This window comes from Salsuginibacillus kocurii DSM 18087 (assembly GCF_000377705.1).
Taxonomy (GTDB): domain Bacteria; phylum Bacillota; class Bacilli; order Bacillales; family Marinococcaceae; genus Salsuginibacillus; species Salsuginibacillus kocurii.
Window position 1 is genome coordinate 230,687 of the sequence record NZ_KB898623.1, and the last position, 57,671, is coordinate 288,357.

Here is a 57,671-nt window from a genome sequence, read left to right on the forward strand (position 1 = left end):
AGCCCGTCATATGAACGAACCACTTGACCATTCGGATTGACAAGAAAAAAGCTGGTGGCATGCATAATGTCATCATCTTCTGGGACAGCTTGTACGACACTGTTAAAAGACTCCTCTGCAAATGTTTTAATCTCATCATCTGTATATCCCGTTAAAAAGTGCCAAGTATTAAGATTTGCATTATAAGATTCCCCGTAATCTTTTAGTCGTTCAGGCGTATCAAACTCAGGGTCGACGGTAAAAGATACCATTTCTACAGCTGTATCCTCTTCTTCCAATTCCGCCTGCAAGCTTGACATATTCGGGCTCATTAAATTACAAACACTTGGACAGCGGGTAAATACCATATTTGCCAACCAGTATGACCCTTCCAAGTCTTCCAATCCCATCTCGTCCCCTTGTTCATCTGTAAACGAAAAATCTTCTACATATAAGTCGGCCTCGGTAAGGTCCTGTCCTTCTCCGTCTGCATCTCCACTACTTTCAGATTCATACAGCCAGCCACAGCCTGAAAGAAACAAAAACATGCAACCAACTATTATGAGGCGTCCCTGAATTTGCATTGTCCTTCACCTTTCTTTGTCCATCCTTCACTCTGTCACTTTAGCCCCTTTAGGTATATCGCTGATTGAGACGTCTCCTTCCTGAAACTTCTCTTTCTTCAACCATTGTTTAAAGATATAGCCTATCGTTATGCCATACGTAACTTCCTGCATCACTTTCATAAGCACTCCTGCTAATTGCTGATCCAGTAACGGTGTTAAAAACACGTTATCCGTCCAATTAAACATTTCTAGTGGGATAGTATCTCCGGCGGGCAGGCAGTATGCCATTACAGTCGCCCATGTACTGGCGTCTGTATAGGTATTATACATAGGGTCATTTGCAAAGATTATCAATGCACAGGCAGGAGTAATCAATAAGCCATTGGCAAAGACATAACCAATTCTCCGCAAATCAGTAAGCCCGCCTTCTGTCGGCAGTGGAGAAATCATGTGCCACCACATCAACATAGCACTCATTAATAAAAGAACTTCATAGAAACTGTGCATGCCCACATTGAGCATCAGCGCGTCAAAAACCCCTGGTATATGATAAAAAGAAAAAAGCGAGTTAAATGCCAGCAGGCCGATCAAAGGATTCATAATTACACGGTTCGTTAACGGCGAAATCTCTTTCCACTTGTTCATTACGATATATAAAAGCCATTTCGGCATAGCCAGAATAAACAGAGGTGCAGCAACAAAATAAGCCGCCACCATTTGTGCCATATGTATACTGAGCACCATATGACCGGCAGCATACAACGGGCCGCCCCAACCGATATATAAAGCAGCCAGCCCTAATATAAAATAGGCATCTTGTTTTTTAGACTGCGGTTCACTTTCCACAAATCGGTGCCGCCATTTTCTCGTCAGCAAGTAATATATGCCAAAAACGACAAGAAGTACAGCGATTAGCTCTGGCGTCCAAAGACCACGAAAAGATAAGGTGGAAAAATATTCTCCCATTTCTATACTCCTTTCAAACTGCCGTAAAAAACGACTACTTTCTATTTTCAACTCATGGTTTGGTTCGTCACCTTTCATTTAACCTATAGATCGGTTAAACGACCTTGAAAAGGGAACACTCTTCAAATTTAGAAATGAAAACAACAGTGGCACATAAGTCTAGTCAAGCTGCGAATGTTTACTCTATCTTGGTCTGTCACGTGTTTATACGAATGCTGTGTTTTGAAGGGTTGTTGCGTTTCCAACTGGAGCAGTAACATTTAGCTTCTTTCAGGTGTTGAAATGAAACCTTCCATAACGTTTGTGAAAACACTTATAAGAAAAGTGTACCCATTGCATCAATACTATAGCATATTTTCTTCACTACATGGATGGACAAGATGTTACAATTTCACCTTCAAATAAATTGCATATCCCTTTCGTTTTTCTATTATTCTTATACCAATACCGAGAGCTTTGGACCCATTTTCTTATCATCCTAAAATTTCACTAAAAGTACTTTCCTATTCTTCTTAATGTCTTCATATATTGAATAAACTACGGCTCCCCTTAAAATACGGTAGTTTAAAAAGTTGATCTTACACAGTCTTGCAATTATGATATGATTAAGTCATTAAAGCTCATAATTCTCTATCAAGTGCTTGTAACGGAGGGGTTTCAGTGGAAATATTTCAAGTCCCAAATAATGCAGATGAACCTTTAAGACAGCAAATCTTCAATCTTCTGATGGGTCAGATGGATTCGGTCGGTGAACGTAATGCAGAAGAGCGGTTAGACCGGGCCATCGAAGAAACGTTAGAGGATGACTCTCCAGCTTACTTGTTTATAGCTCAACACCAAGGCGAAGTACTAGGAGCAGCATTTTTAAATGTTGGCATCAGTTTATCTAAAGGCGGGCGTTATATTTGGCTGAATGATTTATATGTACACAAAGATCATCGACAGCAAGGGATCGCCAAAAAATTATTACTACATATTATATACTGGGCTGAAAACAACAATTTAAAAGGCATTGAATTAGAAACAGGAGTAAATAACCAAGCTACGAAAGCCCTTTACAACTCTCTTGGCTTCTATGATGTTGTAGCCAAACGTTATGGCTTCAGTTTTTAATAAGAGAAAGGGAGCTGCTAGGTGGCAGACCAATAAGTTCTGAGTATCTGGGGAGGCCTGGCCGTACGATATGTTCAACTACAGCTAACATGAAGCACCTCTGTTTTCATAACGGACCTACATTCACTAGCATTGCAAAACTCTCCACAGGTTCATAAAACATTAGGTTTGTATGATATAGTGGTTTCAGTTCTTCGCTCAGGTGGATGCTTTCACTACAGGCACAAGCTCGACATCAGCTTGGTCTTTTCTTCGTTTGACTTCGCCGTGTCTACTTTGTCACGGACAATACTTGCATTTCCTCTGAAAACCCGCCCTGCCAGGTCTTTAGCTGCGAAAGGCAGCAAACCGCTTCAAGCTTCGCTCTGCAGGGTGCACTTTTAAAAATACTCCCCATATCGAATGAAAGACTAATTCTCGCCGGGCAGGCGAGTTTTCTTATGCCATACTAGCAGCTTAGACAATGGAGGGATGAACTTGGCTTATGTAGAAACACAAACTCTATCTAATTCTCAATTTAAACAAGGGCTCTCCAGCGGTCTTCCAATTGCTCTTGGTTACGCCCCTGCAGCCATAACCTTTGGATTTTTAGCGGAGACTACTGGCCTTACCTTAATGGAAGCGACTGCAATGAGCATGTTTGTATTTGCAGGGGCTGCTCAATATATGGCTTTAAATTTAATTGCGATTGGAACTGGTGCTCTTGAGATCATCTTTACCACCTTTATCGTTAATATTCGCCATTTTTTAATGGCAGCATCTTTAGAAAAAAAGTCAGAACCTGATAAACCATTAAAGAAAGCCGGTTATGCTTTCGGTTTAACAGATGAAGTTTTTGCTGTAACAGCTACACGCCCCAACATAGTCACTACTGGTTTTATTTTTGGAGTGTTCCTTATTGCTTATGGAAGCTGGGTAGCAAATACTATCATAGGTCATTGGATGGGGGGATTCTTGCCAGACCTTATTCAAAACAGTATGATGATCGCTCTATACGCTTTATTTATCGCCCTGCTGGCGCCTGCGATGAAAGAAAATCGAAAAGTAATCCTGCTTGCCATATCAGCTGCCTTGTTAAATGGGGTATTCTCTTTATTCATGGCCGAAGGATGGGCGATTGTTCTTGCAACCATAGCAGCTGCTGTCCTGCTTGAACTTCGCAGCATTTATGACCGCAAAATGAAAGGAGAACTGTAGGATGTCTATAGAAATCTTGCTCTTAATTGCTGGCATGGGGATTGTGACATACCTGCCCCGAGTAATTCCCTTCCTTTGGTTAGGAAATAAAACCTTGCCGCGCTGGCTTGAAAATGTATTGCAAAATGTGCCTTATGCAGCTTTAGGAGCCCTTATTTTCCCTGGCATCTTATGGGTTCATGACAATGTATTATTTGGCCTACTTGGCGGTGCTGTAGCTTTTTTCTTTGCTTATCGGGGGTCTCATATGATCGTAGTTGTCTTTTCAGCTATCTTTGCCCTATTACTATTAAATCTTTTTGTTGAACCGTTTTTCTAAACTGGCCTTTCTTTTAGAGCCTTTTAAAAGACTTTGTTGATTTACACGGCACTTACAGCAGCTACTGTAAGGCGTCTTACTTGCTCCACTCTCATCAACTACTTCTCACTATAAGGTGAATGGTATGATGATGAATGCAACTAGCGGTGAATGGATGAATGGATTCGTAACCTCAGTGCCTTTCCTGCTAGAGCATTCCTGTTGAGGGTGTCTCCGGGTTTTTGAAGAACATGCTTTCCCAGGAGTCACCGCCTTTGCTACGTTGCTACAGTTCAACAACAAACGTTAACAATTCCTTCTTTTAAAGCAAACTAAAAAAGACTCCGTTACCCATTTCGGAGTCTTTTTTACTTCTTATTGAAAATCATCAGGCCAATCCATGCGGAGAGCCCGCTCGGCTTCAGGAATCTCTTCTCCATTCCAGTGGGTTGCAGTTACAGTTACCTTCAAGGTATCAATATCTTCTTTTACTTCATGAGCTGATATATGCTCAGTCCACGAAGCCGAAGTGTTTGCTTCGACGAGAACATCTTCAATGACTTGGGCAAATACTTTGTCAGCACTGGAATTATAGATTTCCGCCCCTTTACTGTTTAACAATTGTACTCGAATCCGTTCGGAGGTAGGAAACGTGAGTACAAGATCTTCAGAAGTCGGGTTAGATACTTCTGTTTCCACCACCCATTCATCTTCCTCTTCTTCCAGACTAACTGATAGTTCCCATTCTTCTTTCACTGTTTCTCCCCCTTTATTTTGCGAGGTTTCTGTGGTCTGACAAGAAGCAAGCAATAACAATATACATGTAACTAATAGAAAGAACCTTCCCACTTTCCTGTTCCTCCAATACTATGCTAACTATCCTTCCGAAATGTACCAAAGATTCCAGAGGTATTCATTACGTTGGTGAAGGCTTCGGGGTCTACTTCTTCAATAATTTGTTTAAGCGTATACAGTTCATATCTAGTTATTACAATCATCAACACTTCTTTATCATTCGCATCATATCCGCCTTTTGCAGGCATTCGAGTAATTCCTCTAGTAATATGCTCATGAACTGCTTCGCGAACCTCATCGGCATTTTTAGTAACAATCATTGCTGTCAATTTTACATGACGTGTATGAATAGCGTCGATTACCCGTGAAGTTACGTAAATGGCCACTAATGTATACAGAGCTTCTTCAAGATCAAACAATGCTCCTGCTGCAAGGACGATCATAGCATTTAATAAAAAGAAATAAGTGCCTACAGGCCGGTCGCTCATACGGGCCAACACTAGAGCAATAATGTCCAGCCCCCCTGCAGAAGCACCATATTTTAAAGGAAGAGCAGCTCCGGCAGCTGAGATCACCCCGCCAAAAACTGCATTTAATAAAATATCCTCAGAGATTTCATAAATAGGCAGGACTTCTAGGAAGAACGTCGTCAAGGCTACATGCATAAAACTGTAAAAAGTAAATAGCCTGCCTACTTTTTTCCACCCTAAGATAGCTACGGGAATATTTAGAGCAAATAAGAGAATACCAGCGGACAACGGCAATAAAGCAGCCAATATCTGGGCTATACCAGTCATTCCGCTCGCAAACACATCTGCGGGAATGAGGAAAAAGTTAAGTCCAACTGCTACGCCAAATGCCCCAATGACAATAACTCCTATTTTAATTAGTTCTGTCCATAATGTGGTTTCACGAGTAATCAATAAAGACACCCCGATTATGTATCATTTATCCATTCAATGACGTCTTTTGATATAAGGCTGAATAAATTGTAAGTTAGAAAGACAAGGGTGCCTTTTCCCTTGTCTTTCTAAAGTTTCTTAATGTTTAGGTCTTTCTGCGCCTTCCTCGGTCGGTTCAAAGGCATGTTCATCATTTTCTTGTTTTTCGTTGTAGTGGAGAACTGAATACATTGCGCCTTCATCGACCATTTTATTATCAGCAACATCTAAAGGGTCGGAATGGCCAATTTTATCACGCAAATATTCATCTTCTTCCTCTTTGCGGCTTCCTCGTACAGTTGCTAACCAGCGCTTGGAATTGTGAACAACTTTTTCTCGTTGTTCATCATTACGTAGTAAATAAAGTGTGGTTCCAGCTACTCCAGCCGCAAGCGTTGACCAAACAATTGTCGATTTTCCCATAAAGGTTCCCCCCCTGATTTCAACGTCTAATCTTACTTTTCCCTTGCAGAGTGATTATAAACGTCATTTCCAGTTGAGGAAGAGTTATTCCTCATCGCGAGAGTTCTCCTGCTCATCCATGTCGTTCACTGATGTTTCTGTTTCTACTTGATACTTCCACAACCCAATCCTCTCAATGTCCTGATCTTCATCACTAATAAACCAGAGCGAACCATCCCGCACATGATAAATATAAACTTGTTTGCCGTCAATGCGCTCTTCTAAGGTAGGCTGCCCATACATTCTGCGCACATCAAATAACTGATCTCCTACTTCTATTCCTTTTGTCGTCTGGTAGTCGTCTGAGGACAGAATCATATAAGTAAGTTCATTGTCTTTTAGTTCAAATTGGATATCTGGTACATCTCCACTGCGTTCATGACCGTAACGATCTGTATAAGTGAACTCATGTAAATCGCCATAGTAGCCAATATAGTCTGCATTACTACTGTAAGCCGAGCCCCACTCAACATTAAAACTATTTTCCACCGTTTGTTGGGAAACACCTGGGCGCAGGCCTTCTACTTCTAATAAATCAGCGGTTTCAAAATGAAGGCGGGGAGGATTATCATACCAATACGCCTGGACACCGAAACCTTCGATATTTCGCACTGCTACACTTTCCTGTCCTCCAACCTCTTGAACTAACTCTTCATCTTCGAGATATCTTCTTGCTCCGTCTTCACTATAGGGAACAGATTCTTCCCGCACCGAGGCTGTATCTTCAAATTCATTTAATACTTGAACAGCAGCCGGAAGCGGAACAAATAGCTCTCCCCCAGCCCAAAATGGTTCTCCTGTATAGGTTTGTTTTTGACCATCGATATAGAGAGGCACTCCTGACTCTTCCTCTTCAAGCATTTCTTCTTCTGGATAATCAATGGAAGCTGGGTCTGTATCGTATTGATTTTCCTCTAACAGCTCCTCTTCCAGCCCGTTATCAAATAGACCTTCTGAAGCTTCAATTGACTTAGCAAACGGCAATGATTCTATGACTAGTGAAAAAGAAAGAAAACTGAGAACTAAGAAACTACTAATTAACTTTTTCATATATGTACCTCTTTCTAGCGGTAATTGTTTCTAGTAGTTTTATTATATCCTAATAAAAAGTGAGACGGAAGGCGTATCCCTTCCATCTCATTTTCTCGTCAAACTCGACGGCCAGTAATTAAATTGAAAATTGCCAGAACGAGCGCAATTACAAGTAGAACATGAATTAATCCTCCAGCAACTTCAAAACTAAATCCTAATAACCATAAAATAATAATTAAACCGATAATAAACCACATGATAAGACCTCCTTTGTTTCTTACTATCACTCAATAATGGCTATAATTCGTACATTACCTTTTTAGATTTCTTTAAAACGAGACTTTTTATTACGAAAATATAAAATAATAAACTAAGAAAGAAGTCCTTTAATGAAAGCTTGTTTTCATATGTTGTTTTTCATCATGTTTTACAGGAAAAATAAAAAGGGCCGGCAGAGACCGACCCTTTGAATGAAGGATTATGCTTCATATAAAATTGAAATTGAGCGAAGCGGATATTCTATCCCTTCTTTGATAGGTTCATCCCAAGCTAGCATACCGCCTGCATAATTTCGCACATTTTCAATGCCATGGGCCTTAAAGTAAAGGGCTGCATGCTGGCTACGGCTACCATTTCTGCATACGAATAGATAAGAATAGTCTTTTCGAAATTGGTCAATTACTTCTGGCAGGTGGTGCATGGGCAGAAAAGGTACGCCTGGAATATGTCCTTCTTTATATTCTTCAGCTTCACGCACATCAATAATAATGGTTGAATCTTCGTCATCATAAACGAGCTGTTTAAATTCTTCAGGACCAAGCTGTTCCACACCTTCAAGGTAATAACTCACCTTTCTCGCCCCTTTCTTCCTTATTATCGTTTAGAGCGACGAATCATCGGCTGGATTGTGACGGAGTTTAATTAAGCGATACGTATGACTCACAATCACTTTTAAAATTGCATACGTAGGGACAGCTAAAATCAAGCCTATCAACCCAGCAAAGCGGCCGGCTACAAGTAATAATAATAAAATCGTTACCGGATGGATGGATAGCTTTCTTCCCATAACTTGCGGAGATATCAAATTGCTCTCAATCTGCTGGACGATCACAACAACAAGAACAACTAACAAACCAGTTAATACAGAATCAAACAGCCCTACAATTACACCAGGAAACGTACCAATCCACGGACCAATGAATGGAATCACATTCGTAAACATGGCTACCAGGGCTAAAATTAACGGATAATCTAAACCAATAATTTGATAGCCTATGTAAACTAGCACCCCGACGCAAAAACTTACAATGATCTGCCCTTGGATATAAGAGCTTAACGCTGCATCCATATCCCCTAATACTCTCTTAGCTTCTTGTTCATTTTTAGGAGATAGAAAACGCGTAATTTGATTAGGTGCTTTTTCTCCTTCTTTTAACATGTAATACAGAATAAAAGGAATGATCACAAGAAGAATTAAGAAGTTAGCCACTGCACCGAGAACATTTGTGACGTTAGCTCCTAAGTTCTGGACAAAGTTATTAATATAGGCAGCTGCTTCCCTAGTAAGCTCTTCCCACGAAAACTGCTGGTTCTGGGCCTGGAACTGCGCAATACGTTCATTGTTCTGCAATTCAATAAACATGTCCCGAACTTCATATATAAACCTGGGCATATTTGCAACCAAGCTATGAAATTGCCGTTGAATTTCCGGGCCCACGAGTAAAAACACTGTTGTAAGCATACCCACGCCTGTAACGTAGATTAGTAGAATAGCTATGCCTTTGGGCATCCAGTTAGAAAGTAACTTCACAAACGGGCGAAGTAAATAAAATAATACCCCTGCAAGCGCAATCGGCGTAAACAAAATCTGCAAAATCATAAAAAGTGGTTGAAAGACAAAATCAATTTTTGATAATAGATAAATAATTAGGGTTACAATAATTATTGCATATCCTATTCGAAAATATTTCCCTTGAGGCATAGCATCACCAAGCTTATTAATTTATTTCAAGTATAGCACAGGATAGGAGTTTGCTTCACTATTCCATGGCTCCTATAAAATCCGGTAAAAACTATCTATTAACTTGTATTCAAATGTCCATATGCACTCTTAAAACAACTTCTAATTTGTAGCCTTGTCGCAGACTCATTATTAGACATATATTCTTTCCTCAATTTTAACAACCTCTGTTAAAGTTTAGTAGTGATAGTTCTTTCATGACCTTCTTTAGTAGGGCGGTATCTTTAAAACATGAATGTTCTTTTCTCAAAATATACGGTTATTCCCAGCCATTATGTTGCCCCTCAACGCTAAGTCCTGTTTCCTAATGTGAAACTGCTGTACAGATTGCTTATTCCCTCTGTTACGCTGCTTACGTATTATCCATATTTTTTTCCTGTTCTTTTATGCTTATTACACGGCTGATCTTTAAGAAACTAGTTTCATATTCCTTTTAACTGTGGCTGATATGAATGCACCTTGCTCTTGTTTTGTTACTAAATCCATTCTTCTTTACTAACAGCTAGTTACCGTTACTTCTATTAAATGGAGTTGTTAGAAAACCAGCTTTAAAAAACGAAGCAATAATTTCTCCAAGGGCATAGCTCCCTCTCGCGTGCAGATGAGAAACCACCAATGTTTTTTAATAGTATCTTTCCCATCTTCTAACAAAGTCTTTGACACTTTATAAACCTTTCATTAAAATAAATAATGTGAACATCTGTTCACTGGTAAACATAGAAAAGGGGGAGTACAAATGAAGTCACGCTTAATGCTACTACTAGCTATGGTGTTTACACTCGGTTTAATCCTAGTTGCCTGTGGTGAAACGCCGGAAGACACAGATGAGGCATTGGATGACCTTGAAGAGGAAGAAGACGGCCTTGAAGATGAAGACGAAGATGCTGATGAAGACGAAGCAGAGGAAGAAATTGGTGCCGATGCCGATGCTGGCGACTTTCAGCTAGGTACAGGATCTACTGGCGGAACATATTATCCACTTGGTCAAGAAATGGCTACAGTTATGAATGATAATGTTGACCATGATGACTTTAACGTAAGTGCTGTGGCTACCGATGCATCTGTTGAAAATATTGCTATGATTAGTCAAGGTGATTTAGGACTTGGCATGACCGTGCACCTTACTGCAATTGATGCAGTTGAAGGCGAGAGTGATTTTGAAGGTGCTCAAGTAGACAACATGGGCTTTATGGGTCACATTTACCCAGAGGTTATGCAGATTGTAGCGCTTGAAGACTCTGGAATCGAATCAATCTCTGATCTTGAAGGTGCAGATGTTGCTGTAGGACCACCTGGTTCAGCAACAAACGATGCTTCCCAGCGTATTCTTGAAGCTTACGGGCTTGAAGAAGGAGATTACAATGCATTTGATGAAGGCTTTGGCGATGCAGCCGACCGTATGCAAGATGGAAACTTAGATGCTTCCTTTGGCCTTTTAGGACTTCCTGATTCTGGAATTGGCGATGAACTTGCTAACCAGCGCGACATCACTCTTCTAGAAGTTGAAGGTGAAGCCCTTGAAGAAATCGAAGAAACGTCTGGTTACGAGCAAATGACTATCACTGAAGACGATTACGATTTCCTCGATGGCGAAGTAAGCACAATTACAGCATATGCTGTGCTTGTTGGCTCTACTGACCTTATCGATGAGGATATGGGCTATGAGATTACAAAAGGCTTGTATGAAAACGTTGATGATGTGACGCATACACAAGGTGAACACTTGACGCTTGAAGATGTGATGAACGGTTCTGATGACCTTCCACTTCACCCTGGTGCGGAACGCTTCTTCGAAGAAGAAGGTCTGCTTGACTAACTCAACTTACTTGTACTTTTGTTCTACTTGGAGGCTGTCTATTGCAGACAGCCTCTTTTTTTAACGTGTAGTTTGATCGTCTTTTCCGGAGGCTATTTTCGCAATCGCTAGTGTTTTCAAATGAAACGGACCAATTCAACGAAAAATGGTAAGTGAACTCCCGTAACACGTACTGCCTTTAGAAGAAGAGCGTTGACCATGCTGAAAACGTCCGCCTCCAGGAGATGAAAAGGATATTCTTCGTTCAAAAGCCATAACCTTTTAGAAAACCCATCCTTCTCTTAAGAAAAGGATAAAATGTAAGTATTAGAAAAGCCTTGAATTTATGCATAGAAAGCGGGACATGCCAATTCTTTTCTGTTATGATATCCTTAGCTTGTACATACACTCTTTGAAACCAGTCTGGTTACATTGACTGGTTTTATAACTTAGACGGGAGGTGGGCCTTTTGGCAAACAATGATGACAAAAATAACTCAACAGATGAGATAAACGAGAATACTCAACAGCCAAGTGAAACGGAAATACTTGAGAAATACGACCGAGAATCGGCCGTTCGTCGTGATCTTGGAAGATGGATATGGGTAGCTGCGATTATTGGAATTTCGCTTACGATTTTTCATCTTTATACTGGCTTACGTGGACCTTATACATCGATTATGCAAGGTGCTATTCATTTAGGAAGCGCCCTTGCCTTAATCTTTATTTTATACCCAGTTAAGAGAACACTCACTAAAAAAAGAGGCGTGCCTTGGTATGATGCGCTTTTAGCAATGACCGCCTTGTTCTGTAACTTCTATGTTATTTGGAATTACGAAAAATTAACAACTCAGGTCATTATTCATGGCTATAGCACACTAGATACAACTGTGGCTTTTCTCGGTGTTATTCTTCTTTTAGAGGCAACGAGGAGAGCTGTTGGGGTCCCGATTGTAGTTATTGCAGCAGCTGCGCTATTGTACGGGGTTTATGGTAACATGGCCATTTTTGGTGAATTCCGCCACTCTGGTTTTGACTGGCCTTCATACATGGAGCGGATGTTCTATAGTACCGAAGCTATTTTTGGTACGCCAATACAAATTTCCTCCACGTTCATTTATCTATTTTTATTCTTTGGAGTAATGCTCGTTCAAACAAACATTGGTCAATTCTTTAACGATTTGGCGTTTGGAGCAACAGGACGGTTTACTGGAGGAACGGCTAAAGCTGCTGTGTCTGCCAGTGCATTCCAAGGAATGGTTACAGGAAGTTCTGTAGCAAATACGGTCAGCTCGGGGTCCTTTACCATCCCGATGATGAAACGATCAAAATTCAAGCCGGAGTTTGCTGCCGGAGCCGAGGCTTCCGCCTCTACCGGTGGTCAGATTATGCCTCCTATTATGGGGGCAGCGGCTTTCATTATGGCAGATTATACTGGCGTTCCATATAGTGAAATTATCGTCATAGCATTAGTTCCAGCTCTTTTATATTTTTCCGGAGTATTTATGGGGACGCATTTTGAAGCCAAAAAGCAAGGCATTCGTGGTCTTCCAAAATCAGAGCTTCCATCAATGAAAAATATTATGAAGCGAATTGATTTACTTGCGCCACTTGTAGTCATCATTACGCTTTTATTGAATGGGTACACGCCAACTTATTCAGCTCTATATGGTATCGCCACAGCTTTTCTAGTTAGCTTTTTCCGAAAAGACACAAGGCTTACCATTCCTGCAATGATAGGTACGCTTGAAAAAGGAGCCCGTGTGGCTTTACCGGTGATCGTTGCCTGTGCCTCTGCTGGCATTATCGTTGGCACAGTAACAACTACTGGCCTAGGCGGAATTATTGCTGGAGGAATCATCAATTTAGCTGGAGGAAACTTCTTCCTTCTCATGTTCTATACTATGATTGCTTGTATTTTGCTCGGTATGGGACTTCCGACCACAGCTAACTATGTGGTTACTGCTTCGATGGCAGCCCCAGCATTGATTGCAGTAGGGGTACCTGATATTGCTGCCCATATGTTTGTCTTTTACTTCGGCATTGTAGCAGATATTACACCGCCAGTTTGCCTTGCCGCTTATGCAGGGGCTGGTATCGCTAGAGCTAATCCATTATCGTCCGGCGTGAATGCATTCAAGATAGCAATAGCTGCTTTCATCATTCCGTATGCCTTTGTATACAATCCTGTATTAGTATTGGAAGAGGCTACATTCGCCACGCTTGCTCCTGCCTTGTTAACTGCTTTAATTGGCATGATCGGAGTAAGTGCAGGTATGATGAATTACTTTTTCGCACACCCGAAATGGTATGAACGAATTCTCCTGCTTGCTGCCGGCTTACTGGCAATTTATCCAGGAAGCTTAATGATCTCACTGTCTGGTATCGGTATTTTAATCTTAATTGGCATTGTGCAGTACTTGCGCAACCGAAAAGACCATGATAATCTCCAGACTGCATAAGCCTTACTAAAAGAAGAGCTGCCCTTATTTATAAAAAAGGACAGCTCTTCTTTTTTATTCATGCTATTGTATATGGTTTGCCAGAACTTATTTACGTCTAAGTCAATCTTCAAATACACTGAATGTCTGCCACAAACCTTCTAATTCTTTTAAACGTCCTTCCACTTTCTCATGTTCCGATCTTGTGACTGCGGTAACTAGCGCACTGACGATGCTAAGCGGGGCCGAAAAGGAATCTATAAAAGAATTGATTTCAGTAGCAGCCAAAAGCTTTTCATCTCCGTAAGGAACGAGCGGGCTCATTAAGTGGTCGGTGATGACTAACGTTCTTGCCCCGCGCTGTTTTACATACTTTAAAACTTCAACCGTACGTTTTGTATAGCGAGAAAATCCAAATCCAATTACTAAATCATCTTCTGTAATATCTAGTAGATGCTCAGAAACTCCGTCCGCTTGAGTGACCATTTCTGTATTTTGCAATACAAGGTCAAGATAAAATTCCAAAAATAATCCTAAGCTTGCTGCACTCCGATAAGCAATAATATAAATCCGTTTGGCCCCAATAATTTGATTAACTGCCCGTTCAAACACCTTTGGGTCAATTTGCTGAAGCGTCATGTTTAAATTTTGAATATCATCTGACAGGATTTCATTCACTGCCGTTTCTGGAGCTTCTTCGGTATCGGTGGTCCGGGCAAACACTTCTGCAGAAGTCCATTTGCGCTGCAATGCTTCTTGCAGATGGCGCTGCAAATCTGGATAGCCTTTATATTCAAGAAAGACAGCGAAGCGAACCACGGTAGCTTCTCCAACTTCTACGTGCTTCGCTAGCTTTGACGCTGTTAAAAAGGGGGCTGTTTCTGGATTGTTAATTAAATAATTGGCAATCTTTCGCTGTGATTTACTCATCTGGTCCTGCATCGTTGTGATTCGCTGGTACACATCACTTTCAAGCATGTAGCATCATCCCTTTTTACATAAACAACGGGTTGTTATTTATGCGCTAAATCTCCCCTGAATCGGGGGTGTTTAGCGGGATCTTCCATACACCTTCGGCACCACACGCTCATAAGCAGCGACGGTTTTATCAATATCTGCGCCCGTATGAGCTGTTGAGAGACTGTACCGGTTTAACGGTTTTGTATAAATGCCTTCATTCAAAAGCTCAATATCAATTTCTTTGCGGGTGGCCAGGTCCGTATCCTGAAGATCCCGGTAATTACGAATCTTCTTCTTATCTGTTAATACTACACTAAAGATTGACCCGCTGCCAACCGCTTTCATTGGGATATTATACGCTGCAAATACTTTTTCCAACCGCTTTTTTAACTGTTCAGTTTTAAAAAAGACATCCTGTATTTCTTTTTCAAGAACTTGAATGGTAGCTAACCCTGCTGCAAGAATCATCGGATGTCCATTGTACGTACCGCTGTGAAAAAGGACATCTTTGGCTGAGGATGTTTTACTCTGACTGCTGTCGAATACATCAGAACCTTGCGTAGGGCTTGAAGTCATCATAATCTCATCTTTTCCGCCGACCATCCCTACTGGAAACCCGCCGCCGACTACTTTACCTAGCGTTGTTAAGTCCGGCTTTACATTATATAATGCTTGAGCTCCACCTAGATGAACACGAAACCCAGTTTTAACTTCATCAAAGATCAAGACCATATTAAGTTCCTCGGTAATTTCACGCAGTCCATGAATAAATGCTTCTTCAGCAGGGATAAATCCAGCTTGAACCGGTTCAATCATTACAGCAGCAACCTCATCACGGTGTTCGCGCAAAATGTCTTTGCACGCTTTTAAATTATTAAATGGAAGGACAATAGTATTGCGTTGGTGAGACGCATGCATGCCTTTAGATTCACAAGTGGCAACTGGAGTGCTTTCCTCTCCCGCTTCATGGACAGGAGGATTTACGCTGACAAGCATTTGATCATAACCACCATGATAATGACCTTCAAATTTTGCTATTTTATGTTTTCCTGTGTACGCTGCTGCAAGTCTTAGAGCGAGCAAGGTAGCTTCTGTACCAGAGTTGGTATAACGGAGTTTCTCGATACTTGGATATAATTCTTTTAACTTTTGGGCCATATCAATTTCAAGCTGATGTGGTGCTCCAAACAGCCAGGTGCCATCTTCATTCATTTGTTCAATCATAGCTTCTTTAACGTCTTTATGGCCATGCCCAAGCATTAATGCACCATAACTCATTAAATAATCAACGTACTCATTTCCATCCACATCCGTTAAGCGAGCACCGTTGCCATGTTTCATTGCAATTGGACGTGGAGCAAAGTGTTTAATATTGGCTGTAACACCACCCGGCATTACATCACTTGCTTCCTCCATAAATCGTTTAGACCCTTCTGTTTTCTCCATTAACTCCTGCACAGGGTGTTGTTGAAATTTTTCAACTGCCATCGCTAACCGATCCCTCTCTTAAGAATTTATTTTTTCATAATAAAAAACGAATGAATTCTTAATTTCATAATACGGGGTTTTGTACATTTTGTGAAGGGGTTATTTCATTATATTTATAATTTGGAGGAAATAATTCATCGATTTTTTTTACACAATGAAAACTCCTGTCATTTTTGAATGATATATTTCAAAAAGACCCACATAAGAATGTCAAATTTCTTTTTCAGTTCTTACAATTAATTTTTGGAGTTCATCTTTCATTTTTAATTTATACGTGATGATTTCTTTCTTTTTTGACCCTATTTGATTTACTTGTTATACTCACGACAGTTTCATTTCTTAGGAGGTTGATATAATGGCGCAGCCGAAGTATGTAATGAATATTGACAAAATTGAAGCAATTCCAGAAGATGAACGCGCAAAACTAAAGCAAATTACCGAAAAATTTGTGTTTCGTGTCAATGAATATTATTTAAGCCTTATCGATTGGAACGACCCGAACGACCCCATCAAAAATTTGGTCATTCCAAATGAAGGAGAACTTTCTGAATACGGCAGGTGGGACGCTTCAGATGAAGATACAAACTATGTCGTACCAGGGTGCCAACATAAATATGAAACTACCGCCTTACTTATTTGCTCTGAAGTTTGCGGCGCCTACTGCCGTTATTGCTTCCGCAAACGTTTGTTTAGAAATGACGTTAAAGAAGCCATGTCAGATGTCGACCCTGGTATTGAGTACATTCGCAATCATCCTGAGATCAATAACGTCCTGCTTACAGGGGGCGACCCGCTTATTCTAGCCACTAAGAAATTACGTTATATTATTGAAGAATTGCGAAGTATTCCACATGTGAAAATTATTCGCATCGGTTCTAAGCTTCCAGTCTTTAATCCTATGCGAATTTACGAAGATGAGGAGCTATTGGACTTGTTCCGGGAGTATTCCACGGTCGATAACCGCATTTATGTAATGGCTCATGTGAATCACCCCCGAGAAATTACTGCTGAAGCAAAGCGCGGCTTCCAGGCGCTTCACGATGCCAACGTAACAGTTGTCAACCAGACACCAGTCTTAAAGGGAATTAATTCTGACCCGGATGTCCTGGCTGAATTACTTGATAAACTTTCCTGGGCCGGGGTAACACCTTACTATTTCTTTATCAACCGTCCAGTAGCCGGTAACAATGATTTTGTTCTCAGCTTAAAAGAAGCTTATGAAGCTGTGGAAGAAGCTAAAGCAAAAACGAGCGGTCTCGGTAAGCGAGTACGACTGTCTATGAGCCATACATCTGGCAAAATTGAAATATTGGCGATTGAAGACGGCAAAGCGTATTTGAAGTACCACCAATCGCGTGACGGTAAGTACGGCAAATTTATGGTACTTGATTGTCCCGATGAAGCAGGCTGGTTTGATGACCTTCCAGGAAACGAAGAACACTGGGACCCGCCTAAGAAAAAGACTGAAAACGTTGTCTCAGTAAATGAGATGCCGGATATGCCGCAAAAGAAAAAGCCCCGTGACCGAAAAATGCCGGCGAGCTCCTCAAAATAACAGATTGGTGCCTGTTATTGGGGCCACTCCTGCACGATGCCACCATAACCTATTAAACTAATTGTACAAATACAAGAATTAAGCAGTGTTCACCTAAGAAGCTGCTCTTTCAAACCGTTTGTAAAGCCTCCCGCTCCATTTTTCGGATCGGGAGGCTTTAATATAGCAGGTCTCCCTGCGCCGTTCTTATAAAACCATCCACCAAATAGATGAATTGTAAAGCTTAGGGGCGAGCATTACAAGAATAATCAAACTGTAGCTGCACAAACAGTCAGGGGACATTAAACTGTAGACTTTTCATGTAAGTAGCTTAATATTTGTACATAATTCTACGCAGTTAAAGGTACATGATCAGCTAAAATCAATCAGGAGAGCTTTTTCTATTTTGTTGTAACTCATGTTACACTTTGCATAGAAATAATTTGGAGAGATGCGAAACTTATGAAGCACATCACAATGATTCTGCCAACCCTCCTCCTGTTACATGGCTGTGCAAATAGTACCGATGAAGAAGTTAAGAATGAGGAGGAAGGAGAGCAGGAGCAACAAAGCGAGACGTTCTATGAAAATCCTTTTTACCAGATCGTTTTTGAAGGCTGGGAAGAAAAGAGCATTGAGGGGACAAATGGCTTTTCAGCTCATTTCACCGTTTTTACCCAGGATGAGCGCAGAGAATTGAGACCTGAAGATGTTCGTTTAGCTCCTCAAGAAGATGCTGCTGATGACCAGGGCCACTCCTACCCATCTTCTGTTGATGACGCTTCTATTGAAGAAGGAGAACAGTCGAATGAACTAAACATCACTCTGTTCTATGAATCATTTATTAACCGTGAGGCTGAGCTTATTAAGCTCCCTATCTCTTTTCAACCTCGCCCGGAGACTACAAACCATCAAGTTACATTTGAAGATATAACAGACGAAGAACTTCCCATCACCCATGATGATGTAATGATCAGTGACTTTGAACAAACTGGTTCATCCTTTTCCCTAGAAGCATTTGACTTGCATTCCTTACAAGACGCAGGCCTGTGGATTTCTTTTGGAGAAGAAGTGATATATCCAAGCCATTCAACGACAGAGTTCGACAATGACGGACAAGTTCTAAACGGAGAATATGAATTTGCGGTAGATTTACCGGAATCTTTTACCCTCCACCTTGAGCGCAGACAAACGCGAGAGATCAACTGGTCTCACACTTTTTCCTTTTCCCCCCAGGGATGACTCGAATAGAACGTATAAACAAAGAAAGAGCACTACCTCCCCCTGCGGAGAGGTGGTGCTCTTTTTCCTTTAGCTGTCTGCCACGATATTTTCCAGCCTGCCAATTCCCTCTACCTCAATTGTTATCTTGTCACCAGGTTGCAGAAACTGCGGAGGGTCCATTGCTTTGCCTACTCCGGCTGGAGTGCCAGTCGCAATAATATCTCCCGGCTCTAGAGTAATGGCTTGAGAAATCGTTTCAATGAGCGTTGGTACATCAAAAATCAGTTGATCGGTGGAGCCTTGCTGCCGCTCTTCTCCGTTAACAAACGTGGTTAACGTTAGTGGTTCCTCTGGCATGAATTCCTTAGGGACAATCCATGGTCCTAACGGTGCAAACGTATCTAAGCTTTTCCCCAATAAGAACTGGCTGTGCTTTTTTTGTAAGTCTCTCGCCGTTACATCATTGAACAACGTATAACCAAAGATGTATTGGCCAGCTTCTTCTTTCGTGATGCCGCGTCCTTTTTTTCCGATAACTACGGCAATTTCACCTTCATAATCAAGCTGTTCAGTGGCTTTTTCGTGCGGCTCAATTTTCTCGTCTGGGCCGATGATTGCTGTTGGGGCTTTAGAGAAAACCATGGGAGCTTGTGGAATATCGCTTGCGCTTCCCATTTCTATTGCATGGTCAGCATAATTCTTCCCTATGCAGAAAATATTTTTCCTTGTCCGGGGGATCGGGGCAAGCACATTCACTTGGTCAGCTGGGTAACGAAAGGAAGAATGTGCTGTCTTTACTTCTTCCAACAAAGCAGGGGTATCCATCATCATGCTAATAAGATCTATTACCGTTTCTGGTACATCCGATATATTGGAAGCTTTGTGTATGTAGGCAGATGCATCTACATAGTCACCCGTTTCTTCGAGGTACAATCCAAACGTTTCCCTCTCTGGCGTTGAAAAGCTTACAATCTTCATAAACTCCCATCCTTTCATAACACGAATCGAATCTATTCATACCAATTGTATCATTAATAAATATTGCAGTTAGCCTCTTTTAATAATGAAACAACGTCTTCCTCACCTTGACTCCTATCCCTTTACATTTATGATTAGCAGGAGGACAGTAGCTTTTTTGTCACTTCTGCTTTTACTTGGTTCAGCATCTTCGTGCGTTCTTGGGTTGAGGCTTCCACCACATAGCCCAATTGAAGTGATAATTCATGCTTCATCCCACAAAATTCAAAGATAGCCTTTTGTAAAATCATATTTATACTATCTGTTAATCCTTCAGCTTGAAACTTGTCGACGGGAGCCCCGGTTGTGAAAATTGCATGCCCTGTTTTTCCCTCAAGCTTTCCAATCGGTTCTTCATTTTCTAATTCATACGCCAATCCATAAGCAATAACTCTGTCAAGGTAGCCTTTAGCAAGCGCAGGGAAGCTTCCCCACCACACCGGAAAAATAAAGGTGATGTGGTCTGCCCATTCCCAATACGAAAACTCTTCTTTTATTTCTTCTTTGTAGATCCCTTGAAGTGTGTCTTCATATTCTTGAATCGTAAGAGATGGATTAAGAGACAACTCAGTTACATTCCTTGTATACACTTGCTTGTCTGCTTCTAACAACGTCTCTTTTACTTTATTTAATATGGCTCCATTAAAGCTGTCTTGTTTAGGGTGCATAAAAATTAATAAATGTCGGTCCATAGGTTCAACGTTTCTCCTTTACCAGCTCTTGTTTTAGCTCTTCCTTGCCTTTGCGCCTTATAACAGTTCCTGTTGAAACAGATAAAGGCTGGACAGATGGACGTCAGGGCAAATAGCCGTGGGCATATTAAAACCTGGATCTTAATACCCGTTACTTATGTAGAGTTAAACCTGGCAAAAATACTGGATATTCAAACTCACTGTTCATTGCTGCGCTTATATTCTCAAACTTTGTGCTCCCTCACTAAAAAACTTGGCAAAGCAAAGCTTACGGTTAAAGGCTCTGCCGCAACGGTCCAGGATGAACTCTTTCCTTTAATTGGCCTTTTGTAGGGTGGAAGTCATTAAATTACGAATGAAACATTTTAAAGTATAAGTCTAAAAGTTGTTGCGCAGCTTGTGCCGGCGGAAGTTGGCCTTCTGTTACTTCATTTTTTTTCACCGGGAATTTGGAACGAATCTCTTCATTTCCAAAAAAGTGTTGGAGCAAGGATTCCTCAATTAATGATTCCATCCATTCCACCATTTGCCTCTGCCTACGTTCCTCCCAAACTCCATTGGCTTTTACGGTCGTTTCAAATTTACGAATCAGGTCCCACATCTCGTCAATGCCAGTCCCAGTTAGGGCAGAGACGATCTGAGCGCTTGTTGTCCAGTCCTTAGTCGCAGGTTGAAGAAAATGAAGCAAGCGGTTATATTCAGCTCGAGCTTTTAAAGCTTCTTCATAATTCGGACCATCCGCCTTATTAATATAAAGGGCATCTGCAATTTCCATAACGCCTTTTTTCATCCCTTGCAACTCATCACCAGCCCCCGTAAGCAGAAGGACAATAAAACAATCAACCATTGAACGAACCACCGTCTCGCTCTGCCCGACCCCAACAGTTTCAACAATGATTACATCAAAGCCAGCCGCTTCACAGAGTAACAGCGTTTCCCTGCTTTTTCTAGCTACTCCTCCGAGGGTGCCGCTAGAAGGGGAAGGCCGCACGAACGCAGATGGATGCTTTGACAGTTTCTCCATTCTTGTTTTATCGCCTAAAATGCTTCCTTTACTAACTGTAGAAGAAGGGTCTACAGCTAGCACCGCCACATTATAGCCTTTTTCACAGAGCAAAATACCTAAAGCTTCGATCAATGTACTTTTACCTGCTCCCGGAACGCCTGTAAAGCCAATGCGAATCGATTGTCCTGTATAAGGCATGATGTTCTGTAATATCTCTTGAGAGGAAGCAAAATGCTTTGTAGATTGGCTTTCCACTAGTGTTATTGCTTGAGCAAGTATAGTTCGGTCGGCAGCAAGTATTCCATCTATATATTCTGCGGGAAGCTTTGTTCTCCTTCGTCGTTTTCGATTAGAATGCGGTTGATTTTCAGCCATGGCCAAACCTCCCTTTTTCCCACCCCCGATATGCTAGTAAAACGCCCTCCTCCCATTCTGTAACTAGCTAGTTTCGGAGTGGAGACAATTGCGCATACTCTGATTTCTTTTCTGCCCTTCTCCCTATTCCTATACGTAACACCTATTGCGGTTCAACCATTTCTTGTAGTTGTAATAAGATTTGTTTGGCAGCGGCTGGTATAACTGTCCCTGGTCCAAATATAGCGTCTGCCCCATTATGTCTTAGCTCTTCATAATCCTGCGCTGGAATAACTCCTCCGATAATGACTAGAATGTCCTCCCGCCCTAGTTTCTTAAGCTCTGCTACTACTTTTGGAAGTAAGGTTTTATGCCCAGCCGCAAGAGAGCTGATGCCAAGGATATGCACATCATTTTCTACAGCCTGCAAAGCAGCTTCTTCCGGAGTCTGGAATAAGGGGCCAATATCCACATCAAATCCTAAGTCCGCAAACGCAGTAGCAATCACTTTTGCTCCTCTGTCATGGCCATCTTGGCCCATCTTTGCCACCATAATGCGCGGTCTTCGCCCTTCTTCTGCAAAAAATTCATCAGACAGCCGGCGCACTTCCGCCATTTGTTCTTGTTCACCATATTCTGCTTGATAAACTCCGCTAATTGCCTGGGTTACAGCTTGATGACGCCCGCTTACTTTTTCCAATGCATCAGAAATCTCCCCTAATGAAGCACGTTTCCGAGCTGCATCCACAGCGTACTCCAATAAATTTCCTTCCTGAGATGAAGCGGCTTTCGTGAGTTTCGCAAGTGCTTCTTTAACTCTCGGTTCATCACGGTTTGCACGTAGTTTTTCTAATCGTTCAAGTTGAGCATTTCTAACTTTCGTATTATCGATATCACGAATATCAAGCGGGTCTTTCTCAGCAGGCTGAAATTTGTTTACGCCGACGATCGTTTCCTGTCCTGAATCTATATGAGCTTGCCGGCGTGCCGCCGCTTCCTCAATTCTCATTTTTGGCAGCCCGGTTTCAATGGCTTTTGACATACCCCCTAAGTCATCGATTTCAAGGATGTGTTCCCAGGCTTTAGCTGCCAACTCAGCAGTTAATGATTCCACGTAATAGGAGCCGCCCCACGGATCTGCTACATTGGTAATCCCCGTTTCTTCTTGTAACTGCAATTGCGTATTCCGGGCGATGGCCGCTGAAAAATCCGTTGGTAGAGCAATTGCTTCATCAAGAGCATTCGTATGAAGAGATTGAGTATGCCCCATTGTAGCTGCCATTGCTTCAAGTGACGTCCGAACAACATTATTGTAAGGGTCTTGTTCAGTTAAGCTCCAACCTGAAGTCTGTGAATGCGTGCGCAGCATAAGAGATTTTTCGTTTTTGGGTTCAAATGGTTGCATAAGTCGAGCCCACAGTAATCTCGCTGCTCGAAGTTTGGCGACTTCCATGAAGTAATTCTTCCCTATTGCCCAGAAAAATGATAATCGAGGAGCAAAAGCGTCAATATCAATTCCAGCACTCAGACCGGTACGTACATATTCCAAGCCGTCTGCGAGTGTATAGCCAAGTTCAAGGTCGGCCGTCGCTCCTGCTTCCTGCATATGGTACCCGGAAATTGAAATACTGTTAAACTTCGGCATATAGGTGGAAGTGTATTCAAAGATATCAGCAATAATCCGCATAGACATATTCGGTGGATAAATGTACGTATTTCGCACCATATACTCTTTTAAAATATCATTTTGAATGGTGCCGGTTAATTGTTCTTTTGAAACTCCTTGTTCTTCTGCAGCAACGATATAAAACGCCATAACCGGCAGCACTGCCCCATTCATCGTCATCGAAACAGACATCTCATCAAGTGGAATACCGTCAAATAATACTTTCATATCCAAAATTGAATCTACGGCCACTCCAGCTTTACCTACATCCCCTTCCACTCTAGGATGGTCAGAGTCATAACCACGGTGAGTAGCAAGATCAAAAGCGATAGACAGCCCTTTTTGTCCAGCAGCTAAATTTCTGCGATAAAACGCATTCGATTCTTCGGCGGTAGAATAACCTGCGTATTGACGAACTGTCCAGGGGCGCTGTTTGTACATAGCCGGGTAAGGACCTCTTAGAAAAGGGGGCAAGCCGGAAACATAATCCACATGCGGCAAGTCTTCGATGTCTTCATTTTTGTAAAAAGAAGATATCGAAATGAGTTCAGGCGTCTCCAGCACGTGGTCTGCTGAATTGAAAGAGCGGGAAGAACTCTCTTTTCTGCGTAATTGCTCATACGAAATTGACGTGAAATCAGGATTTTTCAAGTGGCTCCACCCCTTTCCTGTCCAATATGTGATGAAGCTTTTCCCAGACATTCATATGTTGATATATAATATCTTCTAAACCGAGGGTTTGCCAATAACGCAAGCTCTCAGCTTCAGGTTTTCCTGCAAGGACTTTCATTTTTTCAGGTGTGCTTTTAGATAGCTGCGGCAACAACTTCTCCATCCAGTCTGCATACGCTTTATCTCGTCCGCAAATGACTATCACTTCGGCATTCGTTTTTTTTACCGCTGCCACCGCCTCTTCAATCGAAGAAAATCCAGCTGTTGATTCAACCGCAAATGAACCTGCTTGAAACACAGAACGGGCAAAATCAGCTCTCGGTTTATGATGAGGAATTGGACCTATATTCAATAAAAACACGCTCGTTTTTCCTCTGCCCTCCGCTTCTGTACACTGAGAGTCCTGGACACGTTTCTGCAACTGTTCAAACGCTTCACTTCCTCGGCTTGTTGTAAGGACTTCTTCCCATTGGACCTTCTCTTCTCGATGGCAGCCTGCAAATAAAGCCGGCAACGGAGCTTGAGACGTGCGTATCTGCTGAACAGCAGCTTGCAAGTTTTCTAGAGCAATCGTTGGTACATCGTTTAACTGTTCGTAAGAGCGTCCCATTTCTTTTTCTTGATCATAGGCTTTGCGCTCTTCGCTGTCGTCGCTTGGCGCAGGTGGGGTCCGGTCGTCTGGATTAAAATAGTTGTTAACGCCGACAAACACTTCTTTTCGCTGCTGAATCGCTGTTTTTCGTGATACTAACATATCTAATAAATGCGTTTGAATAGCTCCATTTTCCAAAACTTCCAGCATCCCTCCTTGTTTTTCAATCTCTTGAAAGGATAGCCAAGCTTTTTCGGCTAGTTGATTCGTTAACGTTTCAATGTAATGAGAGCCACCCGCTGGGTCACTTACATGCGCCAAGTATGCTTCTTCCTTCATGATCAACTGGGTGTTGCGGGCCACTCTCCGGGAAAAAGAGGTTGGCTTTTGCAATAGCACATCAAATGGGACAACATCCATGCTATTTACACATGCTACTGCGCCTGTAAAACTTTCTGCTGCTGTTCTTAATATATTTACATAAGGTTCAACCTTCGTCTTTGACCACATCGAGGTGACCCCATGAATAAATGTCTGCTGTTCTTGATCGTCTGCGCCGAACGCTTCCATAATATTGGCCCAGAGTTCACGGAACGCTCTAATCTTTGCAATCTCCATAAATTGTTGCTGGCCAAGCGGAAATACAAAGGCAAGTAGATTCTTAATTTCACTGAAAGATAGATTTTTCTTTCTTAATTCTTTTACATAATACACACCTGTTGCTAAAGCATAGCTGACCTCTTCTACGGCAGAACTGCCGGCTGTATGATAAGGTTCAGCACTTACAAGCAACGAACGAACCCCTCCATTTGTATCTTTAAAAACGGCCACAGCCCCTTGAATGGCTTCATTTACGGAACACGGAAGCTTGCCATGAATTGCGGCTTCTCCTAAGGGGTCCCCAGCGATAACTCCCTTAAACGGTGCAGTTGTTTCATTGGCGGCTTTAAATAATAAGTACAGAGGTAGCGGATTAGCTCCTGTTTCCACGTAGAGCGGGTACTGAAAAAGAGGGAGATCAGTGGCCGTCCCAAAAGCCACTTTTACATCCTCAAGGTCAGAAAGTGGAAGACCTTCACTCCTGGACGAAGAAAGTTGTGGTATTTCGCCCCGCTTCGTCGCAGGATGAAGCTTAACACCGAGCCACGTTTGCCCATTTTGCATATCTTCATTTGCTTCGTTATAAAAACGAGCTGGAGTACTTTCACGAATCGTCTGCGTAATCTCCCATTGATTGTTTTCTGCCCCTCTTCGGTACGGTGCTCTTCCTGGTGGGGCAAAATCTAATGAAGCTGATCCCCTGCGGTAGAGCGGCTGAAGAGTAATCTCTTCTCTTGTTGGCGTCGTAAGTGTTTCAAACGGTTTTCCTTTTATAGAACGTTCCACCGCTTCGTACCACTTGTCATCACTAGGCACGGGAAATGAACAAATTTCTTGTAACACCTTTTCTTTTTGGTCATTAGCCATAGATAATACGACAGGAACCCCCGTCTTCCTCCCTTCTTTAAAGCGGGATGTTTCCGTGCTTTTTGTCCGGTTTGTGTGTTGATTTGTTACGAAGCATTTCCAGTCCGCTCGCTATAGAATATTTCGTATCTCTAGGGTCAATGACGTCATCAACAATTCCATTACCGGCTGCAATATAAGGATTTGCATAACGCTCGCGATATTCCTGAATTTTTTCTTGGCGTGTTACTTCAGGATCACTGCTTTCTTGAATTTCCTTAGCAAAAATAATATTAGCTGCTCCTTCAGGTCCCATTACCGCAATTTCAGCATTTGGCCAGGCAAAGACGAGATCTGCTCCAATTGCTTTACTATTTAACGCCACATAAGCTCCGCCATAGGCTTTACGTAAAATGACAGTAATCTTAGGCACACTTGCTTCTGAATACGCATACAAAATTTTAGCGCCATGCCTGATAATTCCGCCATGCTCCTGCTGTATCCCCGGTATAAAACCGCTTACATCTTCGAGCGTTATTATAGGAATATTAAAGCAATCACAAAAACGGATAAAGCGAGAGCATTTGTCAGAAGAATCAATATCAAGTCCACCAGCCATCATTTTAGGGTTATTGGCAACGACCCCTACAGTAGCCCCGTCTATTCTTCCAAAACCAATTACAATATTTTTTGCAAAGTCAGGTTGGACTTCTAGAAAATGATGTTCATCCATAAGCTCTTTAATTACTCTTCGCACATCATATACTTTGGCACTATCAACCGGTACCAGATCGAGCAGCTGATCCAAACGGCCTTGCTTTACACTCTCGGTTTGGTTATTTTCGAATCGAGGTGGTTTTTCTTTATGATTAGATGGCAAAAAGCTTAACAGCTTGCGTACATTTTCCAATACTTCCTCTTCACTGCTCCCGGTAAAATGAGCATTCCCGCTTTTAGAGGAATGGACTTTAGCACCGCCCAAGTCTTCCGTATTGATTTTGGCTCCAGTGACACTCTCAATTACTTTCGGTCCAGTAATAAACATTTGACTCGTCTCTTCTACCATAAACACGAAATCCGTAATGGCCGGCGAATAAACAGCCCCTCCCGCGCATGGTCCGAGAATCACTGAGATCTGCGGTATTACGCCAGAATAAATGGAGTTACGGTAAAAAATATCTCCATACCCATCTAAAGAGAGAACGCCTTCTTGAATACGAGCACCGCCTGAGTCATTTAAACCGATGATCGGAGCTCCATTTTCGGCAGCAAGATCCATTGTTTTTGCAATTTTTAAGGCGTGCATTTCTCCTAATGCGCCCCCATATACCGTGAAATCCTGAGAAAATAGAAAAACGAGCTTTCCCTCTACTTTACCGTAACCGGTAACAACTCCTTCCCCAGGAGCTTTGGAAGCTCCAAAGTCCATGCCACGATTCTCAATAAATGGATTTAATTCCACAAACGTCCCTTCATCAAGAAGTAATTCAATGCGTTCTCTCGCTGTTTTTTTACCACGGTTATGCTGGGCATCGATTCTTTTTTCTCCGCCTCCTAGCTTAACTTCCTCACGTTTTTCTTCCATTTCTTCAATTTTAGAAAACATGCCGTCGTTTTCCATGCTGGCTCGCCGCCTTTCTTTAAAAATTCGCAAAACTATTGGCGTAAAGCTCTCCCTCATTATTAATCCTTAGAGAATCTTTCGAAGAAGAGCTTATAGTTTTAAGAGGGTGGCCCATCCATCAGTTATCAGCAAAAGCACCTGAAGTATACTTACTTTCCTCGGACGCGGTTCCACCACCCGCCCACGCTGTCGCTTTATGAAGCTGCTGAAAAAGTCAATTTACCGTATAACATTCATCTTCATACAATTCTCTTTATAGTGAGAAGAAGTTGATGAGACCGGAGAAAGTGACACTCCCTCCGGAAAGCGAACTTGCTTAAGTACTATCACCCTCTTTTTACAGGTTATAGTAAAAAGATAAAGCGCTTCTGAAACGAAAAGCAGTTTCTCAGCAGCCCCGTCGCTTTAGCAATAGGAGCTTCGCGTAATCTAGTTGATTGGACACTTTCATGGCCTAAACTAATCTTTTGAGACACCCTCTATGAATTAATCCTGGGTTTTCACCGTAAAGAGAGGCTGGCCATACTCAACCAATTCACCATTATCCACTAATATTTCAACAATCTCCCCGGTTACTTCCGCTTCAAGTTCATTCATTAACTTCATCGCTTCCACAATACATACAACAGAGTCAGAGGTAATCCGATCTCCTTCTTTTACGTAGGCTTCCGCATCGGGGCTAGGAGAACGATAAAAGGTACCTACCATTGGTGAAGTAATCTTGTGAAGATTTGCATTGTCTGTACTTTCTTCAGGTTTTGTCGTTTCTGTTGGAACTTCTTGCTCTTTAGAAACCACGTCTTCTTTTACGACAGCAGGAGGTGGGGACGGCACGGATTGTTCTGCAACAGGTTCAGTTACTCGTCCCCCTCCAACAGCACTTTCCTTGCGGATCGTTAACTTTTCACGGTTTTCACCTTTTATTTCTAATTCTCCAATACCTGAACGGTCTACTGCTCGAATCAACTCTTTAATTTCATTCATTTTAAACATCTATTACACACCCTTTTATATTTTATTACTCGCTTTAATAAATCCTAATGAAAGAGGAGCTGGCTCCTTAGCTTCGTTTTAACGTCAAAGAATCTGATAGTTCATAAAAAAACGTTGGTATTCTTTCTTCTCTCGTGCAGTTTCAGTTAACACCGCATGCATAATCATATCAGAGAACATATCTGCAATTTCATATATGTTATATACCCCATCAGTGCGATACCATTTATACGTCCAGTTAATCATGCCAAATATAGCCATTGACATAATAGGAGCCGGAAGCTCCTGCCTAAATTCATGTTGTTTTTTTCCTGCTTGCACTGTCGCAAACATTAGTTCCTTGTATTCATCCCGCTTTTTTTTAATCTCTTCAAAATATTCCGGTGCCAAATATAAGCTTTCTTGATAAAATACAGTGACATGTGAACGGAACTTATCAAACATTAAAACAAACGACCGCACCGTTTCATATAACTGTTCAGCGGGGGTGACATAATTTTCCCTTGCAGTAAGAGCCTGATCAAGCACGTATGTAATAAACGTGTCATGAATCGTGTAAAGCAACTCATCTTTAGATTTAAAATGGTGGTAAAAGCCACCTTTAGATGTGCTGCTTTCCTGTACGATTTGATCTACTGTTACTGCATGGTACCCCTTCTCTTCAAACAGGGTTAACGCAGCATCAGTAATTTTTGTTTTTGTAGATTTTCGTCCCATATCTACACCTGCTTCCTGTGCAACTTTACGTTGAAGGAGTAACGTTCACTTCATGCTTTTCCAAAAACTTGGTATCAAAATCACCACTTTTAAATTTTTCATGCTCCATTAATTTAAGGTGGAATGGGATCGTTGTGTCGACACCTTCGACAACAAATTCTCCCAACGCCCGCTTCATGCGGTCAATTGCTTCATCGCGCGTCTTTGCTCGAACAATTAATTTTGCTACCATGGAATCATAAAATGGGGGTATCGAGTAGCCGGTGTAGCATGCACTGTCAACTCGCACGCCAAGACCGCCTGGTGGTAAATACATATCAATCTTACCGGGAGATGGCATGAAGTCTTTGTCTGGTTTTTCAGCGTTAATGCGGCACTCAATGGCCCAACCTTCAATCTTCACTTCTTCCTGGGTGATAGATAACGTTTCGCCTGCGGCTGCCCTAATCTGTTCTTTAATAAGGTCTATCCCGGTAACTTCTTCTGTTACAGGATGTTCTACTTGAATACGCGTGTTCATTTCCATGAAATAAAAATTCTTATGTTTGTCGAGTAAAAATTCAACCGTACCCGCTCCACAATAGTGGACGGCTTTGGCTGCTTTGACAGTGGCTTCACCCATCTGCGCTCTTATCGTTTCATCAAGAGCTGGAGACGGTGCTTCTTCGACCAGCTTTTGATGTCGTCTTTGAATCGAACAATCCCGTTCTCCAAAATGAACGACATTACCATGGGAGTCCGCTAATACTTGGATTTCAACATGGCGGGGCTCTTCCACAAACTTTTCCATGTAGACACCCGGGTTGCCAAAAGAAGTGGCTGCCTCCTGCCTGGCCATAGAAATGGAACGTTCTAATTCATCAGCACTTTGGGCGACGCGCATCCCTTTTCCGCCGCCCCCGGCAGTGGCTTTTACAATAACTGGATAGCCAATTTCCTCTGCGATGCGCAAAGCTTCTTTCTCATCTTCGATTACACCATCAGTTCCAGGTACAATTGGAACACCTGCTGCTTGCATCGTATCTCTGGCTACAGCTTTTGCTCCCATCCGGTTAATGGCCTCAGGTGAGGGCCCAATAAAAGTAATATCATGGTCCGCGCACATTTCAGCAAACTCAGCGTTTTCAGCCATAAATCCATAGCCTGGATGAATAGCTTCTGCACCTGTTTTTAAGGCGGTTGAAATGATATTCGTTTTGTTTAAGTAACTATCTGTGGCTGCAGCAGGACCAACACAATATGCTTCGTCCGCTAATATGACATGCAATGCTTCAGCATCGGCTTCTGAATAAATTGCTACCGTTTCGATGCCAAGCTCTTTACAAGCTCGAATAACTCGAACAGCAATTTCACCACGATTGGCAATCAATACTTTCGTAAACATCTACAGTTACACATCCTCTCTACATTAACAACTGAAGCGAGACCGACTGGTCAGTTTGTTCTTATGTTATTTTACGTCTGATTCTAAAGCATGTCAATACGAGTTACAAAGCAAAAGGAAGCGTTTTCATTTTTTGTTTTCCGCCAGTAAAGGTTAGAATTTGTTTGTTTGCTTTAACAAATGGGAAAGGAACAACAATGTATTTTTCTTAAACCCACTCATGTGCTCGATGCAGGAACAACGACTTTACATTAAAAAATTTGTGAAATGTTTTTTAGAAAGGAAGGGTAATGACTTATGAGTTTATCTTCACAACAAATTAATGAACATGTTGAAAAATTAGAAGGCTGGGAACGCACAGAAGAAGAAATGCTGGCAGCTACCTTTACATTTTCCGCCTTTTTAGAAGGCATTCAGTTTGTACAACGTCTTGCCGAATACGCTGAGGAAGTACAACACCATCCTCAGATTGTAATTGATCACACAGCAATTACTACTAAGCTGAAAACGTTCGATCAAGGAAAAATAACGCAAAAAGATATCGATGCAGCTTATGCCATCCAGGATATTTATCAAAACCTGTAATTGCGTGTAGTGTTTGGGCAATAAATCACACATGTATACTACGTAAGAAAGGAAGTTGGAAATACCTGCTGAAAATCGTACCAGACGCCTGCCTGAGATAAAAAGAAACGAGTCTGAAGAAGAACGCTTAGCAGCACTTATTGATAAACTTGAGGATGCCACCACTAGAGCACGGTTAAAAGATTTAGCGTATCATTTTACAAATAAAAGAGAAGTGATTAAAGTAAATATAATAGCAGGCGCAGCCAGAGGGGTCGGCTTAACCTTAGGAACTGCTATCTTCCTGGCTCTCTTCTTTTTCATTGTAGCGCAGTTGGTGGACATGCCACTTGTTGGAGATTTCAATGCAAATATTCTCGATGAAGTAGACCAGCATCGAGAAACAGCTGCAACACACGACACTATACATGGCAAATCATAATAATATGAATCTACGGAGGCGATGACACATGGATTTATTAGGGATAGGTGTTTTGATTGCTGCTCTTGCATTTCTCGTTCTTGTTATTTTTCTTGCCCGTACACTTGCAAAATTAGCTGATGTATTAACAGGAGTGGAAAAGACAGTAGGTCAATTGCCAGACCAGCTTAACCAAATTACAAAAGAAACAGGCGATGTATTGCATAATACAAATGAAACCATTATCGACGTTAATGAAAAAATGCAAACCTTAAATCCAGTATTTTATATTGCAGAAGATGCCGGCGAAGCATCCAGGAAACTCTCCTCTTCCCTGGTTGATGTAACGTCATCTTTTAAGAAAAACACAGAAGCAGCTACCGAAGAAACATGGCAAAAAGAACTAGGCGGGGTCTACGGTTTTCTTGCTTTGATGTATTTTCTCTTTCAAAAACGTAAAACGCTTAAAGCATATAAAAATGGAGAGATGGAATAATGAAAAACCATTCCTTCTTTTTCACAAGCCTCGGTTTCCTCGCAGGGGGAGTGTTAACTTCCGCAATTACATTGTTAGTGGCTCCTGTGAAGGGGGAAACGCTTCGTCAAAAAGGGAAAGAAACTGTGCAACAGGTTAGGAATGTCCCTCAGGAGGCAAAAGCCTGGAAAGCCTCAAAACAGCAGCAGTATGTGGAACGCGGCCAAAAAGAATATGATACTCTTCACTCGTTGACTTCTACGATTAAACATCGTGCCCGAATTACGGCTGTACAATCTACCGTTAATTCTTCCACACCTCTGCAAACTCCTAAAGCAAAGGAATAAACATTAAAAGAGCTGCGCTATCAACCAGCTTAGGGACCATACCGATGATGGTCCTCGCCTTATGATGAGCGCAGCTCCTTTTCTATACTGTTATTTTTCCGGAATCCCTTCTATTTAACATTTGTAAACCTAACTGGATGCACTCTTTCTTGCTTCAACAGGCTTTACAATGCTTCCTTGCGGCTTTGAAGATACTGTGCCACGCTCCATGACAACCTCGCCACGTACAATCGTATACACAGGCTTACCTTGCAATTCCCAGCCATCATATGCACTAACTTTACTTTTACTGTGCAGTTCTTCCTCTCTAATCGTATACTTTTCTTCCATGTCAACAATGGTAAAGTCGGCATCTGAACCGATTGCAAGCGTCCCTTTTTTATCATCTATCCCATATAGGCGAGCCGGTCCTTCTGCTAAAAGTTGAACAAGTCGATTTAACGTCAATTTCCCACGGTTGACCGCATCTAACATCAGGGGAGCAAGTGTCTCCACTCCACACATGCCTGCCGGGATTTCAAATAAAGAACCATCTTTTTCTTCAGGTGTATGAGGAGCATGGTCTGAACATACCGCTGCGATTGTTCCATCCGCAATTCCTTTCCAAATTTCTTCCTGGTCCTCTCGATATTTCACCGGTGGATAAATTTTCATTTTAGGTCCAATTGCTTCATAATCATCTGCCGACAAAAATAAATAATGCGGACACGTTTCAACCGTAATTGGAAGCCCTTCTTGTTGGGCAGCACGGATGAGCTTAACACTTTCACCGCTGCTGACATGCAAAATATGCAGCCTTACGCCAGTGGCTCGCGCTAGGCGTATGCCAGTTTCTACAGTCAACACTTCAGCAAGGGGCGGTCGGGCTCTGAGCAAGTCTTCATAAGAACGCCCTTCTGTTGCTTCTACGCGTGCAGTTAATGTCTGGATTAACTCGTTGTTTTCTGCGTGCACAGCAAAAATCTGATTTGTTTTCTGAACCTGCTCCATCATTTCATAGACGGCACCATCGGAAAACGGGGGTATAACATTTTTCTCGCCTTCTTTATAGTTATACATTAATTGGAAAGTTTCTTGATGAACGGCGTACCCCCAGAAAAATTTAAATCCTATTACTCCAAGTTGATGCATATCCTTTACATGATGATTATTTAAAGGACCAATACAAATCCCCCAAAGCCCATAATCAATCAAAGCCTGCTCACCCAAATGTTTATGTTGACTCATAAAACTAGTTGCGTCACTGACGGGTGGGGTGGTATTAGGCATTTCAAAAAGCGTTGTGATCCCTCCCGCCGCTGCCGCCCGCGTCGAATGGTAAAAGTCTTCTTTATATGTCGGTCCAGGGTCCCTGGAATGTACATGAGTATCAAGTAAGCCTGGTAAAATATGAAGCCCGGTAACATCTATCGTTTTTACGGCTTCTTCGCTTATGAGCTCTGAAGATATTAAGCTTATACGTCCTTCCTTAATATACACATCTGCTTGAAATTCTTCCGCTCCAGTAACTATAGTTCCATTTAGTAAGGCAAGATCATAGTGCATACTTGAGTGCTCCTTTGCTCCTGTGGTTTAAGTATGTAATTCTTCAGATGCAATACAATCCGTATCATTGAAATGAAAATCTACTCTCTGATTTATCATACGTTTTTTCTAACATAATGAAAAGCACCGGTTTTTCTCCCGGTGCTTTCGCCTGCTAGTCTCTACTCATCCATAAACGTTAGTTCCAAATCATACCCTTGTTCTGAAATGATCTTGCCGTTTTCAAAATTTCTCAACCAATCATTGTATATTGTAGTATACTTGTAAAACTTTTCTTCATCTCGGTTGTCTAATGCACTATTAATGAGCGCCTCAAGCCGCGCTTTGTTGTTTTCATAACTGCTGTATTCCATCATCATGCGAGCATACAATGACTGCAGAACCTGTCTGGGTGGACGCTGACCTTGTTGAACGGATTTCAACTTTTTTAACAAATGCTTTTCATATGTTGGATTATTCATGGTCGTACCCCCCTTTTAAATTCAAACCGAAGTGCGTTTAGATTTCTCCAAATTATTCATAAAGAATCAGTGCATTCAGTATAAAATCTGTGTTACTTGAATAATTACCCTGTACACGATTTAGTTAAACACGTATCCCTATAAACAAAAACTTAAAATTCAGACAAATCAAACGCTACTCCCTCTTCCCTTCCCTACATTTAATGATCTTTCAGGCTATAATCACTTGCTGCGATTGAATGATGAAGTTCTTACTCTTATTATATATCAATAAGCAGCAAAGCACCATAAATATTTGTGCAATTTAGAATAAGAACTTCAACACCTAACTTAACCTTAAATCCTTTTGTTTATTGTATGTCAGCTCAAGCTGATCATACATAGAAAAAGTCTAGATCATAAAAATATTCATCCGCCCATTTTATCCTGGCTCCTATGTGAATACATGGTTTGAATGATTACTTCAAGGGCACGGGATTGTTCAGCCAATGCTAAAACAGGTACACTATCCTCTCCTTTAACCATCTCAGGAATGGCAGGGAAATGAATAAATCCAACCGGGATATTCAATCCCATTTCTTTCACATCGTAAACTAAACGGTATAATGTATTGTTACAAATATATGTACCTGCCGTGTTGGAAATATAAGCTGGCACAGCTTCTTGTCTTAAATTTTCAACCATTTCATGAATAGGAAGCGTGGAGAAAAGACCATCCGGACCATTCTCTACAATGGCTTGATTGGTAACCACCCTTCCCGTATTATCAGTGCGTCCTCCTTCACTGTCCCCGGTATCTTGAATATTGATCCCCACCCGTTCCACATGGATACCATTTCTTCCCCAGGCAAGTCCTGTGGAAATAACCGCCTCAGGCTTTTCCTTTTGAATCGCTTGCTTTAGCTGATCAGCACACTTATCAAAAATAACGGGGAGCGGTACATGAATGATTTCAACATCAGATTCTTGAAAGGCTTCCATTGCCATAGGAACGAGATCAGTTGTTGGATTATAAGTGAAATTGCCAAAGGGTTCAAAACTAGTACAAATGATTTTCATTTCTTTCACCAACTTTTCTATTATTATGATTGGTTGATTGTTGCTTTTGAACGTGAGAAGACCTCACAGACACCAGGCCGTGTTCTTTATTCGCCTCTCTTTAAGAAGCAAGTTGCTTAGAGCGGATTTCCCACGGAAAAGGGGGGGGGGCATGGACGAATTATCAGTCCTATTCTTTAACAAGACGAAAAAGGATAACTTCTCTGGAAAAAAGCAAATGACGCTGATTTCGCGCTAAGGCCAGTAGTGATAGCGTCAGCCCTGAGTGAATTCAAAGAGAACCTCTTCTGATAATAAATAACCTTCCTCAGTCTTTCCACCGCCTACTTGACTTTATCAAAAATTACTATGCTCCCTCTCTCCCACACTCCTTTTTCGAACTAAGATTTCCTATTTAATCCTGACGTTCTTTAGGTATAAGAATATAAGGATAAAGCTTGGACCAAAGCATAAATAACATCAGTATAAACAGTTGTAAAACAAACAGATAATTGGGCCAGGAGCCGAAATAGTCAAGAAAAGTAGTGCCTGCAGGCTTGCTCATTAAGTATAAATAATTGCTCCCTATCTCAATGTTTACGAAAAAAACACATAAGGCGTAGCCATTTAATATAAGCCACACTTTCCACCAGGCATTGGCACGAGGGCGCATATTTTCTACCCACAGCATAAAAAGAGGAACAATTAAAATTAAACCATGAGCTATGAAAAAGTGGAAAAAGCGCACATGCGGAAAAGCAAAACGCTGCAAGTCCGGTGTAATTAGTGTGAATAAAGCACTCCAAAAACCAATAAAAAAAAGCAATTCAAATAGCAGTTTATTGCGAGTGCACAAGACTACTACTGCTAAAAAGAGTGTAATACTGCTTATATGAAGAGGCAATGCATATGTAACATCCCATGAGCCAGTATCCCAAAACCACAGCTGCACAAACGCTTCCATCACTAAAAGGAGAAAAGCCATCCCCACTTTCATTGCATTCTTTAGGGCGCTCTTTTCTCGAATACTTTTTCGCAGAATATACAAACAAAGTATTATGAAACTGATTACAACCAAGACGAGCAAATGATCGATCCCAAACATTTGAAAGTTTTCCTCTGTACCTTCTAAACGTATAAATGGATGATCCATCCCCTCCCTCCTTTCCCTATTGACAAGCATGAACTTAAAGCGTAAAGTACGTAAAGATTCAGATCCAATGATATAAACAGGTTAAACAACACCCCTGTTCATTTAGCTGTTTTTTAAAAGTTGTGGTTTGCACAAAACCTAAAAAATATCAAGCAGCGGTGAGGCGGAAAACAACAGGTAAAGCTACCATAGGACGGGCTATCCGGTGGGAGACAAGCACTGCCCGCGGCAATGAGTACACGGCGAGGCCAATCGCATGAAAGTCAAGCCGATGTCACACTTAGGCGTGTGGTGAAAGCACCCGCCTGCAGTGAATTTTAAAAACCTTTCCTTTTTTAAAAGCAACAACCTTTTAAAAAACACGCCTTCTTAGTAACGCTTCTTAGCGAACCCTAACTACTAATCATTCCATTGGAAAAATAGGTGGTGCGCAATGAAAAAACAATTTACAATTATTGGCCTTGGGCGATTCGGTGTTAGTGTATGCAATGAATTGCATCGCCTCGGCCACGAAGTGCTTGCCATTGATAGCAATGAGGACAAAGTGAATGAAATTTCTGAAATTGTTACCCACAGTGCCGTAGCAAACGGCACAGATGAAAAAGCATTAAAAAACCTGGGCATTCGTAATTTTGATCATGTTATTGTCGCTATTGGGGATAATCTTCAAGCAAGCATTTTGTGTACACTCTTATTAAAAGATTTAGATATTAAGAATGTGTGGGTCAAAGCTCAAAACTATTATCATCACAAAGTCCTTGATAAAATTGGAGCCGACCATATCATTCACCCGGAACACGACATGGGAGCGCGAATTGCCAGACATCTTGTTTCAGATAAAGTAACGGATTATATTGAACTATCCGCTGACTATTCAATTGTTGAAATTAAAGCTTCAGCCAAATTAAATGCCCAAACCTTAGCGGAACTCGATGTTCGCGCTCGGTTTGGAGTGACCATTCTAGCAATTAAACGAGCAAAAGAAATGAATATCACTCCGATGCCAGATGATCAAATTATGACAAATGATATTTTGATTGTAGTGGGACGCAAACAAGACCTTAAACGTTTTGAAGATTTCACTTAATATATCTATCTTTAATACGTAGATAAGTTTGTATATTTTTGAATATAAAAGATGCCTTTTAATAAAAGTGAGCGGTTGCGATGACGAGCAAAAGGTGAGGTGTAACTTCCTCCTTCATTTTTCCATAAGGCATCCATCCATTCCTTCTTACTTGTTAAATAAGAGATAGATTTCTCCCCTTTCATGTACAGAGCTGTCTCAATGTTGAGATCTTTTAAATTTCTGCGTGTGAAATTAGCTGAACCTGACACACATTCATATTCTGTTTTAGTCGTTTTCATAATACATTTTGGATGGAATTGTTCTCCTTTTGTCTCGTACCAGCGGATTTGAATTCTTCCGTCTGTTTCATGCACAAGTTTTTCAGCTACAGGTTTGTTGGGCAAGCCGATTTTCCTCCACCCGAACGCCTCTTGGTTTTGGTCCAAAATAATACGAACGTTCACTCCTCGGTTCGCCGCTGAAATTAATTCCTTAATGACAGCCAGATCTGATACATATAAAGTCATCATGAATAACTCCTCACCTTTTCGGGCCGTGCGGATCAACTGAAGCGTTTTTCGTCGGATCTTCCCTTCGGTTACGAGTTGCACCATTCCACAATTCTTCTTACTATGTATTTTCTCTGCCGGTAAAACTGGCCAGTAAAGTTCAGAACCGGAAAGCTCTGCTACAGCTTTTTCCGATAGTAATGTATCTTTAATCAGGCCCGAGTCTTTTACAATATAACCTACATTCGTGTGATAAGCACTGGCATCGTGTGGGTTGGCTGAACTTACAAATACCCCCTTTTCAGAAACCATCACTTTTCGATGATTGGCTTTAATATTCAGAAGCTTCAAATAGGATCGCAAAGTAGTCTTATAAGGGCGTTTTGTTAACGGGTTAGGAAGCCAGCCCGGCCCTTTTTGTCCGAACCACTGAAAATAACTCCGCCATAAGGCTGAATAAAGAGGCGTTGAATCACGCATCGGCACATGATGTGTCACACTAACTTCAATATTTGCTTTCTTGAGCTGTTCAAGGTGAGGAGAAGGATGAGAATTATATAAAGTATTAATAGGATCTGTTATTACAATAATGTTCATATCAGGTGATTCTTTCTTTTTTTGAATTAAGGTTTCCGTTAACGGATCTGCTACTTTTGGGTACTGTTTATTTTCACGATAATAGTCATTAAACAAAAACATATCTACCACTAAAAAGTGCTCAGCTCTGCGGATAAATTCCAATTGAGCATGAAACAAATCAGCCTTCCACATTCGTTTTCCATTTTGCTCATAGCTAATATTATAAGCCCATTCAACCTGCTCCGGATAACGGAGAGACCCTTCGAATGATAATCCGGGTTTAAGCGGGCGATACATTCCAAATACCATTACAACCACTGTCCAAACACATAATCCACGTCTTACAATTCTCTTCATGTCCTACTCTCCCCTGCCAAATTCTATTTCAAATTGTGAGTGAAGAAACACTTATTGTATTTTGTTTCCCTTTTTAGAAAGGAAGATAACCGAATTCTCCCGAGAAAAAAGGAGGGGCGTCAGTAAGTATTGTTTTGTTTAATCTCTAATTCTCTATACCGTACTAGAATAGGAAGATTATAAGCATTTCTATCAGCAGACAAAAGTACACATGCCCAAGAATCGGCGGTCTGTTAAAAATTTAGTAGACATTTTTTCTACAAAGAAAACTTGGCAAAGCCAAGCCTACGGCGTAGGCTGAGCCGTAGTTGCACGTATACCGCTCCCTTCAAAAATTATACATTCTTACCGTGTAAAAAAGATGCACTGAAACAGCGCATCCTTGGGGTCACACTTATGTTATGAGAACACGAGAAGAGAAATAGCAACAATAAAGCAATAGATGGCAAAATAAAGCAACTTCCCGGAAGCTACCGCATCAATTAGAACTTTAATAGCCACTAACGAGACCAGAGTAGCCACAATAAATGATACCGTATATAAAAGTGTTTGGTCAGGCGTCGTCCAAGCCACATATATTTCAGGAGCTAATAATACCAAGCTTCCAACACTGACAGGAATCGAGAGGAAGAAAGAAAATTTCAATGCAGTCGTTGGTTCAATTTTACGAGCCATCGCTGCCACAATTGTCGCGCCTGAACGACTAATACCAGGGGCTAATGCAGCCATCTGGGCGACCCCAATAATAATCGCATCCGTTGCGGAAATATCTCCTTCTTGTTTATGGCCATTCAGCCGGTGAATCAGCCAAAGAGCCGTCCCTGTAGCGAAGAGAGCCAGTGCTACTGATGTTAAGGTAGTCAGCTCTCCGCCTATTTCATCGGCAAATAAGCCACCGATAATGACAGCAGGAATAGTAGCAATCACAAGCATCAAAGTTAAACGGTAAAACCTTTGATATTCCGGCTGCCGCATAACAACAAAGCGAACTGTACCTACTGCAACTTCTGACAAATCTTTGCGATATATAATCAGGACAGCTAATAAAGAAGCTCCATTTAAAAATGTTTCAAAATGCAGGTCTGGAACACGCAAATCAAAAAAATGTGAAAATATAACCAGGTGGCCGCTTGATGAAACTGGCCAAGGCTCAGTTAATCCTTGCACAATCCCTAGCCATATGTATTGAAGAATTTGCAAAATGTCCATTTCTTCAGTCTCCCTTTCATACTCTTCCTCTGTGTCTTATCATTCCCCAGCTTAACAAATAAAAGCTTTTAGGAAATAGAAAAGTCCGGAGAACATAATCTCCGGAACTCCTCACATATCGTAATATAACATGAGTGTCGCGACAAGGGCTTTTTGTTTTGTTTCATTTTCATGACTATTGCTAGAAATTATACATGAACAGGAAATAACCCCCAATATAGCGCACCTCTCTTCTCGTCTCTCCCTCTGCCTTTACAGGTAGTGAAGCAAAGAAGTAGCAATTGAAAAATAAATCAATAAACCTAAAATGTCATTCACAGTCGTAATAAATGGACCAGAAGCAATCGCTGGATCTAATTTCAATTTGTGAATAATAAGCGGCACAATAGACCCAATAACGGTTGCTATACTCAAAGATAAAAAGATCGAGATACCAACAACAAAGGCCAGTACGATATTACCGTCATATAATAAAGGAATAACCACAGCAAGCACGACAGCACACATAATGCCTATCATCATGCCAGTGCCCAATTCTCGTGCGAGTGTTTTTCCTAATCCTTTTTTCTCAAGTGTGCCAAGCGCTAAGCCACGTACGACTACCGCAAGTGACTGCGTTCCTGTATTACCTGCTGAATCCATTATGAGTGGTATAAAGGCAGACAAAATGACAATTTGCTCTAATGTCTCTTCAAATTGGCCGATTACTCCTGCAGTGATCATTCCAAAAAACATTAACATGATAATCCATGGCGCTCGTTTCTTCGCTGCATCAAAAGCAGTTACATTTACGTCCGTTGCTCCACGAGCGGCTGTAAATTCTCCTAAGTCTTCTGTCGCTTCTTGTTCCAAAATATCCATCACATCGTCCACGGTTACAATTCCGATTAACTCATTAGTATGAGTTACAACCGGAGCTGCGAGGAAGTCATATTTTTGTATCAGTTGACCGACTTCTTCCTGGTCTGTATTAACATGGACCGAAACAACCCTGCTGCTCATAATATTTTCTATCAATTCGTCCGGAGAAGCTGTAATTAAATCACGAAGAGAGGTCACCCCTACGAGTTTGCCCTTGGTGTCAACCACGTATAAATAATAGATGGTCTCAGCTTCGGGAGCTTTACTGCGTAGCTTTTCTAGAACGTGAGAAACCGATTCAGAAGCTTCTAATGAGATGAATTCCTTTGTCATGATCGCCCCGGCTGTTTCGTCTTCATATTGGAGCAGCTCTTTGACATCCTCTGCATCTTCATCAGACATGGCTTCTAATATATCTTTTGCCGTTTCTTCCTTTAGTTCGCCAAGAAAGTCGGCCACGTCGTCGGCATACATATTGTTAAACATTTCAGCTGCATACGAATCATCCAGCTGCTTTACTACTTCTCTCTGTTCCTCTGCTTCCAACGCTTCAAATACTTCAGCAAATTCCGAAGGATTTAAATATGAGATTAAACGACCCCGGCTCTCCTGTTGGAGGCGCTGAAATATTTCAAGCTGGTCAACCGGGTGCAAATCCAAAAACCTTTCCCGGAACCCTTCCTTATCTTCCGCAGACAAAAGCTCTATTAATAATTGAGTGTATTCTTCCCGTGTTTTTTCATTTAACTTAACCATTCGCTCACCCTCTTTCTACTGGGCAGCTTATCCTCTTATGAGAGCCAGAGGGGCCGCCAGTCGTGTGATTGTATTTCTTTTTTTATACACCTACTCCTGTCAGATGTACAACTGTCCATGTACCCCTCTCACCTCCTCAAAAGATCTAATAAAAAAGCGTGCTCCTCAATTGGTGAATGAGGGCACGCTGAATTGCATGTCAAAACAGGAATCTGGTAAAAGATTCCCTCCTCATTCGTAGAGCTTTAGCACTGCACGGCATAGGACAAAGCCAGCTGCATTAGAAACCACCTTATGTCGATGGTTCCAGTTGACCCATTGGCGTCTTTGGACATTTTTGGGCAGCAGCTTCTCTCCGTACAGGAGCCTCACCTAACGAGGTATACGTTTGTAATCCGTTGTGTACTATACAGAGACTTTTACTCTACGTCAACATCCTTCCAGGAAAAAGTTACATTTATTCATTCTGCCCTTCAGTACTCGGCATAATCCATTTCTTAGAGCTAACTACTTTGTTATATTCAAAGCATCAGCTGCATGTGCGGGGGTTTGCCGAGATCACTTCAATTCTCCATGCATTTATAATATCCGTGGCCTGCTTACATCAAACGCGTTTATTTTTTATCTTACCAATCTTCTTGTTTTTCTACTTTATGCTTTTCTTCGCCTTCTGCTTTTAAGGCCTTATGAATTGAAACAATCATCCCAAACATCAAAAGTGTAAATGGTAAGCCTGATAATATGGCAGTCGCCTGCAAGCCATCAAGTCCACCGCTTATTAGAAGCGACGCTGCAATTGAAGAGATAAGCAGCCCCCACACCACCATTATACTGTTTCTTGGATTTAAGCTTCCATTCGAAGAAAAAACACCTAGTACAAACGTTGCTGAATTGGCAGAGGTAATAAAAAATATCAAAATGAGAATGAGTGTTGTAATACTTAACAACTCACCAAGTGGAAGCGACTGAATAACAAGAAACAAGCCATTCTCGGGAGCTTCAGCGATAGACTCAGCAAACCCGGCCCCTTGCATTAGTTCCATATAAATGCCGGTGCCGCCAAAAATACTAAACCAAACTACCGTAACCAAAGTTGGTACCAACAATACACCCAAAATAAATTCCTGCACACTGCGCCCTCGAGACACACGTGCAATAAATGTGCCTACAAAGGGGCTCCATGAAATAACCCAAGCCCAGTAGAAAAAGGTCCATTCCCCCATCCATTCATTATCAGTATAAGGTGTTGTCTCAAAACTTAACTGCACTATACTGCTAGCATATTGCCCCAAGGTCAAGCTTAAATGCTCCAATAAAAATAACGTGGGTCCCAAGGCTAAAACAACTATCATCAAAATGCCCATTAAGCCCAAGTTAGAAATACTTAAGTAACGCATACCCCGATTAATCCCAGTAACCACCGAAGTTAGGAACAATACTGTCACCGTTGCCACCACGATCAGCTGTGTACTTGTTTGATTTTCAATGCCAAATACTTCTTCTAATCCTCCGCTGAACTGAAGCGTACTTAACCCGAAAGAAGTAGCTATACCAACTGTTGTTCCGATAGTAGCGATAAGGTCAATCCCTTTTCCATATCCTCCATAGATACGGTCTCCTAATATTGGGTAAAATGCTGAACTAATTAACCCTGGTAAGTTTTTACGATACTTGGCAAATCCTAATGCTAAAGCCACAATTGCGTATATGGCCCAAGGTTGCAGCCCCCAATGAAAAACACCATATAACAAACCTTGTTCGGCAGCTTCCTGACTGTTTGCTTCTTCTCCACCTGGAGGATTCACCATATGAGACATCGGTTCTGAGACCCCATAGAAAACAAGCCCTACCCCCATTCCAGCTGCAAACAACATTCCGATCCACGTGAAAAAGGAATACTCTGGGGTGTCCCTGGGCTTGCCCAACTTCATATGTCGATATGGCCCAACACCTAAGTATAAACAAAAAACAAGAAATACACTCGTAGCCATAACGTATAACCAGCCAAACAAATCAATGACTTGGTCTAGTAAAAAAGAGGTGACTCCTTCCATATGCTCCGGGAAGAAAAAGCCCCAGCCCGCAATAAAGATGACAATAATTGCTGCAACGATAAATACGATGCTTGTAGGACCAGACTGATATCGATATGGCACATTAATCCTCCCTTTACTTCGACATTTCCTCTACACTATTTCATCTCTTTCCCATTTTCCATATTTTTTGAACATGGTATTTACTATTTCTCATTAGACAGTTCATCAAGCTGCTGAAGTATGAAGATTTTGTTAACCGTCTCTCTTTTATTTCTCTAGCTTTACAGTTACAAAGTCAAACTGTAAGATTAATTATAGTTTTGTGCCCTATGTTAATCACAATATAAAGGAGAATTTGCAATGAAGGACGCTCAGAATACTTCAGCTGAAAAGTATAAATACCAAAATGCATCATCTAGGCGTAAAAACGCCATCATTTTCTTACTTATTGCGATGGCCTTTTCCTTATTTTCCATCATTTTTAGTTTCTATGAATGGGGAATCTACCACCAATACGATGAAGGTGCAACACTCGAGGTGTTAACAGACGGAGAATTAGCAATGGTAAGTATAGGTGTCTTACTTATTCATTTACCGCGCACAGCCTTTTTTATTCTCTCTGCCGTATTTGTACTTCTCTGGCTTTATCGCATTCACCAAAATGCTCGTGCACTTACGATAGAGGGAACTATCTATGCCCCAGGATGGGCGGTTGCTTTTTATTTCATACCGCTTGTGAATTTTGTACTTCCCTTAATTTCTATGTATCACTTATATAGGAACCATTATCGAACAGCTGAAGCCCATAACCTAGACGCAGAACCAGAGAGAAAATGGATGGTAGTTGTCTGGTGGCTTGCTTTTGTCTTTTCAGCTCTTGTGATGAGTCCAGCAGCATTAAATACAGAGGAAGAAACAATTGGTCTAATCCTCATTGACGTACAAACAACCATTGTTTCTGAATTGGTATTAATTATTTCAGGTATTTTCTTCATTCTCATCATTCGCCGCTTGACCACAATCCAAGAAAGGCTCGCTGAAAAGCTTAAAATTTCTTCAACATAAGAAGCAACTCTTCATCAAACAAACACCACAAGCCAAGGCCGCTGGCCCAAGTTAGTTCCTGCAAAAGCCCTGGCATATGCGGTATACGTGCGACATCGGCTTCCCCACGGTTGATGTTGCCGTGTCTTTTTTTGGTGCAGGAAGCGCATCTAAAAACACACTCACACCGAGACTTTTACTTAATCACTCTGCCTGCAGGCGCCTCACATATTCCGGCTGCAGGCCACTTTTCATTCCCTAAGCGAACCTTTTGGGCTACCTCCTGCTTTTTATATCTGCCTATTAAAGGCCTTGTTAATAAAGATCGTTCATATACCGGAAAGGACCGGCCTCTAACGGGAAAAGCGAGCCTGCGAAAAAAGAGGCTTATTAACAGAGCCTTTATTCTAACTCTTCTTCCTGGTTTTGATCTGTGCCGCTTAGTTCATGATTGATGCCGAATAAATATTTCGTTTCTACCACAAATCCGATGCCGGTACCGGGTTCATCAAGATTTCCTTCCTCTCGTAAGGCATCACGAATTTCTTCTATTTTAGAATCAGGCACCAGTATCAAAATGATTTCTTTTTCTGGCTGTACTTCCATTCCGAATAATTTCTTGTACTCATGAATTCCGGTGCCTCTTCCATTTAAAATAGTGGCTCCTTCAGCTCCATGGTCTTTTGCCGCTTTCACCAGTTTTGAAGCTTTCCCTTTCGCTACTATCGTTACCATTAATGAAACATTCGGATCTACACCCATAACTGTTCGCTCCTCCTTATAATGATGTTTTCTTTTGTTTATATAATATTCCTAAGACAGTCACAGACAAAATAGGTGCCAAAGCAACAAGAGCTACAAGCCCAAACCCTTCCATAAACGGGTCCCTGCCCTCCAATGAACCAGCGACACTGATGGCCATAGCCATGATGAAAGTTACAGTCATCGGTCCTGTTGCAACGCCCCCTGAATCAAAGGCAATGGAGACAAACTTGCGATCTGCAAAAAATGCGCCGATAAAGGCAAGCACATAACCAGGGAGCAATACCCACCAAAGAGGAAAGCCGATCAAAATACGAGCCATTGCAATGGCCACAAACAAGCCAACGCCAAGAGCTAAGGTAAATAACAGTACTTTGCTTCTTATAGATCCGCTTGATTCTTCTTCTACTTCATAGGTTAACACACGTACTGCCGGCTCTGCCGAAGTAGCTACTACCCCAAGTAAAAAACCAATTGGAATCAATATCCAATTGAATTCCAGGACTCCAATTGAGGCACCAATATCTTGTCCAGCGGGCAGAAATGCAATATGAACCCCCTGTAGAAATAGTGAAAACCCAATAACCGCCATTAAAATCCCAACTAGCGCTTTATACACTTCCTGCCATTCCAATTTAACCAAAACCACCTGGAAAATAAATAAAAGAGCAAGCATAGGAGCCAATGCGCCAAGAACCTCAAGCACTTCATCAAGCAACCCTTCAAAGATCACGAGCTCCTCAGTCATAGAAAAGCACCCCCAAAATTAAAACAGCAAGAATAGGGCCAATCGATGCCATTGCCACCAAACCAAAACTATCTGAGGAAGACTCATTTTTATTACCTCTTAATACGGAAGCCACCCCAATGCTTAACGCTAAAATAAAAGGTACTGTAATCGGCCCGGTCGTTACGCCTCCGGAATCAAAGGCGATGGCAATAAATTCTTCCGGGACAAACGTTGCAAATAAAAACACTACTCCGTATGAAGGGATAAGCATATAAATTAACGGGATTTGAAAGATTTTTCGTATAAAAGCTATACCAACAAATATACCTACGCCCAGCGCAATAGCCCCGATAAGTAAACCATCTGACACAAACTGCTCCCCTGCATCGTCTATTTGTGAAGCGAGGATACGAACATCCGGTTCAGCGACAGTCACTACAAAACCGAGCAAAAATCCTGAAGCTATAATCCAGGGGAAGGAAACTTTTTCAGGTAATTTAGAGCCTAATTTCTCACCTATCGGCAAAAGACCCATTTTTGCTCCTCCAATAAATAATCCCAGTCCAGTAATTGTCATGAAGGCACCGATAACAAATTGAAGTATAGCCTGCCATTCAGCACTAACAAAAATCATTTGCAAAATGACAACAACTAATGTAACTGGGACAATTGCAGAGATAACATCTTTCATTTCTTTTAATAATGTACCCATTATTCCCTCCTTCTGCCAACGCCAATTCCCTTACCATCATAGCAACGGTCAACCACTTCAGGTAAGAAGTCAAACCTTCCTATCACTACCAGTGGTACTAGCATAATTAACAAATAATTGAACCCTGGCTCGTATTACTTTTAAAAATTGGATATGTTCTAATTTGAAAGGATCTGTTAACGACGTGGGTAATAACGATCGTTGATATTTCGCGAATTGCTGTGCTCATGGCGGGAAAAGCGAGTCTGGCTGCCCCAGCCTGAAAAACTCGCACGCCTCCCATAGAAAAGGACCATAGCAGAAACCTCAACACTATTCGTTAACAGAGTCATTTGGAAAAGAAGATAAATTTTAAAACTTTAACAACCTCGTTGACCCTTTCCACAAACTACCGCTATAATAACTAGGAATCTACTTATGATCATGATTGCTTACAAGTTGAACTTTCCAGAAAGGAAGTACCCTTCCATGAACCGATTTAAAACCCTCCTCATCATCTTAGGCACTTTACTTCTGTTTTTAGTAGCAGGTACGGGGGCCTATGCTGTTTATCTTTATCAATCTGCCGAACAAGCAGTTCATACGATGAATGAATCTTTTGAAGAAGAAGATGAAACGACCCAGGAACTTTTAGTCGATTCTGAAGAAGAAGACACATCTACTGAGGAAGAGAGCAATTCTCTTACCACTGCAACAGAACCAATAACCTTCCTGCTTGCTGGCATTGGTGACCGCCCAGACGACCCAGGACGAGCAGATGCCGTAATGGCTATTTCGGTTAACCCTCTCGATGACTCTGTCCTCATGTTTAATATTCCTCGTGACACGCTAGTTGAAAACCCAGAGACGGGACAAATGGATAAATTGAATCACACGTATGCTAACGGAGGCATCTCTTTACTAAGAGAGACGACCGAACATTTTCTGGATCATTCGTTTGATTATGTTATTTCAGCTAACATGGATGGGTTTCGAGATATTATCGATACAATCGGTGATATCGAAGTTGAAAATGAATTCGCCTTCTCGGAGACGGATGAATTTAATGATCAAAAGTACCATTATGATGAAGGCAACATTGAATTAGACGGCGAGCGGGCCCTTCATTATGTACGAATGCGTCAGCAAGACCCACGTGGTGATCTTGGACGGAACGCTAGACAACAGCAAGTAATGGAAGCAATTATGGAAGAAGCTCTTTCAATCCAATCTGTCTTTCAAGCCGGTAATATTATTGACATCCTCGGAGAAAATGTATCTACGAATATGGCTTTTGATGAAATGCAAACTGTTTTCGAAGACTACCGCTCTGCAGTTGACAATATTGAAACGATTGAGCTTGAAGGCATAGATGAATACCGAAATAATTCTTACTACTATATCGTTGAAGACCGCGAGCAGCAGCGAGCAAGATTAAAACTAGAACGTCACCAAGACCGAAGTGAATGAGGCACAGCAGCAATGAACCTTCTGCTTGCTTACGATATGAAATATCCCCTGTTCCTATGTGAATAGCACTTCAGGAACAGGGGCTTTTCTTTTATTCTTCTAGTAAGTTCATATATTCTTCTTCTAATGGTTCAAACAATATATTTAGTGGTAAATTACTTCCAGAAGCAGGGATAAAATCAATTGTTACTGATTCTTCATTAGCACCTGTACGATAGAGCATAGCAGCTTCAGAAGAATTAGAGAGTTGACCACTGGCTGGCGCGCCAACTACTTCTCCATTTACACGAAACGCACCGACATAAGGGCCACCTCTTGGATTTAACGTTATTGCAGTATAAGGCTCTACCTCATCAATTTCTACCGAATAGACAACACCACGATTTCCAGTGTTCGTTTCCGGTTCACCAGTCATCATGTCATATCCGGTCACATATGAATCGCTTTCTCCTCCTATTATAAGACGAGAACGATCCAGACCAATCCTCTCATCTATATACAGGGTACGATCGCCACTGTCGAACGTTCCTCTAGTATGATGGTCTCCACGCGCCTGGTCCACTTCATATAAATAAGGAAGGGTTGACCAGACATCATTTTGTTCGTCTAACGCTAGAACTTCAAATTGCACATCTGTGCTGGCGTGTAAATCCGCATATGCGGTTAACGTATAACTGGTTGGCAAACTAATATCACTTAGTTCCTCACTGCCTATCAAACCCCGTTCGCCCGGAGCTAGCTCAAGCTGATCTGCTGTTGAGTCTTCAGGCCCCTCTAAATAATTCATAACGGCCCCCCGACCACTGTCACCAACAAAAGGTGAGGGCCCATGAGTTCCTAGATGTTTTAATGATACTTCAGCTGTTTCGTCAGACACATTGGTAGCTAATAGGTATAGATTAACATCAGCATCTCTTACATTCTGTTTATGAAAATGAAACCTAAAATCCCCAGCCATTGTATCGCGATAATAATACCCCTCTCCTCTGATATGCTCTGGGCTATTACTACGAATGAGCGGCGTTTCTCCTTCTACTCGTTCATAATCAAGAATATCAACATTTAATACAGCTTGAGAGTCTACCTGGGTAATAGTACCAGGCTCACTGAAATGTAAGTCCCAAGTCTCTTCATCAAGCTCTTCTCCCCGTTCCGGAATCTCAGCTCCTTCATCTTCAGCCCCTTTATCCCTCCAACTTACATCAACCTGACGCTCATCCATTCTAGGCCTAATCTGGAAGCCAAGTGCTTCAGTCAATGGACGTAATGGAATCATCATGCGATTATCCACGATTTGGTTTTTACCATTTGCGTATGTAATATCCCCATTCGTATGTTGAAGAGCACTTTCTTCATTTCCTAGAGTAATTTCCTCTCCCCACTCTGAATGTGCCATTACATATTCATTTTTGGAGGAGTTAAAAGAAACGTCAAATCCTAACAGTTCTGCAAAAGAGCGCATCGGTACGTATGTAACACCTTCCTCGAGCATAGGAGGAACTTCTAAGCGAATCGTTTCTTCATTATACAAATAAGTTCCTTCATCAAAATTTAAAACCATTTCCCCTGATTCAGCATGGGAAGAAAGACTTAATATGCCAAAACCAATTACTCCTAGCACAAGACTACTTATCCATTTTTTATTCAAATTGATCCATTCTCCTTTTGTCTATTCTTGTCTAAATCTCTCAACGTATTATGCACAAAATTAAGTATAGCAAAAAATTCCATAGTTGTTTAGTAGGAAAAGTTAGTTCTAGCTAATTGCACTCATAATATAATAGACTTGTAATTAACCCAATGGCAAGAGAACGAATGACATTATAGCGGCCGAGACAGGAGGAACCTCACATGCTCACCTTGATAAAAAATGCTGAAGTTTACAGCCCGGAGGCGATTGGAAAAAATGACATCTTAATTGGCGGCGGAGTCATTTTAGCGCTAGATAAACAAATTAATCTTCCACCGTCCTGGAATAATATTGAAAGTGTAGATGCAGAGGGCCAATATGCTGTACCGGGGTTCGTTGATACGCATGTCCATATTACCGGCGGTGGCGGGGAAGGCGGCTTCCACACTCGCACCCCTGAACTGCAATTCTCTGACGCAATTTTAGGCGGGTTGACGACCATTGTTGGGGTCATAGGCACAGACGGAACGACTCGCACAATGTCCAATCTGGTGGCAAAAGCCCGGTCTCTCACAGAAGAAGGGATTAGTTGTTATTGCCTGACGGGCAATTATCAAATTCCGCTGAATACGCTAACAGCTAGTATTGAAGAAGATTTATTACATATTGACCCCATTATCGGCGTTGGTGAAATTGCAATCAGCGACCATCGTTCCAGCCAGCCAACAGCATCAGAAATTGCAAAAGTAGCATCTAGCGCCCGTGTTGGTGGGATGTTAGCGGGCAAGGGAGGAATTGTTACCGTTCATGTCGGTGACGGAAAAGGCCAATTGCAACTATTAGAAGAGGTAATTGAAAACACCGATATCCCACGTTCTCAATTTATGCCGACACATTTAAACAGAAACCCTTCCCTTTTCGAAGCAGCTAAAACCTTTGCTAAACAAGGAGGACGCATTGATTTTACCACCAGTACCGTTCCATCCTCGCCAGGTGAAGATGATATCACCTGTCACTTTGCACTCCAGGAGTGTTTAAAGGCCGGTGTACCCATCGAACAAATCACTTTCACTTCTGATGCTCAGGGCAGTTTGCCGAAATTTGATGAAGCTGGTGATTTTATTGGCCTGGGGATTGGCAAAGTGACTTCCTTATTTAAAGCTGTTCAAGATGCGGTTTTGTTTGGAGCTATCCCTTTAGAGACAGCCATTCAAACGATTACTTCAAGTCCCGCAAAAGCAATGAAACTTGAGTCTAAAGGAAGACTTGAAACTGAAAAAGATGGTGATGTCGTTTTATTAGATGAGAATTTAACCATTGATACTGTAATTGCAAAAGGCAAAGTGATGATGGAAAGAAAAACGCTCCGAGATAAAGGCACGTTTGAATCAACCTAACTTGTTTGACAGTTGCAAGCTAAGGGAATAGAAGCAAACATATATGTACTTTTTCACGGGAGAGGATAAGAAAATGAAGCATTATATCATTACAGGTGCCTCAAAAGGAATAGGAGCAGCTCTTGTTAATTTGCTCGCAGGAAAAGACACACACCTTCATACAATCGCCCGCTCTTCTCACGCCGATATCTTGCAGCAGGCTGTTGATCAAGGGGCAGAAATCTCATCCTATTCATGTGACCTAAGCGACACATCCGAAACACTTCCTACAATTGGCTCGATTCTGCAAAACATCCAAGCTGATCAACACTTAGACGAGGTCGTTCTTATAAACAATGCGGGACTTGTACAACCAGTAGGTCCTTCAGGACAGCTTGATCCATTAGAGATTGAAAAAAGTCTACATGTTAACCTTACTTCACCGCTACAACTGACCAATGAATTTTTATCATTAACGAAAGAGATGGACTGTAAAAAAACCATCATCAATATCTCTTCAGGAGCAGGGAAATCTCCGTTTGATGGCTGGAGCACTTATTGTACCAGTAAAGCTGGACTTGATCTTTTTACACGCTCTGTCGGGATTGAACAAGATCGGTTAGCTACAAACACTACAATTGTTTCCTTTTCTCCCGGTATTGTGGACACCCCCATGCAGGAAGAAATCCGATCCGAGAGTAAGGAAAACTTCGTAAACGTCGAAACATTTCAACATTATAAAGACCAAAACAAGCTTTCACACCCTGAAACAGTTGCTGCTTCAATCCAAAACTTGCTTCAAGATTCCAACTTGCAAAACGGTGGTCTGTATGATGTTACTGATTACCTCTAGACTTATAAAAAACTGGCGGTGGAATCCCCACACGCCAGTTTTTAGTGGCAAAAAGCCCCTTCTTCCATCATCGTCCGCATATATCCCCCTACTTCTTCGCCATTCTCATTAAAAAATTCAAAGGGATGGTTTTCATTCCATATATATTCAGAGGAGGCTGAAGTGAAAAAGACGTTATTAGTAGTTTCTACCTCATGTAATTCATCTTCATAATATACATGAACTTCTGCTACATTTTCAGGATCTTGAACATGCCCGACTGTAACATACGTATAATTGGACCCAGGCTGCTGCCATATACCATCATCTATTAGAAACGTACGGATCGTATGATCGCTTTCTGTAACTGGCGTACCGCCAATCGTCAAGGTTGAATCTGGCAAGGCATAAAAAGTCTCATCTTTTTCCATAAATAATTCTGCGACTAAATCTTCTTCATTTACCGTATAAATGGCTGTCTGAAATCCTTCTCCATAAGGAATGACGTCAAGAATTTCTATATCCTCGTCTTCTTCTCGCTCTGTCAATACTGCGTCTTCCACAGAAGTATAAGCGTTTTGGTCAACTGACCCTCCAGTTGCACTAGCTCCAGCCATAACTGTGCCATAGCTTAATGCGGAAAAAACAGCCAGAACGAGTGGCATAAGCACTGCATGCTGTCTTGTTTTAAAAACAAGCCAAACCAAAAACAGAAAAGTCGCTAAAGCAGCAAAGAAAAAGCTGACCGCTCCAATCGTCATCAGCCACTCAACTTGAGCACCTGGCAGCAATTGCTCGCCAATAAAAAGCTGAGCCAATCCACTTGGCTGGGCAAACTGCAATGTTTGAGCTACTTCGTGAGGAGGAGTTTGCTGAGACATAACCGCTGTAACGAAAAAAATGCCTATAATCAGAACACTTTCTATTCGCAAGGACTGAACAAACCTCGAAGCATTCCAGCCTTTGTTCAGTCGTTTCTTTACTATGAAACCATGAATAAAGCCGTAGAAAATAAGTGGAATAAAAAGCAAATGCTTTAGTAATAACCACTGCCCATAGGAAAGCATCCAGCTATTTCGGTATTCTGGCACAATATATTGCATGAGAATGAGCCCAGAAAAGACAATAAGTGAAACTGCTACCAGGGCAAACCAGTGGAACCAACTGAAAAAAGAGGCCAAATTTGAATCATTTTTACAGAAAAAAGCTACTGTAAAGAGGAGCCCTGCCCAAGACAAAGCAGCAAGGAGATGCATAAAATCAGCTAGAAAACCGCCCGTTTGAGCGATTGAAGCGGCATGAGACATCCATGCCACCCCAGCAATCGTAAGAACCAATGAAGGTAATAAACAAACCGCGTGCCAAAGGTGATCCTTTTTCTTCAAGGCGGCTTTAAATGCTGTCAGCATGACGCCTCCTAAAATAACAGCAAGCCACCCTTGCCCCATTCTATAATCCGTTAAAATGGTTGAAATAGTTTGTGAAAATGGCGAGTCAAACATATTCATAATATGAGCAACTTGACTAACCACCGGGATGCTCGCAAGAACAATCACCATTCCTATGCAGCTATAAAACAGTCCATTAGGCAGAGTCAGCTGAGGGTATTTAGACTGGGAGATACTAAACAGTATGACGATTCCAGCTACCATAGCAGTCGCCAGAAACAATAATCCATCCACTACAGCCAACATCACATTACCTCCTAGTTAATACAAAAACAAACCCTGCTCCACCTAGAACCAAAAATCCCCCTAGGATCCACCAAAAAAACGCACTGTCTTCCCCTTCATTTGTTGCTTTTTCCTCACTTGCAGTCTCATCTTCTGCTCCCATTTCATCCTCTGTCTCTTCTATGTCCGTTTCTGCTTCAACCGTCTCTTCACTTTCTTCAATATCTTCTTCATTTTCCTCGTCTACTTCCTCTTCTAGCACTGCAAATGAAAGTGTCCCTTCTGTGGTATGACCATCTTCTCCTAACGCCTCCCATTCCACTGTATATTGACCTTCGTAAAGAGGGGCTTCTAGGTGAGCCTCATACACAGGAGAATTCACTTCTTCATCTGCTACTAAAAATTCATTACCTTCCCGGTCTTTTACAGTAATTGTCGTATGCGATTCAATCCCAGCATCAAAATTTAACGTAATTATTTCTACGGCTTCCTCTACCGTTTGTTCATCTCCAGGCTCAGAATCCTCTACGTACGAATGGGCAAAACCAGCAGCGGGCCAGAAAAAACCACTTGCAATACTAAACATAAATGCTACGAGCCAATATCTCATCATCATAACCTCACATTTTAATTCTTAGTAATTTAATATGATTACTGTACTATAAATGTGCGTAACTTTCAATTGATCTTGTCAAAGACTTATATGTTAACTGGTAGATTTAATCGAAGAAAATATGAAGGCACTAAACAACGAAAACAAAGAGAACAAGAGGACAACTAAAACGGAAAATGGAAGCCTGTTGAAAAAGTCCATTCACCGCTAATTATATTCATCATCATTCAATTCAATTTATAGTGATAAATAGTTGATGAGATCGGAGCAAAGTAAACTCTCTCCGAAAAAGTATTCTTTATTTAAAAGCTACTACCTTTTACAAAACCACCATAAAAAGACCGGGATTGTTCCCCGGCCGAATGTCGTGAGTCTTATTAAGTTGTTGCTTCTTTTTCAATCGCTAATCGCATGTTGCCATTTTTCATAAACCAAGCAAGCACGCCATTATATAATGAATGAGCAATAATAGGGGCAATTAATGAACCGGTATACCAATAAAGACTGCCTAATAGCAGTCCCATTAAAAAAACAGAGAGGTGCATGAGGGGACTCCCTTTGTATTGAGGGATATGTAAAGAAAAAAAGATCACTGTGCTAATAATAAGCGCAAAACTGGCAGGCATCATTAACATAAAGCTTCCCATAATCACACCCCGAAACAAAAATTCTTCGATAACGCCTGGTGCTAGAGCTATCGTGGCGACCCCAAAACGTTTTTTAGCAAGCTTAAATATAATCTTCGTTTGCTCATTTATTGGAAACTGAACCGAAGTAACTTTGTATAAAAATAGGGTCAAAAGACAAGCTGCCGTCCCAATTCCGATACCAATCAACACATCATGGACGAAATTTGAAGTAGTAAACAATTGAATAAGAACAGAAAATGTATCCCCACTGTAAATAAGAAACAAGATTAAGAGCCCAATAAGACCAAATATTCCAAAGCTGTACCAAACAACATGAAGAGGGATGTCTTCTCCATCGGATTTCTGATTTTTAGCTCCCATCTGTAACTCTCCTTCTCTATTCGTACCCGGTTTCTATGAAAGACGTCTTTTCTGGAGGCGGCTAATGCCAGCTTTACATACCCCGTAAGAAAGCCAGCTGCAACCTTGACACAAGTGCTCTAGATCATCTGGGGCAACCGAATGTGCGATACGGTCCAATAGCTCTTCTTTTTTGTAAACTTCTCCTGCTTTTAAGTGAAGATGCTCCAAAACACGTTCATCCAGCCCTTTTACTTTGGCATCGGCTGCAACACTTGAACTACAGAGATCACCATCATTGTGCGGGCAAGCCCAACAAGCCTCATCAAAATCCTTTACAACTTGAATGTCACATTCCTTAGTCGACTCACGTATAGCAGTGGTTAATTCTTTCATTCGTTGTATAAAAGCAGGGCTATACCCCATTCCTTCAAACCCTTGAATACATAAAAGATGGTGACCGCGAATGATGTAACATTTACTCATCTAAACCCTCCCATCCTAAACCTTTACATATAGCCGATTCTCAAAAAGGAGATGCCTTGTTTTTCGTCATGTTCTCCTTCTTAAGAAAAACTTGGTAATCCATTCTCCCGTCGAAGAAGACATTCCCTGTACGTTTTTATAGATATTCCCCTATTGTCATATATATTGTTCGATAAAACGAAATAAAACACTCACTCCTTAAGGAATGAGTGTCATGTTTCTAACGCTTTAATTAAGAAGGTTTTATTCGTTCCATGTACTCTTCTATATGGCTTTCTGTCATCCCGCCCGTAATAATTTCTACAATTTCTTGGTCTTCATCGATTAAAAACGTAGTAGGAAGTGGCCGAATACCGTAATGGTCCAGTACATCCCGGTTTTCATCCATTAGAATAGGGAAAGTCAGATTATGCCGGTTAACAAACCGATCTACCGTTAATTCTGGTTCGCCTACATTAACGGCTAAAATCTCTACTTCATCTCCATACTCTGCGTACTGATTTTCCATATAAGGCATTTCCTCTTCACAAGGTGGACAATACGTACCCCAGAAGTTTAGAAATACACCTTTCCCTTCGTAATCCGCTAATTCCACGCGTTCACCTTCCATATTATATAAAGCAAAATTAGGTGCTTGTTCTCCTTCTGATAAAGAAGTGGCCTCAGCTTGAAAAAAGTTTGTATAAAAAACATAACCTACTGTAACAGCAAGAACTGTAAGGATGCTTGTGCGAAGCAAAAGACGTTTTTTCTTCTTATCCACTCTAATTCCTCCTGAAGTTGGATATCAATAAATTCTATTGTTAGATTCTCATATTTCCCCTTAGAAAAGCAACATTTCTGCTCCAATGTTCGAAAAACAGTCAGAAAAGAGATGCTCTTATACATTTTTTGCAGGAACCACAAAAATCCTGGCGAAAATTATATATACTACTATAAATGGAAGGCTCCATTAGAATTTAATATTTCTGAAGGGGGGACAGTAAACATGAGACAAAACCACACCCTCCATCGTAAAAATG

54 protein-coding genes and 1 riboswitch (2 of these 55 running past the window's edge) are annotated in these 57,671 nt (G+C 41.5%); of the genes, 17 read left to right on the forward strand and 37 right to left on the reverse strand.

Features of this window, described 5'->3' with window-relative positions:
- Both D469_RS0101215 and ctaG read right to left on the reverse strand, forming a co-directional pair.
- Positions 1-563 carry the 5' portion of an SCO family protein gene (locus D469_RS0101215; RefSeq protein ID WP_018921530.1) on the reverse strand. 58 nt of this gene lie to the left of the window's left edge, so 563 of the gene's 621 nt are visible here — the first part of the coding sequence; the start codon lies at positions 561-563; its stop codon lies off the left edge, out of view.
- Positions 564-590: 27 nt separating this feature from the next.
- Entirely contained in the window at positions 591-1,511 is a 921-nt protein-coding gene (ctaG, locus tag D469_RS0101220; RefSeq protein ID WP_018921531.1) for a cytochrome c oxidase assembly factor CtaG, read from the reverse strand.
- Positions 1,512-2,171: 660 nt separating this feature from the next.
- Between ctaG and D469_RS0101225 the strand changes: the two genes are divergently transcribed.
- From D469_RS0101225 to D469_RS0101235, 3 genes are all read left to right on the forward strand, one after another.
- Positions 2,172-2,624, forward strand: coding sequence for a GNAT family N-acetyltransferase (locus D469_RS0101225; protein ID WP_018921532.1), 453 nt, complete (start codon positions 2,172-2,174; stop codon positions 2,622-2,624).
- 471 nt (positions 2,625-3,095) lie between these two features.
- Positions 3,096-3,821, forward strand: coding sequence for an AzlC family ABC transporter permease (locus D469_RS19365; protein ID WP_051081154.1), 726 nt, complete (start codon positions 3,096-3,098; stop codon positions 3,819-3,821).
- A gap of 1 nt (position 3,822) precedes the next feature.
- Positions 3,823-4,140: an AzlD domain-containing protein gene (locus tag D469_RS0101235; protein WP_018921534.1), complete on the forward strand. Its 318-nt coding sequence runs from the start codon at positions 3,823-3,825 to the stop codon at positions 4,138-4,140.
- Between the two features lie 354 nt (positions 4,141-4,494).
- Here the strand turns inward: D469_RS0101235 and D469_RS0101240 are convergent, their stop codons facing one another.
- From D469_RS0101240 to D469_RS0101270, 7 genes are all read right to left on the reverse strand, one after another.
- Positions 4,495-4,875: a BsuPI-related putative proteinase inhibitor gene (locus D469_RS0101240; RefSeq protein ID WP_018921535.1), complete on the reverse strand. Its 381-nt coding sequence runs from the start codon at positions 4,873-4,875 to the stop codon at positions 4,495-4,497.
- A 116-nt stretch (positions 4,876-4,991) separates the two neighbouring features.
- Positions 4,992-5,837, reverse strand: coding sequence for a YitT family protein (locus tag D469_RS0101245; protein ID WP_018921536.1), 846 nt, complete (start codon positions 5,835-5,837; stop codon positions 4,992-4,994).
- Between the two features lie 117 nt (positions 5,838-5,954).
- A complete protein-coding gene (locus D469_RS19370) occupies positions 5,955-6,278 on the reverse strand; it encodes a hypothetical protein (protein ID WP_018921537.1) in 324 nt (107 codons plus the stop codon).
- 84 nt (positions 6,279-6,362) lie between these two features.
- Positions 6,363-7,367, reverse strand: a complete 1,005-nt coding sequence (locus D469_RS0101255) for a hypothetical protein (RefSeq protein ID WP_018921538.1) — start codon at positions 7,365-7,367, stop codon at positions 6,363-6,365.
- 98 nt (positions 7,368-7,465) lie between these two features.
- Positions 7,466-7,606 (reverse strand): lmo0937 family membrane protein, encoded by a 141-nt coding sequence (locus tag D469_RS21910; protein WP_018921539.1) that lies wholly within the window; start codon positions 7,604-7,606, stop codon positions 7,466-7,468.
- Positions 7,607-7,827: 221 nt separating this feature from the next.
- Positions 7,828-8,199 (reverse strand): rhodanese-like domain-containing protein, encoded by a 372-nt coding sequence (locus D469_RS0101265; RefSeq protein WP_018921540.1) that lies wholly within the window; start codon positions 8,197-8,199, stop codon positions 7,828-7,830.
- Positions 8,200-8,229: 30 nt separating this feature from the next.
- Positions 8,230-9,330, reverse strand: a complete 1,101-nt coding sequence (locus tag D469_RS0101270; protein WP_018921541.1) for an AI-2E family transporter — start codon at positions 9,328-9,330, stop codon at positions 8,230-8,232.
- 775 nt (positions 9,331-10,105) lie between these two features.
- Here D469_RS0101270 and D469_RS0101275 point away from each other — a divergent pair.
- Both D469_RS0101275 and D469_RS0101280 read left to right on the forward strand, forming a co-directional pair.
- A complete protein-coding gene (locus D469_RS0101275; RefSeq protein ID WP_018921542.1) occupies positions 10,106-11,185 on the forward strand; it encodes a TAXI family TRAP transporter solute-binding subunit in 1,080 nt (359 codons plus the stop codon).
- A 448-nt stretch (positions 11,186-11,633) separates the two neighbouring features.
- Positions 11,634-13,625, forward strand: coding sequence for a TRAP transporter permease (locus D469_RS0101280; protein ID WP_018921543.1), 1,992 nt, complete (start codon positions 11,634-11,636; stop codon positions 13,623-13,625).
- Positions 13,626-13,727: 102 nt separating this feature from the next.
- Here D469_RS0101280 and D469_RS0101285 read toward each other — a convergent pair whose 3' ends face one another.
- Together D469_RS0101285 and D469_RS0101290 are read right to left on the reverse strand one after the other, a co-directional pair.
- Positions 13,728-14,582: a MurR/RpiR family transcriptional regulator gene (locus tag D469_RS0101285; protein WP_018921544.1), complete on the reverse strand. Its 855-nt coding sequence runs from the start codon at positions 14,580-14,582 to the stop codon at positions 13,728-13,730.
- A 72-nt stretch (positions 14,583-14,654) separates the two neighbouring features.
- Entirely contained in the window at positions 14,655-16,052 is a 1,398-nt protein-coding gene (locus D469_RS0101290) for an aspartate aminotransferase family protein (RefSeq protein ID WP_018921545.1), read from the reverse strand.
- Between the two features lie 355 nt (positions 16,053-16,407).
- Between D469_RS0101290 and D469_RS0101295 the strand changes: the two genes are divergently transcribed.
- The gene (locus D469_RS0101295) at positions 16,408-17,607 is read left to right on the forward strand and encodes a KamA family radical SAM protein (protein ID WP_018921546.1); all 1,200 of its coding nucleotides are present in this window, start codon (positions 16,408-16,410) and stop codon (positions 17,605-17,607) included.
- Between the two features lie 441 nt (positions 17,608-18,048).
- Positions 18,049-18,828: a hypothetical protein gene (locus tag D469_RS0101300; RefSeq protein ID WP_018921547.1), complete on the forward strand. Its 780-nt coding sequence runs from the start codon at positions 18,049-18,051 to the stop codon at positions 18,826-18,828.
- Between the two features lie 69 nt (positions 18,829-18,897).
- On the opposite strand, the gene D469_RS0101305 is transcribed toward D469_RS0101300, so the two are convergent.
- From D469_RS0101305 to accC, 9 genes are all read right to left on the reverse strand, one after another.
- Positions 18,898-19,788, reverse strand: a complete 891-nt coding sequence (locus tag D469_RS0101305) for a fumarylacetoacetate hydrolase family protein (RefSeq protein WP_018921548.1) — start codon at positions 19,786-19,788, stop codon at positions 18,898-18,900.
- A gap of 134 nt (positions 19,789-19,922) precedes the next feature.
- The gene (locus D469_RS19375; protein WP_018921549.1) at positions 19,923-20,519 is read right to left on the reverse strand and encodes an NAD(P)H-dependent oxidoreductase; all 597 of its coding nucleotides are present in this window, start codon (positions 20,517-20,519) and stop codon (positions 19,923-19,925) included.
- A gap of 349 nt (positions 20,520-20,868) precedes the next feature.
- On the reverse strand, positions 20,869-21,900 hold the full coding sequence (meaB, locus tag D469_RS0101315) for a methylmalonyl Co-A mutase-associated GTPase MeaB (RefSeq protein ID WP_018921551.1): 1,032 nt from the start codon (positions 21,898-21,900) through the stop codon (positions 20,869-20,871).
- 142 nt (positions 21,901-22,042) lie between these two features.
- A complete protein-coding gene (scpA, locus tag D469_RS0101320) occupies positions 22,043-24,196 on the reverse strand; it encodes a methylmalonyl-CoA mutase (RefSeq protein WP_018921552.1) in 2,154 nt (717 codons plus the stop codon).
- Entirely contained in the window at positions 24,183-26,276 is a 2,094-nt protein-coding gene (locus tag D469_RS0101325) for a methylmalonyl-CoA mutase family protein (protein WP_018921553.1), read from the reverse strand. The genes scpA and D469_RS0101325 overlap by 14 nt, the downstream gene beginning before the upstream one ends.
- 37 nt (positions 26,277-26,313) lie before the next feature.
- Positions 26,314-27,876 (reverse strand): acyl-CoA carboxylase subunit beta, encoded by a 1,563-nt coding sequence (locus D469_RS0101330; RefSeq protein ID WP_018921554.1) that lies wholly within the window; start codon positions 27,874-27,876, stop codon positions 26,314-26,316.
- A gap of 489 nt (positions 27,877-28,365) precedes the next feature.
- A complete protein-coding gene (gene accB, locus D469_RS0101335) occupies positions 28,366-28,872 on the reverse strand; it encodes an acetyl-CoA carboxylase biotin carboxyl carrier protein (RefSeq protein ID WP_018921555.1) in 507 nt (168 codons plus the stop codon).
- Positions 28,873-28,956: 84 nt separating this feature from the next.
- Positions 28,957-29,589: a TetR/AcrR family transcriptional regulator gene (locus D469_RS0101340; protein ID WP_018921556.1), complete on the reverse strand. Its 633-nt coding sequence runs from the start codon at positions 29,587-29,589 to the stop codon at positions 28,957-28,959.
- Between the two features lie 25 nt (positions 29,590-29,614).
- Positions 29,615-30,973 carry an acetyl-CoA carboxylase biotin carboxylase subunit gene (accC, locus tag D469_RS0101345; protein WP_018921557.1) on the reverse strand — a complete coding sequence of 453 codons (1,359 nt, stop codon included), beginning with the start codon at positions 30,971-30,973 and terminating at the stop codon, positions 29,615-29,617.
- Positions 30,974-31,270: 297 nt separating this feature from the next.
- On the opposite strand from accC, the gene D469_RS19385 reads away from it, so the two are divergent.
- From D469_RS19385 to D469_RS0101365, 4 genes are read left to right on the forward strand one after another with little or no spacing between them, the layout of a single operon-like run.
- Positions 31,271-31,558 carry a 4a-hydroxytetrahydrobiopterin dehydratase gene (locus tag D469_RS19385; protein ID WP_018921558.1) on the forward strand — a complete coding sequence of 96 codons (288 nt, stop codon included), beginning with the start codon at positions 31,271-31,273 and terminating at the stop codon, positions 31,556-31,558.
- 55 nt (positions 31,559-31,613) lie between these two features.
- Positions 31,614-31,979 (forward strand): DUF5665 domain-containing protein, encoded by a 366-nt coding sequence (locus tag D469_RS0101355; RefSeq protein WP_018921559.1) that lies wholly within the window; start codon positions 31,614-31,616, stop codon positions 31,977-31,979.
- Between the two features lie 28 nt (positions 31,980-32,007).
- Entirely contained in the window at positions 32,008-32,454 is a 447-nt protein-coding gene (locus tag D469_RS0101360; protein WP_018921560.1) for a DUF948 domain-containing protein, read from the forward strand.
- Entirely contained in the window at positions 32,454-32,780 is a 327-nt protein-coding gene (locus D469_RS0101365; RefSeq protein WP_018921561.1) for a YtxH domain-containing protein, read from the forward strand. The genes D469_RS0101360 and D469_RS0101365 overlap by 1 nt, the downstream gene beginning before the upstream one ends.
- Before the next feature lie 129 nt (positions 32,781-32,909).
- On the opposite strand, the gene allB is transcribed toward D469_RS0101365, so the two are convergent.
- The 4 genes from allB to D469_RS0101390 all read right to left on the reverse strand — a co-directional run bounded on the left by allB (position 32,910) and on the right by D469_RS0101390 (position 36,977).
- On the reverse strand, positions 32,910-34,325 hold the full coding sequence (gene allB, locus D469_RS0101370; RefSeq protein WP_018921562.1) for an allantoinase AllB: 1,416 nt from the start codon (positions 34,323-34,325) through the stop codon (positions 32,910-32,912).
- A 161-nt stretch (positions 34,326-34,486) separates the two neighbouring features.
- Positions 34,487-34,786, reverse strand: a complete 300-nt coding sequence (locus tag D469_RS19390; RefSeq protein ID WP_018921563.1) for an IDEAL domain-containing protein — start codon at positions 34,784-34,786, stop codon at positions 34,487-34,489.
- Between the two features lie 408 nt (positions 34,787-35,194).
- Positions 35,195-35,845 carry a pyroglutamyl-peptidase I gene (locus tag D469_RS0101380; RefSeq protein ID WP_018921564.1) on the reverse strand — a complete coding sequence of 217 codons (651 nt, stop codon included), beginning with the start codon at positions 35,843-35,845 and terminating at the stop codon, positions 35,195-35,197.
- Positions 35,846-36,239: 394 nt separating this feature from the next.
- Entirely contained in the window at positions 36,240-36,977 is a 738-nt protein-coding gene (locus tag D469_RS0101390) for a YwaF family protein (RefSeq protein ID WP_018921565.1), read from the reverse strand.
- Between the two features lie 433 nt (positions 36,978-37,410).
- Between D469_RS0101390 and D469_RS0101395 the strand changes: the two genes are divergently transcribed.
- Positions 37,411-38,064, forward strand: a complete 654-nt coding sequence (locus D469_RS0101395) for a potassium channel family protein (RefSeq protein ID WP_018921566.1) — start codon at positions 37,411-37,413, stop codon at positions 38,062-38,064.
- Between the two features lie 11 nt (positions 38,065-38,075).
- On the opposite strand, the gene D469_RS0101400 is transcribed toward D469_RS0101395, so the two are convergent.
- The 4 genes from D469_RS0101400 to D469_RS0101415 form a co-directional block, all read right to left on the reverse strand.
- Complete coding sequence (locus D469_RS0101400; RefSeq protein WP_018921567.1) at positions 38,076-39,491, reverse strand: phospholipase D-like domain-containing protein; 1,416 nt, start codon at positions 39,489-39,491, stop codon at positions 38,076-38,078.
- 399 nt (positions 39,492-39,890) lie between these two features.
- Complete coding sequence (locus tag D469_RS0101405; RefSeq protein ID WP_018921568.1) at positions 39,891-40,700, reverse strand: undecaprenyl-diphosphate phosphatase; 810 nt, start codon at positions 40,698-40,700, stop codon at positions 39,891-39,893.
- Between the two features lie 252 nt (positions 40,701-40,952).
- Positions 40,953-42,317 carry a magnesium transporter gene (gene mgtE, locus D469_RS0101410; protein ID WP_018921569.1) on the reverse strand — a complete coding sequence of 455 codons (1,365 nt, stop codon included), beginning with the start codon at positions 42,315-42,317 and terminating at the stop codon, positions 40,953-40,955.
- A gap of 223 nt (positions 42,318-42,540) precedes the next feature.
- A riboswitch (M-box (ykoK) riboswitch) is annotated at positions 42,541-42,704 on the reverse strand.
- Between the two features lie 239 nt (positions 42,705-42,943).
- The gene (locus D469_RS0101415) at positions 42,944-44,473 is read right to left on the reverse strand and encodes a BCCT family transporter (protein ID WP_018921570.1); all 1,530 of its coding nucleotides are present in this window, start codon (positions 44,471-44,473) and stop codon (positions 42,944-42,946) included.
- 240 nt (positions 44,474-44,713) lie between these two features.
- Here D469_RS0101415 and D469_RS0101420 point away from each other — a divergent pair, with 240 nt between their 5' ends.
- Positions 44,714-45,418: a DUF4328 domain-containing protein gene (locus D469_RS0101420; protein WP_018921571.1), complete on the forward strand. Its 705-nt coding sequence runs from the start codon at positions 44,714-44,716 to the stop codon at positions 45,416-45,418.
- Between the two features lie 381 nt (positions 45,419-45,799).
- On the opposite strand, the gene D469_RS0101425 is transcribed toward D469_RS0101420, so the two are convergent.
- The 3 genes from D469_RS0101425 to D469_RS0101435 are packed head-to-tail and all read right to left on the reverse strand — an operon-like array spanning position 45,800 to position 47,601.
- Complete coding sequence (locus D469_RS0101425) at positions 45,800-46,159, reverse strand: P-II family nitrogen regulator (RefSeq protein WP_018921572.1); 360 nt, start codon at positions 46,157-46,159, stop codon at positions 45,800-45,802.
- 16 nt (positions 46,160-46,175) lie between these two features.
- Positions 46,176-46,907 (reverse strand): DUF1538 domain-containing protein, encoded by a 732-nt coding sequence (locus D469_RS0101430; RefSeq protein ID WP_018921573.1) that lies wholly within the window; start codon positions 46,905-46,907, stop codon positions 46,176-46,178.
- Complete coding sequence (locus D469_RS0101435; protein ID WP_018921574.1) at positions 46,900-47,601, reverse strand: DUF1538 domain-containing protein; 702 nt, start codon at positions 47,599-47,601, stop codon at positions 46,900-46,902. Before D469_RS0101435 ends, D469_RS0101430 begins: the two co-directional genes overlap by 8 nt.
- Positions 47,602-48,069: 468 nt before the next feature.
- Here D469_RS0101435 and D469_RS19395 point away from each other — a divergent pair, with 468 nt between their 5' ends.
- Positions 48,070-49,050, forward strand: coding sequence for an LCP family glycopolymer transferase (locus D469_RS19395; RefSeq protein WP_018921575.1), 981 nt, complete (start codon positions 48,070-48,072; stop codon positions 49,048-49,050).
- A 91-nt stretch (positions 49,051-49,141) separates the two neighbouring features.
- Here D469_RS19395 and D469_RS0101445 read toward each other — a convergent pair whose 3' ends face one another.
- Positions 49,142-50,698, reverse strand: coding sequence for a copper amine oxidase N-terminal domain-containing protein (locus D469_RS0101445; protein WP_018921576.1), 1,557 nt, complete (start codon positions 50,696-50,698; stop codon positions 49,142-49,144).
- 203 nt (positions 50,699-50,901) lie between these two features.
- Here D469_RS0101445 and iadA point away from each other — a divergent pair, with 203 nt between their 5' ends.
- On the forward strand, positions 50,902-52,077 hold the full coding sequence (gene iadA, locus D469_RS0101450; protein ID WP_018921577.1) for a beta-aspartyl-peptidase: 1,176 nt from the start codon (positions 50,902-50,904) through the stop codon (positions 52,075-52,077).
- 73 nt (positions 52,078-52,150) lie between these two features.
- Positions 52,151-52,909 (forward strand): (S)-benzoin forming benzil reductase, encoded by a 759-nt coding sequence (locus D469_RS0101455; protein ID WP_018921578.1) that lies wholly within the window; start codon positions 52,151-52,153, stop codon positions 52,907-52,909.
- A 41-nt stretch (positions 52,910-52,950) separates the two neighbouring features.
- On the opposite strand, the gene D469_RS0101460 is transcribed toward D469_RS0101455, so the two are convergent.
- From D469_RS0101460 to resA, 5 genes are all read right to left on the reverse strand, one after another.
- Positions 52,951-54,582, reverse strand: coding sequence for a copper resistance D family protein (locus tag D469_RS0101460; protein WP_018921579.1), 1,632 nt, complete (start codon positions 54,580-54,582; stop codon positions 52,951-52,953).
- Positions 54,583-54,586: 4 nt separating this feature from the next.
- Positions 54,587-55,177 (reverse strand): copper resistance CopC family protein, encoded by a 591-nt coding sequence (locus D469_RS0101465; protein WP_083910688.1) that lies wholly within the window; start codon positions 55,175-55,177, stop codon positions 54,587-54,589.
- 374 nt (positions 55,178-55,551) lie between these two features.
- Positions 55,552-56,184 (reverse strand): CPBP family intramembrane glutamic endopeptidase, encoded by a 633-nt coding sequence (locus D469_RS0101470; protein ID WP_018921581.1) that lies wholly within the window; start codon positions 56,182-56,184, stop codon positions 55,552-55,554.
- Positions 56,185-56,217: 33 nt separating this feature from the next.
- Positions 56,218-56,649, reverse strand: a complete 432-nt coding sequence (locus D469_RS0101475) for a DUF1284 domain-containing protein (protein ID WP_018921582.1) — start codon at positions 56,647-56,649, stop codon at positions 56,218-56,220.
- 232 nt (positions 56,650-56,881) lie between these two features.
- Positions 56,882-57,412 (reverse strand): thiol-disulfide oxidoreductase ResA, encoded by a 531-nt coding sequence (gene resA / locus D469_RS0101480; protein ID WP_018921583.1) that lies wholly within the window; start codon positions 57,410-57,412, stop codon positions 56,882-56,884.
- A gap of 225 nt (positions 57,413-57,637) precedes the next feature.
- On the opposite strand from resA, the gene D469_RS0101485 reads away from it, so the two are divergent.
- Positions 57,638-57,671, forward strand: the beginning of a protein-coding gene (locus D469_RS0101485; protein WP_018921584.1) for a hypothetical protein. 617 nt of this gene lie beyond the right edge of the window; the window shows 34 of its 651 coding nt (coding positions 1-34); the start codon lies at positions 57,638-57,640; its stop codon lies beyond the right edge, outside the window.

Excerpts from the sequence above, each read along its gene's own strand:
- D469_RS0101305 (WP_018921548.1), bottom strand. The coding sequence starts at position 19,788 with ATGAAGATTGTAAGCTTTTCAACGCCAGAGAGGGAAACGTTTGGATTG.
- D469_RS0101460 (WP_018921579.1), bottom strand. The coding sequence starts at position 54,582 with ATGTTGGCTGTAGTGGATGGATTATTGTTTCTGGCGACTGCTATGGTA.
- D469_RS0101285 (WP_018921544.1), bottom strand. The coding sequence starts at position 14,582 with ATGCTTGAAAGTGATGTGTACCAGCGAATCACAACGATGCAGGACCAG.
- D469_RS0101330 (WP_018921554.1), bottom strand. The coding sequence starts at position 27,876 with ATGGAAAACGACGGCATGTTTTCTAAAATTGAAGAAATGGAAGAAAAA.
- D469_RS21910 (WP_018921539.1), bottom strand. The coding sequence starts at position 7,606 with ATGTGGTTTATTATCGGTTTAATTATTATTTTATGGTTATTAGGATTT.
- D469_RS0101420 (WP_018921571.1), top strand. The coding sequence starts at position 44,714 with ATGAAGGACGCTCAGAATACTTCAGCTGAAAAGTATAAATACCAAAAT.
- accB (WP_018921555.1), bottom strand. The coding sequence starts at position 28,872 with ATGTTTAAAATGAATGAAATTAAAGAGTTGATTCGAGCAGTAGACCGT.
- D469_RS0101465 (WP_083910688.1), bottom strand. The coding sequence starts at position 55,177 with ATGATGATGAGATATTGGCTCGTAGCATTTATGTTTAGTATTGCAAGT.
- D469_RS0101275 (WP_018921542.1), top strand. The coding sequence starts at position 10,106 with ATGAAGTCACGCTTAATGCTACTACTAGCTATGGTGTTTACACTCGGT.
- mgtE (WP_018921569.1), bottom strand. The coding sequence starts at position 42,317 with ATGGTTAAGTTAAATGAAAAAACACGGGAAGAATACACTCAATTATTA.
- D469_RS0101360 (WP_018921560.1), top strand. The coding sequence starts at position 32,008 with ATGGATTTATTAGGGATAGGTGTTTTGATTGCTGCTCTTGCATTTCTC.
- D469_RS19390 (WP_018921563.1), bottom strand. The coding sequence starts at position 34,786 with ATGAATAATCCAACATATGAAAAGCATTTGTTAAAAAAGTTGAAATCC.
- D469_RS19395 (WP_018921575.1), top strand. The coding sequence starts at position 48,070 with ATGAACCGATTTAAAACCCTCCTCATCATCTTAGGCACTTTACTTCTG.
- D469_RS0101430 (WP_018921573.1), bottom strand. The coding sequence starts at position 46,907 with ATGACTGAGGAGCTCGTGATCTTTGAAGGGTTGCTTGATGAAGTGCTT.
- D469_RS0101400 (WP_018921567.1), bottom strand. The coding sequence starts at position 39,491 with ATGAAGAGAATTGTAAGACGTGGATTATGTGTTTGGACAGTGGTTGTA.
- D469_RS19375 (WP_018921549.1), bottom strand. The coding sequence starts at position 20,519 with ATGGACCGACATTTATTAATTTTTATGCACCCTAAACAAGACAGCTTT.
- D469_RS19365 (WP_051081154.1), top strand. The coding sequence starts at position 3,096 with ATGAACTTGGCTTATGTAGAAACACAAACTCTATCTAATTCTCAATTT.
- D469_RS0101340 (WP_018921556.1), bottom strand. The coding sequence starts at position 29,589 with ATGGGACGAAAATCTACAAAAACAAAAATTACTGATGCTGCGTTAACC.
- D469_RS0101455 (WP_018921578.1), top strand. The coding sequence starts at position 52,151 with ATGAAGCATTATATCATTACAGGTGCCTCAAAAGGAATAGGAGCAGCT.
- iadA (WP_018921577.1), top strand. The coding sequence starts at position 50,902 with ATGCTCACCTTGATAAAAAATGCTGAAGTTTACAGCCCGGAGGCGATT.
- meaB (WP_018921551.1), bottom strand. The coding sequence starts at position 21,900 with ATGGCTGAAAATCAACCGCATTCTAATCGAAAACGACGAAGGAGAACA.
- D469_RS0101300 (WP_018921547.1), top strand. The coding sequence starts at position 18,049 with ATGAAGCACATCACAATGATTCTGCCAACCCTCCTCCTGTTACATGGC.
- D469_RS0101255 (WP_018921538.1), bottom strand. The coding sequence starts at position 7,367 with ATGAAAAAGTTAATTAGTAGTTTCTTAGTTCTCAGTTTTCTTTCTTTT.
- D469_RS0101325 (WP_018921553.1), bottom strand. The coding sequence starts at position 26,276 with ATGGCTAATGACCAAAAAGAAAAGGTGTTACAAGAAATTTGTTCATTT.
- D469_RS0101380 (WP_018921564.1), bottom strand. The coding sequence starts at position 35,845 with ATGAAAATCATTTGTACTAGTTTTGAACCCTTTGGCAATTTCACTTAT.
- D469_RS0101235 (WP_018921534.1), top strand. The coding sequence starts at position 3,823 with ATGTCTATAGAAATCTTGCTCTTAATTGCTGGCATGGGGATTGTGACA.
- D469_RS0101475 (WP_018921582.1), bottom strand. The coding sequence starts at position 56,649 with ATGAGTAAATGTTACATCATTCGCGGTCACCATCTTTTATGTATTCAA.
- allB (WP_018921562.1), bottom strand. The coding sequence starts at position 34,325 with ATGCACTATGATCTTGCCTTACTAAATGGAACTATAGTTACTGGAGCG.
- D469_RS0101270 (WP_018921541.1), bottom strand. The coding sequence starts at position 9,330 with ATGCCTCAAGGGAAATATTTTCGAATAGGATATGCAATAATTATTGTA.
- D469_RS0101395 (WP_018921566.1), top strand. The coding sequence starts at position 37,411 with ATGAAAAAACAATTTACAATTATTGGCCTTGGGCGATTCGGTGTTAGT.
- ctaG (WP_018921531.1), bottom strand. The coding sequence starts at position 1,511 with ATGGGAGAATATTTTTCCACCTTATCTTTTCGTGGTCTTTGGACGCCA.
- accC (WP_018921557.1), bottom strand. The coding sequence starts at position 30,973 with ATGTTTACGAAAGTATTGATTGCCAATCGTGGTGAAATTGCTGTTCGA.
- D469_RS19385 (WP_018921558.1), top strand. The coding sequence starts at position 31,271 with ATGAGTTTATCTTCACAACAAATTAATGAACATGTTGAAAAATTAGAA.
- D469_RS0101435 (WP_018921574.1), bottom strand. The coding sequence starts at position 47,601 with ATGGGTACATTATTAAAAGAAATGAAAGATGTTATCTCTGCAATTGTC.
- D469_RS0101470 (WP_018921581.1), bottom strand. The coding sequence starts at position 56,184 with ATGGGAGCTAAAAATCAGAAATCCGATGGAGAAGACATCCCTCTTCAT.
- D469_RS0101390 (WP_018921565.1), bottom strand. The coding sequence starts at position 36,977 with ATGGATCATCCATTTATACGTTTAGAAGGTACAGAGGAAAACTTTCAA.
- D469_RS0101295 (WP_018921546.1), top strand. The coding sequence starts at position 16,408 with ATGGCGCAGCCGAAGTATGTAATGAATATTGACAAAATTGAAGCAATT.
- D469_RS0101365 (WP_018921561.1), top strand. The coding sequence starts at position 32,454 with ATGAAAAACCATTCCTTCTTTTTCACAAGCCTCGGTTTCCTCGCAGGG.
- D469_RS0101425 (WP_018921572.1), bottom strand. The coding sequence starts at position 46,159 with ATGGGTGTAGATCCGAATGTTTCATTAATGGTAACGATAGTAGCGAAA.
- D469_RS19370 (WP_018921537.1), bottom strand. The coding sequence starts at position 6,278 with ATGGGAAAATCGACAATTGTTTGGTCAACGCTTGCGGCTGGAGTAGCT.
- D469_RS0101290 (WP_018921545.1), bottom strand. The coding sequence starts at position 16,052 with ATGGCAGTTGAAAAATTTCAACAACACCCTGTGCAGGAGTTAATGGAG.
- D469_RS0101405 (WP_018921568.1), bottom strand. The coding sequence starts at position 40,700 with ATGGACATTTTGCAAATTCTTCAATACATATGGCTAGGGATTGTGCAA.